The organism is Sphaerimonospora thailandensis (assembly GCF_016863115.1).
Classification (GTDB): Bacteria; Actinomycetota; Actinomycetes; order Streptosporangiales; family Streptosporangiaceae; genus Sphaerimonospora; species Sphaerimonospora cavernae.
The window spans coordinates 1-52803 of record NZ_BOOG01000050.1 but is presented as its reverse complement, the minus strand read 5'-3'; the positions used below and the strand labels follow the sequence as shown (position 1 = coordinate 52803).

The window sequence follows — 52803 nt, the reverse complement described above, 5'->3', positions numbered from 1 at the left end:
AACGAGCCCGTCGCCGTCGCCGTCCGCGACCCCGACGAAGCCTCCGACGAGCCCGTCGCCGTCGCCGTCCGCGACCCCGACGACGCCGCCTCCGCCCGGTGGCAAGAAGGTGATCGGTTACTTCACCAACTGGGGCGTCTACGGCCGTCAGTACTTCGTCAAGAACATCGTGACGAGCGGCTCGGCCAGCAAGCTCACCCACATCAACTACGCCTTCGGCAACGTCACCAACGGCGGGTGCACCATCGGTGACGCCTACGCCGACTACGACATGGCGTACACCGCGGCGAACAGCGTCGACGGCCAGGCGGACACCTGGGACAACCCCAGCGCGCTGCGCGGCGCCTTCAACCAGCTGCGCAAGCTGAAGGCTCAGTACCCGCACATCAAGGTGCTGTTCTCCTTCGGCGGCTGGACCTGGTCCGGCGGCTTCGGCCAGGCGGCGAAGAACCCCACGGCCTTCGCCAACTCCTGCTACAACCTCGTCGAGGACCCGCGCTGGGCCGATGTGTTCGACGGCATCGACATCGACTGGGAGTACCCGAACGCCTGCGGTCTGACCTGTGACACCAGCGGCCCGAACGCCATGACCGACCTGGTGCGGGCGCTGCGCAACAAGTTCGGCAAGGACTACCTGATCACCGCGGCGATCACCGCTGACGCCAGCTCCGGCGGCAAGCTGGACCTCTCCGACTACGCGGGCGCGGCGCAGTACCTCGACTGGTACAACGTCATGACGTACGACTTCTTCGGCGCCTGGGACGCGAAGGGCCCGACGGCTCCGCACTCGCCGCTCAACTCCTACTCCGGCATCCCGATCGCTGACTTCAACAGCGACGCGGCGGTTCAGAAGCTGAAGAGCAAGGGCGTGCCGGCGAGCAAGATCCTGCTCGGCATCGGCTTCTACGGCCGCGGCTGGACCGGCGTCACCCAGAGCGAGCCGGGCGGCACCGCCACCGGCGCGGCCCCGGGCACCTACGAGGCGGGCATCGAGGACTACAAGGTCCTCAAGAACAGCTGCCCGGCCACCGGCACCGTCGCGGGCACGGCGTACGCCAAGTGCGGCAGCAACTGGTGGAGCTACGACACCCCGGCCACCATCAACGGGAAGATGTCCTACAGCAAGAACCAGGGTCTCGGCGGAGCCTTCTTCTGGGAGCTCAGCGGTGACACCACCAACGGTGAGCTGATCACCGCGATGTCCAACGGACTCAAGTAACACTTCCAGCGGACTCAAGTAACACCGTACGACGGCACGAGGTGACCCCTCCGGCCGACGCGGGCCCCCACGCCTCCTTCCTGGTGGCGTGGGGGCCCGTTCCCGTTTCTGCTCGGCATCCAAACCGTCGCTTAAGGTGGCTTTTATGGACGCGACGAGGACGATCGTGGAGACCGTCGACAAGCTGCGGCAGCGCCGTACCGCCCCGCTCGTGCTGGAACTGGACCTGACCGAGGGGCTGTCGGAGGGACCGCCGGCCGATCCGCTCGGCGCCCTGCTGTCCATGCGGAAGGCGCGCCTCACCGACGTGCTGTCCGGCCTCAAGCGAGCCCGTCGCGACCCCCGTGTCCGCGCGCTGATCTTCAAGATCGGCGGCGTCCCGCTCGGCCTCGGCATGGTGCAGGAGCTGCGCACCGCCGTGCTGAAGCTGCGGGCCGCGGGCAAGCTGACGGTCGCGTTCGCCGAGACGTTCGGCGAGTTCGGCGCCGGGACCGTCCCCTACTACCTGGCCGGCGCCTTCGAGCGGGTCTACCTGCAGCCCTCCGGCGACGTCGGGCTCACCGGCGTGGCTCTCGAGCAGCGGTTCGTACGGGACGCCCTGGCCAAGGCCGGCATCGAGTACCAGCTCGGTCAGCGCCACGAGTACAAGACCGCGGCGAACATGTTCACCCAGAACCACATGACCGAGGCGCACCGGGAGTCGGCCGCCCGCATCGCCGAGTCGGTGACCGAGCAGATCACCGCCGGCATCGCCGAGGGCCGCTCTCTCGACCCCGAGCGGGTCCGTGAGCTGATCGACCAGGGTCCGTTCATCGGCGCCGAGGCCGTCGAGGCGGGCCTGGTGGACGGGCTGAAGTACCGGGACGAGGTCTACGCCGAGACCCTGGGAGCCGCCGGGATCGTGGGAGGCGTCGAGACCGCGAGGGGTACGGCCCGCCTGCTCTACGTGTCGAGGTACGCCAGGTCCGCGCTGCCCGGGCGGCTGCCCCGCCCCGGCGCCGACGTCGTCGCGCTCGTCCACGGCAACGGCATGATCCGGCTCGGGCGCAGCGGGCGATCCCCGCTGGGCGGCGGGGGCGCCATGGGCTCCGACACGATCTGTGCGGCGCTGCGCTCGGCCCGGCGGGACGAGAAGGTCCGGGCGATCGTGTTCCGCGTGGACAGCCCCGGCGGTTCGTACGTCGCCTCCGACGCGATCTGGCGAGAGGTCGTGCTGGCCCGGAAGGCGGGCAAGCCGGTGATCGTGTCGATGGGTGATCTGGCCGCATCCGGCGGCTACTTCGTGTCCATGGCCGCCGACCTGATCGTGGCGCAGCCGGGCACGCTGACCGGGTCGATCGGCGTGTTCGGCGGCAAGCCGGTCGTCGGGGAGCTCCTCGGCAAGCTCGGCGTGGTGACCGAGGCCGTGACCGAAGGCGCGAACGCCGGGATGTTCTCGACGACGCAGGAGTTCTCCGACGGGCAGTGGGAGCGGGTCAACGCCTGGCTCGACCGGATCTACGCCGACTTCGTCGGCAAGGTGGCCGACGGCCGCGGCCTGGACCGTGACCGGGCGCACGAGCTGGCCAGGGGTCGTGTCTGGACGGGCGCCGACGCCGTGAGGCACGGCCTGGCCGACGAGATCGGCGGCCTGGAGGACGCGCTCGTCCTGGCCCGCCGCCGGGCCGATCTACCCACGACCACACCGGTACGGACATATCCGCGCATGCACCCGCTGGAGCGGTTGATTCCGCCGGAGTCGAGCGAGGACAGGTCCGCATCCGGCGCCCGCGTCCGGCTGGAGGCGTGGGGCCCGGTCGCCCGCATCGCCGCCGATCTCGGGCTGCCCGTGTACGGCCCGCTCGTACTTCCCGGCTGGTGGACGATCCGCTGAGCGGAACCACGTGAGCCGTGCTCTCTCACTCTTCTTCCGGCGGGAGAGCCGACGCCCCGGAAGCCGATTCGCTCATGGTCGGGCGCAGCCAGACGGCGCCGAGGGGGGGTAGGCGGAGCCGTGCCGAGCAGGGCAGGCCATGGTGCGGGATCTCCTCGGCCGGCACCGCGCCGAGGTTGCCGACGCCGCTGCCGGCGTACTCGAAGGCGTCCGTATTGAGAACCTCCTCCCACTCGCCGCCGAGTGGGAGACCGAGGTGGTAGTTCTCGTGCGGGGCGCCGGAGAAGTTGACGACGCAGGCCAGCATCGAACCGTCCGAGCCGTACCGGAGGAAGGAGAACGTGTTGCCCGCGGCGTCGTCCGCGTCGATCCACCGGAAGCCGTCGGGCGTGAAGTCCTGGGAGTAGAGGGCCGGCATTTCGCGATATATCCGGTTGAGGTCGCGCACGAGACGCCGTACTCCCTGATGGAAGTCGAAGTCCAGCACCCACCAGTCCAGCCCGGCGGCCTCCGACCACTCCGCGCCCTGGCCGAACTCGCCGCCCATGAACAGCAACTGCTTGCCGGGATGCGCCCACATGAACGCGTACAGCGCCCGGAGGTTGGCGAAGCGCTGCCACTCGTCGCCGGGCATCTTGCCCAGCAGCGACCCCTTCAGATGGACGACCTCGTCATGGGAGAGCGGCAGCAGGAAGTTCTCGGAGAAGGCGTACATGAGGGAGAACGTCATCTGGTGATGGTGGTACTGTCGGAAGATCGGCTCACGGGCGAGGTAGGCGAGCGTGTCGTGCATCCAGCCCATGTTCCACTTGAAGCCGAAGCCGAGCCCGCCGAGATGCGTCGGCCGCGACACGCCGGGCCAGGCGGTCGACTCCTCCGCGATCGTGACGATGCCGGGGACCTCGCGGTAGCAGACCGCGTTCGTCTCCTTCAGGAAATCGATCGCGTCGAGATTCTCCCGGCCCCCGTAGACGTTGGGGGTCCACTCGCCCTCCCGGCGTGAGTAGTCCAGGTAGAGCATCGAGGCGACCGCGTCCACCCGCAGGCCGTCGATGTGGAACTCCTTCAGCCAGTAGAGCGCGTTGGCCACGAGGAAGTTGCGCACCTCGCGGCGGCCGAAGTCGAAGACGTAGGTGCCCCAGTCGGGGTGCTCGCCGCGGCGGGGGTCCGGATGCTCGTACAGCGGCGTGCCGTCGAAGCGGGCCAGCGCCCACTCGTCGGTGGGGAAGTGCGCGGGCACCCAGTCGACGATCACGCCGATGCCGGCCCGATGCAGTTCGTCGACCAGATGCCGGAAGTCGTCGGGGGTGCCGAACCGGGAGGTCGGCGCGTAGTACGACGTGACCTGGTAGCCCCACGACCCGCCGAACGGGTGCTCGGCCACCGGCAGGAACTCCACATGCGTGAAACCCATGTCCGTGACGTACTCGACCAGCTGGGCCGCGAGCTCCCGATAGGACAGCCCGGGCCGCCAGGAGCCGAGGTGCACCTCGTAGACGCTCATCGGCTCGGCGCGCGCGTCATGGTCCGGCCGGGCCGACATCCACTCCTCGTCGCCCCAGGCGTACTCGGACCGCTCGACGACCGAGGCGGTGGCCGGCGGCACCTCGGTGCGACGGGCCATCGGGTCGGCCTTCTCCCGCCAGACCCCGTCCATGCCGAGGATCTGGAATTTGTAGCGGGCGCCTGGCCCGATCTCCGGGATGAACAGCTCCCAGACGCCCGACCGGCCGAGCGAGCGCATCGGGTGGGCGACGCCGTCCCAGTGGTTGAAGTCGCCGATCACGCGCACGCCCTGCGCGTTCGGCGCCCACACGGTGAAAGCGGTGCCGTCGACGTCCTCGTGACGCATGACCCGGGCGCCGAGCACCTCCCACAGCCGCTCGTGCCGTCCCTCGCCGATCAGGTGCAGGTCGAGCTCGCCCAGCGTCGGCCAGTGCCGGTACGGATCATCCGTTTCGTACGGCGGAGCCCCTGGATAGGTGATCCGCAGCCGGTAATCGGGGATCTTGTCCAGCCCCGGGACGGTCACCTCGAAGACCCCGTGGGCGACGTGGCTCAACTCGTGCGCCGTGCCGTCCACAAGAGCCTCGACCTTCTCGGCGAGCGGCCGCAGCACCCGGATCGTCACACCATCCGGTCCGCGTAGATGGGCGCCGAGGATCGAGTGCGGGTCATGATGAGCGCCACCGGCCAGCCGATCGAGATCCATACCCTAACCCTGCCCCACACGAGGCCGTCATCACCACCAACGCGGGCGAGGTATCACCAGCAGCGCAAGCGGCCGCGCGACCGTCAGGCAGCCTTTTCTCCAGCTTACGCAGGGCCACCGCCAGATCACGGGCGACCGCCATCGCCCCGGCGAGCACTACGCCCTCTGACAATGGACATTCCCACAGCGGGTGTCCACGTCTTCGACCTACCAAGGGGCGGCCGGCAACGGAAGGGGAACTGGCCACTACTCCATCAGGGCCGTCAACGGCGGACACAACGAACGGCACGGCAACGCGCTGAAGAGTTTCTATGACAAATATCATGTCGCCACCCATCACGCCTTCTGGGCGCCTTCTGGGTGAGCGTCGTGCCGTAGTCATCTTCGTCGGTATATCGAAGTGGGGGTGTTGGTCATGTACGGCCGGCACCCCCACTGTCCGCAGACCAAGCAACAAGAGGTCAATGATGCAGAAACCCGATCGCGCCCTTCCTGAGGAAAGCCAGTGGGATCTACTGGCCGAACACGGACTGGAATCCTGGTTCAACTGCCAGTGGGTGGACACGGAAGACAGCAACGAGATCACCCGACGGCTGGGTGTCGATCCCCGAGACGGCACGTTGTGTGACTTTCAGACAGCCATGCAATCATACGAAGCCGGCCCGGAGAAACTCATCGTCTGGGTGGGAGAGCACTCGGCCGGCTGGTCGACCATCCTCACCGTCAGCGGCGTGACGGTGCCGCCACATCTGATAGAGGCGCTGAGCGCTGGAGGGCATCGCGTACTCGAAGCCTATTTTATGGAAGAGGTCGATCCCGGCAAGCTTCTCTACACTCATGACGGCGAATACATCGGAGAGATATTCCCTCCTTCCTCCCCTGGGGGATGGATGGAGGTCCCTGAGTTCGAGGCGCACGCGAGCGGTCTGGTGCTCAGCGACGAAATCAGCGACGCTGAAACCTTTGACCGCTACATGTGCATGGTAGGACGGATCACCGGCCGGTTCATCGACCGTGCCTGGTTCGCGTCAACGCGAACCCTGTACCACGTTCCGCACGAAGCATGACGTCGATGAACACGTGAACGAGATTCTCCAACACGTCAAGTGGCACTTCGCTCTCCTGGCCTCGTTGTTTCACCGCAGCGATCGGTTGATCTCGCGCCTGTTATGTCGCTTTGATCCCCGCCCGATTCGTCTTGTAAGTATTCAGCCCAAGTACATTTCGGCGTTGAGTGGTCACACTGTGTGACCACGTTGGAGGTCCCAGATCGGTGAGCCCACTGCGGATCGTTCCGGTTTGTGCCTTTTATCGGAGGCGTTGCATCCTCGGGCGTGTTGCTTCGCCATCGATCATGACGTTGTTGCTGGAAAAACGCGAGTTTCGTAGCAACAACGTCATGATCGATTGATTGTCGATCGCTTGATCTTCTGAAGGAGTCCGCTGAACGGATCAGCGGGGCTTGTGATGGTGACACATGGTGATCGCTCGATGCCGCAATGCGCTCGGCCTGAATCCTTACCGCCGAGTCTTTCAGATCTACTTCCCGGGAGAAGTGGGTGAAGGGCTTGAGTCGCTGTACCTCTACTACGACGGAGAAGAGCTCGGCGATGTCACCCCACCGCATGAGCCAGGCGGATACATGAGCCTCCCTGATTACCGGTCTTTCGCGGCAGGACTGGAACCCGGTTACGACAGTGACCTTGAGCGGGAGGTGCATCTCATGTTCTGCATGATGGGCCGGATCACGGGGAGCTGATCACCACCCGACCCACCCGACAAGACGGTCTCAGCGCGACGTGAAGGCGGCGAGCGGGATGGGGAGCCAGCTGGGGCGGTTGCGGGACTCGTAGACGACCTCGTAGACCGCTTTGCTCAGCTCCAGCGCCCGCAGCAGGACGGCGTCGTCGCCGCGGATCCGGCCGCCGCCCTCGGAGTAGCCCGCCAGGAAGGCGGCCCGGTTGCGGGCGGACCACTCCAGGGCCCGGCCCTCCAGCGACTCGGCCTCCGGATGGTCGGCCAGCAGGTGCCGGGCGGCGTAGTCGAACGACCGCAGCATCCCGGCGACGTCACGCAGTGGTGAGTCGAGGGCGCGGCGCTCGGCCAGCGGCTGGCCCGGCTCGCCCTCGAAGTCCAGCACCACCCAGTCGACCAGGGTGCGCATCACCTGACCGAGGTGGTAGTCGCCGTGCACCCGCTGGACGGGCACGCTGTGCCTGAGCTCCGCCAGTCGGTCGAACGCGTGGCCCGCGACGTCCGCGTGCGCGCCGAGCGCCGGCACCTCGGCGACCGCCCGGTCCAGGCGCCGGCGGAGCAGCTCGGTCATCTGTTTGATGTCGGACGGCTCGATCGTCCCCGTCGGGAACGCCTCGGCGAGCTGGCGGTGGACCTCGGCCGTGGCCGTACCGAGCCGGAAGGCCTCGGCGGCGAAATCACCGCCGGCCTCCTCAGCCGGCATGCCCTCCGGGCTCGCGTAGAGATCCCGGACGCTGGTCAGCGCCATCGTCCAGCCGTCGCCCGCGTTCGACAGGAACTCCTGCATGATCGCCAGCGTGGTCGGCTCGCCGTCCAGCCCGGTCTCGATCCAGCCGTACGGCCTGGCCACGTGGGCCGAACCCGCGGTGGCCAGGCCGGTGACGATCTCCAGCTCCGGGTTCACTCCCGCGGTGAGCTGGCGGAACAGCTTGAGGATGTACTTGTCGCCGTAGACCAGCGACGTGTTGGACTGCTCGGCCGTCAGCACCAGGCTCCGCTGCGAGGCGTCGATCTCCGTGTCCGGCACGTGATGGAAGGCGAGATCTCCCACCCGCAGTCCGGCCGCCATGCCCTCCAGCAGATCGGTGGTGAGCGAGGCGTCGTGGGCGGCGTCATAGACGTACCGCTCGCCGTCGTCGGCCCAGTGGCAGTTTCCGATCAGGACGTGCCTCAGCCGGTCGGGCAGCTCGGTGCGCAGACCGGCCAGCAGCTGGTAGCGCGTCCGCCGGTTCGCCTGCCGTACGGACACGATCAGGTGGACCAGCCCCGGGTCGCCTGAGCGGATCTCGGTCAGGGAGTCGATGGACAGGTCGTCGATGGCGTGGCCCTTGCCGGCGAACCACCGCTGCTCGGTGAGCCAGCCGGCGAGAAGCCCATGCAGTGCAGTCGTCATTCCTCCTTCGAGCCGGCCGCCCTCTGGGTCGCGGGCAGGGTGAACCAGTAGAACCCATGCCCGGGAAGCGTCAAAAGATACGGAAGCTCGCCGATCGGCGGGAAGGGAACTCCACCCATGCATTCCACCGGCGTGGCGCCCTCGAACCTGCGCAGGTCGAGCTCCACCGGCTGGGGGAAGCGGGAAAGGTTGTTGACGCACAGCACCCGGTCGTCGCCCAGTTCGCGGACGAAGGCGAGCACGCTGGGGTTGGAGGAGTTCAGCTCGGTGAACTCGCCGAGGCCGAACACCGGGTGGCGCTTGCGGATTTCGATCATCCGCTTGGTGAAGTGGAGGAGCGAGCCGCCGTGCTTCTGCTGCGCCTCGACGTTGATCGCCTGATAGCCGTAGATCGGGTCCATGATCACCGGCAGGTAGATGCGGCCGGGATCACAGGTGGAGAAGCCGGCGTTGCGGTCCGGGGTCCACTGCATCGGCGTGCGGACCCCGTCGCGGTCGCCCAGCCAGATGTTGTCGCCCATGCCGATCTCATCGCCGTAGTACAGCACGGGCGAGCCGGGCAGGCTGAGCAGCAGCGCCGTGAACAGCTCGATCTGGTTGCGGTCGTTGTCGAGGAGCGGCGCCAGGCGGCGGCGGATGCCGACGTTCGCCCGCATCCGCGGGTCCTTGGCGTATTCGGAGTACATGTAGTCGCGCTCTTCGTCGGTCACCATCTCGAGCGTGAGCTCGTCGTGGTTCCGCAGGAAGATGCCCCACTGGCAGTTCTCGGGGATCTTGGGCGTCTGGGCCAGGATCTCCGAGATCGGGTAGCGCGACTCGCGTCGTACGGCCATGAAGATGCGCGGCATCAGCGGGAAGTGGAACGCCATGTGGCACTCGTCGCCGCCGGTGACCGGGTCGCCGAAGTACTCGACCACGTCGGCGGGCCACTGGTTGGCCTCCGCCAGCAGGACCCGGTCCGGATAGAGCCGGTCCACGTCGGCCCGGACCTTCTTGAGGTAGGCGTGGGTCTGCGGCAGGTTCTCGCAGTTGGTCTCCTCCTGCTCGAACAGGTAGGGGATGGCGTCGAGCCGGAACCCGTCGATGCCGAGGTCGAGCCAGAACCGGATGACCTCCATCATCGCGTCCTGCACGTCCGGGTTCTCGTAGTTGAGGTCCGGCTGGTGGTGGAAGAAGCGGTGCCAGTAGTACTGGCCGCGGACCGGGTCGTACGTCCAGTTGGACGACTCGGTGTCGATGAAGATGATCCGGGCGTCCGGGTACTCCTCGTCGGTGTCGCTCCAGACGTAGAAGTCGCCGTACGGGCCGTCGGGGTCGGAGCGCGAGGCCTGGAACCACGGGTGCTGGTCACTTGTGTGGTTCATGACGAGGTCGGCGATCACTCGGATGCCGCGCTTGTGCGCCTCGTCGACCAACCGGATGAAGTCCGCCAGGTCGCCGAACTCCGGGAGGATCTTCATATAGTCGGAAATATCGTACCCGCCGTCTCGGAGGGGCGACTCGTACAGCGGCAGCAGCCAGAGGCAGTCGACGCCCAGCCACTGGAGGTAGTCGAGCTTGTCGATCAGCCCGCGGATGTCGCCGGTGCCGTCCCCGTTGGAGTCGGCGAAACCGCGGATCAGCACCTCGTAGAAGACGGCTCTCTTGAACCAGTACTGATCCCGCGGCTTCTCATGGGTGAAGGTGTTCGGGACGGGCTGGCTGTGGCTTGGTTGAGGTGTCGAGCTCACCTGTGGACTCCCCAGAATGTGCAGGGCCGCGCTCACGGGCGATGGGCTCACCCTTGGCGAAGCGTGAAAACGTGTGCGGGATTGATGTGCGGGTCGAGGCGCACGTAGTTGACCTGCCCCCAGCGGTACGACTCGCCCGACAGTTGGTCGTCCACGACGAACTCGGCTTGCCAGTCGAGACCGAGGGCGGGCATGTCCAGCCGGACCGTCGCCTCGCGAGTGTTGTGCGGATCCAGATTGACGACGGCCAGCATGACATCGCCTAGCCCGTGCCTTCGTGTGGCCGTGTCATAGGCGCCGGACAGTCGCTTTGAGAAGCAGATCAGGTCCGGCTGGTCGACGTTGTGGAACCGTAGGTTACGCAATTCCTGGAGTGCCGGGTGGGCTCTTCGCAACAAATTGAGCCGGGTAATGAATGGGGCAAGGCTCCGCCCCTCCCGCTCCGCTGCGGCCCAGTCACGCGGCTTATATTGATATTTCTCGCTATCGAGGTATTCCTCGCTACCTGGCCGTACTGGGGCGTTCTCGCCCAGTTCGTAACCAGAGTAGATGCCCCAGGCAGGTGACATGAGCGCGGCCAGCACGGCACGGATCTTGAAGGCCGGCATGCCTCCGTGCTGCAGGTACTCGTGCAGGATGTCGGGCGTGTTCACGAACAGGTTCGGCCGCAGGTAGTGCGAGGTCTCCCGGCTCAGCTCCGACAGGTAGTCCTCCAGCTCCGGCTTGGAGTTGCGCCAGGTGAAGTACGTGTACGACTGGTGGAAGCCGATCATCGCCAGCGTCCGCAGCATCGGCGGCCGGGTGAACGCCTCGGCCAGGAACAGCACGTCGGGGTCGGTCTCCTGGATGTCGGCCAGCAGCCGCTCCCAGAACGCGACCGGCTTGGTGTGCGGGTTGTCCACCCGGAAGATCCGTACGCCGTGGTCCATCCAGTGCCGGACCACCCGCCGCACCTCGGCGTAGATCCCCTCGGGGTCCTTGTCGAAATTCAGCGGGTAGATGTCCTGGTATTTCTTCGGCGGGTTCTCCGCGTACGCGATGCTGCCGTCGGCCCGGATGTTGAACCACTCCGGGTGATCCTTCACCCAGGGATGGTCGGGGGAACACTGCAGGGCGAGGTCGAGCGCGATCTCCATGCCGAGTTCACGGGCCCGCGCCACGAAGGCGTCGAAGTCCTCGATCGTGCCGAGATCGGGGTGGATCGCGTCATGCCCGCCATCCTCCGAGCCGATCGCCCAGGGCGACCCCGGGTCGTACGGCTCGGGCGTGAGCGTGTTGTTGCGTCCCTTGCGGAACTGGACGCCGATCGGGTGGACCGGGGGGAGATAGACGACGTCGAACCCCATCTGGGCGATGGCGGGCAGTCGCAGCTGCGCCGTCCGGAAATTTCCGGATGCGGGGGGAGTGTCCTTCTCGATCGCCGCGCCTTCGGAGCGCGGGAAGAACTCGTACCACGAGCCGAACAGCGCACGCCGCCGGTCCACCCGCACACGCATGCGGCCCGACCTGGTGAGCAGATCACGCAGGGGATGCGCCGCGATCAGCGCGGCGGTCTCCGGCAACTGCGCCACCGAGAACCGGGCACGCGGGTCGACGCCCTCGTCGCGCAGCCGCGCCGCGACCGTCAGCAGCGCGGCCCGGTGCCCGCACGCCCGGCCGCGCTCGGCTCCCTGTGCCGACTTCGACGGCGTTGACTTCGAGGGCGTTGTCTTCGACGCGGTTGACTTCGGCGGTGCGCCGGCCGGTACGGCGGGGCAGTCGGCGGGCCGTACGGCCTTGGCCGCCCGCTCGAACAGCCGCGCGCCCTCCTCGCACATGAGGTCGGCGTCGATGCCGCGCGGGATCTTGATGCCCGCGTCGTGCAGCCAGGTGGCGATGGGATCACCCCAGGCCTCGACGCGGAACTGCCACGGTCCTTCCGTCGGCAGCGACACCTCCACGCTCCACCGGTCGGTGCCGGGGGCTCCTTCGCGCATCGGCAGCAGGCGACCCGGTTTGCCGTCGGGGTCGATGAGCACGACGCACGCGGCCACCGCGTCGTGTCCCTCACGGAACACGATCGCGCTGATCTCGAAGGTCTCGCCGGCGGCCGCCTTGGCGGGCCGACGCCCGCAGTCCACGACGGGCTGGATGTCCTGGATGGGAATTCTTCCGATCATCGCCACTCAACTTAGGGACGGCACACCCGGTACCGCCGGATTTTCCGAAGCAAGCATGGATCTTTACTTGTGCAAGTTTCTCCGCTGGGCCCGTACGGGGGCGGCGTGAGCCGCGCAGCACGAACGGGCTCGGCGCCGGGCCCGTTCGTCTTCCTACAGGAGGTGCCCCAATAGTCCTCTGTTACCCCTGCCGACGAAAGACATCACCTGCTCGTGTGCGACGACGGCTTTGCCGACCACTCCGCGTTTGGGCCGCCCTTCTCGGGAGATCGATCATTACGGAGCCCGCCGTGCCATCGCGATGGGCATCATGTAGGCGAGTGTAGTTTGGTGTGGTTTGTGCCGGTTATTGGTGGTTAGGGCAGTTTGCAGGAAGGTCAGGGGGAGCCGGGGAGCATCATGTGGATCTTTTGGATTCACGGACGCGATCCAGCCGGCGGGCTTCCCCTGGGATGGACAAGAGTGTTTCGGTCGCGCGTCGTGGCGCTGAGTAACTAGGGTCTGGCCCCGTGAGAGCAATCCGCAGGTTCACCGTTCGCACCGTTCTTCCCGCCCCGCTCGCACCGCTCGGCGAGCTGGTCCGCAACCTCCGGTGGTCGTGGCATCCGGAGACGATGGACCTGTTCGCCGAGGTGGATCCCGAGGTCTGGGAGCGGGTCGAGCACGATCCCGTCGCCCTGCTCGGCGCCGTCGAGGCCGACCGGCTGCAGGAGCTCGCCCAGGACCGGCGCTTCCTGCGCAGGCTGGCGGACGCGGCCGACGATCTGCGCGAGTACATGAGCGCGCCGCGGTGGTACCAGTCGCTGGAAGGCGCGCCCGCCGCCATCGGCTACTTCTCCCCCGAGTACGGCATCGCCGCCGCCCTGCCGCAGTATTCCGGCGGCCTCGGCATCCTGGCCGGAGACCACCTGAAGGCGGCCAGCGACCTCGGCGTGCCCATCCTCGGCGTCGGCCTGCTCTACCGGCACGGCTACTTCACCCAGTCGCTGTCGGAGGAGGGCTGGCAGCTCGAGCACTACCCCTCGCTCGACCCGGGCGGGCTGCCGCTCACCCTGCTCAAGGAGGAGGACGGCACCCCCGCCAAGGTCGTCGTCGGCCTGCCGGGCTCCCGCATGCTGCACGCGCAGATCTGGGTGGCGCAGGTCGGCCGGGTGCCGCTGCTGCTGCTCGACTCCGACGTCGCCGAGAACGACACGGCGGCCCGGGACGTGACCGACCGGCTCTACGGCGGCGGCGGCGACCACCGGCTGATGCAGGAACTGCTGCTCGGCATCGGCGGCGTCCGCGCGCTGCGCGCCTACTGCCGGATCACCGGCCACCCCGAGCCCGAGGTGTTCCACACCAACGAGGGCCACGCCGGCTTCCTCGGCCTGGAGCGCATCCGCGAGCTCACCGAGGCCCGGCTGTCCTTCGAGGAGGCGATCGAGGCCGTCCGCGCGGGCACCGTCTTCACCACCCACACGCCCGTCCCCGCCGGGATCGACCGGTTCCCGATGGACATGATCGCCAGGCAGTTCGGCGGGGACAACGCGTGGCCGACCGTGAGCGTGGACCGGATCCTGGAGCTCGGCGCCGAGCCCGAGGGCCCCGACTCCGACAAGGCCGTCTTCAACATGGCCGTCATGGGCATGCGGCTGGCCCAGCGGGTCAACGGCGTGTCCGAGCTGCACGGCCACGTCAGCCGGGAGATGTTCCGCGGCCTGTGGCCGGGCTTCGACGTCGACGAGGTGCCGATCGGGTCGATCACGAACGGCGTGCACGCGCCCACCTGGGTCGGCCGCGAGATCATCGAGCTCGTGGGCGCCGAGGCGGGCCGGGAGGGCATGGAGGGCTGGGACCGCGTACGCAAGCTCCCCGACTCCGACATCTGGCGGATCCGCGGGGACCTGCGCGCCCGCCTGGTGGTCGAGGCGCGCAAGCGGCTCAGGCGGTCCTGGCGGCAGCGGGGCGCGGCCGAGGCCGAGCTGGGCTGGGTCGACGAGGCACTCGACCCCGAGGCGCTGACCATCGGCTTCGCCCGGCGCGTGCCGTCGTACAAGCGGCTCACGCTCATGCTCAGCGATCCCGAGCGGCTCAGGCGCCTGCTGCTCGACCCGGACAAGCCGGTGCAGATCGTGATCGCCGGAAAGTCCCACCCGGCCGACGAGGGCGGCAAGAAGCTCATCCAGCAGATCGTGCGGTTCGCCGACGAGGAGGACGTGCGGCACCGCATCGTGTTCCTGCCGGACTACGACATGGCCCTCGCGCAGTTCCTCGTGACCGGCTCCGACGTGTGGATGAACAACCCGCTGCGCCCGTTGGAGGCGTGCGGCACCTCCGGCATGAAGGCCGCGCTCAACGGCGGCCTCAACCTCTCCATCCGGGACGGCTGGTGGGACGAATGGTACGACGGCAACAACGGCTGGGCCATCCCCAGCGCCGACGGTGTCGACGACCCCGACCGGCGTGACGAGCTCGAGGCGGCCGCGCTGTACGACCTGATCGAGCGTGAGGTGGCCGACCGGTTCTACGACCGGGCCGCCGACGGGCTGCCGCGCCGGTGGCTGGAGATGGTCAAGCACACGCTGAGCTCGCTCGGGCCGAAGGTCCTCGCCGGGCGGATGCTCCGCGGGTACGTCATGGACCTGTACGCTCCCGCCGCCCGCTCGGCCCGCACGCTCGCCGGCGACGCGTACGAGCACGCGAAGCTGTTCGCCGCGTGGAAGCTGCGGGTCACCCGGGCCTGGCCGGGCGTGCGGGTCGAGCACGTCGAGGCCACCGGCATCGGGGACACCCCGGAACTGGGGGCGCGCCTGGAGGTGCGGGCGACGATCGCGCTGGGCGAGCTGTCCCCGGAGGACCTGCGGGTCCAGGCGGCCTACGGTCGGGTCGGCGTGCACGACGAGCTGATCGACCCCGATCACGTGACGCTGAAGCTGGAGGGGGTCGGCGACGACGGGCGGGCGCACTACACCGGTGTGGTGCCGCTGGACCGCACCGGCGCGTTCGGGTACACCGTCCGGGCCGTCCCGTTCCACGCGCTGATGGCGTCGCCCGCCGAGCTCGGGCTCATCGTCGTACCCGAGGAGCCGGTCGGGATGACCAACGGCACCCTGCGCTGAGCGCACCTGATCACCGTCCTAGGGTGGTGCCTGACGAAGAAGTCGAAGCGGCCGGCCGGTCGAACCGGTGGAAGGGTGATGGCGCATGGGTGAGTTCGTCAGCGTGGAGATCGCCGACCATATCGCCACCATCCGGGTGGACCGTCCGAAGCTGAACGCGCTGAACCGGCAGGTGCAGGAGGAGATCGCGGAGGCCGCGCGGCTGGTCGACGCGGACCCCGAGGTGCACGCCGTCATCATCTACGGCGGTGAGCGGTCGTTCGCCGCCGGGGCGGACATCAAGGAGATGGCCGGCATGTCGTACGCGGAGATGGCGGTCCGGTCGCGATCCCTGCAGGACTGCTTCACCGCGGTCGCCCGTGTCGGCAAGCCGGTCATCGCGGCGATCACCGGGTACGCCCTGGGCGGCGGCTGCGAGCTCGCCCTGTGCGCCGACTTCCGGGTGGCGGGGGAGAGCGCCAAGCTCGGTCAGCCAGAGATCACGCTGGGCATCATCCCGGGCGCCGGGGGGACCCAGCGCCTGCCCCGCCTCGTCGGCCCGGCCAAAGCGAAGGACCTGATCTTCACCGGCCGGCACGTGGACGCCGCCGAGGCCCTCGCCATCGGCCTGGTCGACCGGGTGGTGCCCGATGTCGAGGTCTACACGGCCGCCCTGGAGTTGGCCGCCACCTTCGCGCAGGGTCCGGTGGCGGCCGTACGGGCCGCCAAGCAGGCGATCGACCAGGGACTGGAGACCGACCTCGACACCGGCCTGGAGATCGAGCGGCTCCAGTTCTCCGGCCTGTTCGCGACCGATGACGCGCGGGAGGGCATGACCGCCTTCACCGAGAAGCGCCGCCCCAAATTCACCGGTCACTGACGGATCGCCTGGTCAGGTTGACCAGGACCGCCGCGAGGTGATCATTGCCGGGTTTGGTGCTCCCACCGCTGCGGCAGGAGCCATGCTTGCTACTTCAGAAGTAGTCATGAATAATGGTTCTGTGACTGCCACGGCAACCTTCTCAACGTTCCTTCGTTCACCGAGCAGCGTGATCGAAATGTTGGACGAGGGCGGCGACGTCGTGCTCCTGCGTCGTGACGGTGAGCCGTTGCGGCTGTCGAAGGCGCGCGAGGCCGAGCAAGAGGTGGACACCCTGCAGGCGCTTGCACAGCTCATCGCCGCCTCGCTTGATGACGAGGTATGCGACCGGCTGGCAGCCCGGCTGGGCGAGCCGTTCCCCTGGATCGGATTGCTGCCACCGCAGCGACAGCGCGAGTTCGTCGCCGAATTCCTGCGCACCGCGCGCGCCTGTGCCTCTGTCCGGCGGTTCGACCGTCTCACGAGCATGCTGCATGCGTGGAAGGCCACCGCGGAGGCGTATGCGGATCCGCATCTCACCCCGGACGGTTCCGACCTGGACTACTTGGACACGGAAGAGTCGGCCGACGACCCACGCACGACCTCATGACACGCGGAGAGCGAGTGGACCGGCCGCTCAAGCGGTCGGAGTACGAGATCGTGTTCATCACACGACAGGCTGAGAAGGGTTGGCGCGACTGCCTGGCCACGGCGCGGAACGCCGTCGTGGATGCATGGGAGCGGCTCACTACCGCACCGACGCGTGAGGACGAGCGGCTCTATCGATTGAAAGCGGACTACGCCACCGGCACATACAGCGGCCGCACCTACGACCGATACCAGTACAAGATCACAAACGGTGGGCGGCTGTGGTACTTCGTGGACGCGACTCCCACCGGCAAGGTCGTGGGGCGCGTCTTGCTTGAGCGCTGCGAGCCGGGACACCCCAAAGAGACAGAGCGCTGAGCGAAGCCGCACGACGAGGCGGGGCGCTGAGGGACTGCGCCAGTCCACCGAGCGCTACCGCGGGACGCCGGCCGCGGTGGCGGAAGCACTTGCACGCGCTCGGTGCGCTCGCCGACGGCATCGATGTCCGACGTGCTGTGGTTCTGCTTTGGCTGCAGCGGTTATTGCCAGCGGTGGAAATCATCGATCATGCAGATCGGCCCGTCTGGCGTTGACGCCTCGGCCAGCGTTAGAGCAGGACCTCAAGTGCGGTTCGCAATGCAGGCTCGGCATGCGGGAAGTTCCGGGCCATGCGTAGCAGTTGGGCGGGCTGAGTGCCGGGTAGGCGTAGCCAGCGTCGCAGCGCTTCATGGGCGAGGTCGCTGCCCTCGCGGTGGCGTAGCCGGAAGGCGTCGATAATGCACCGCTCTGCCGCGTAGATGCCGATCGAAATTTCCGCATCCAGCCGTAGTGTCTCCCTGCCGATGGAGAACGTGGCCGGGCTGAACAGGTGCCAGGCGACCGGGGCCTGCGTGCGCGGTCGACGTTGCCCCCGTGGCAGCGCGATGTCGATTGAGGCCGGTATCGCATCGGTCAGGTTGTGACGCGCCAGCGCACTTGTCAGGCACAGTGTCGCGTCCGGGGCGCGATAAGCGATCTCCAGCAGGTCGATGTCGACGTCGGCGGCGTCGCATCGCCGATAGAGGCCACGACCGAGAGACTCGATGAGCTGGCAGTCGCGAAGCCGATACAGCCGTCGGTTGGACAGCCCCTGCCTACGAGCGAAGCTGTAAGTGAAGGTAGCCGGAAGGTGTGCGAGATCGGTTCCGGTCATCGTCCCCCCCTTTCGCTTGGTTACAGCTGGTGGTTGAAATCGTACACAGATCCTTCCCAGCCTGTGTACGTTTTCTCTCGCAGCTGCTCGCCGATGAGCTGGACCTGGGCGGTCTCGCCTTCGGCTACGAGAATCGAGACGATGCCGTTCGCGAAGGCGGCCGAGTATCTTCGGGCGAGCGTCGAGTCGACCCGCTGGCTGGAGCACTGCTCCCCGCCGGCGATCGGGGAGATTCCCGAGCGGTGGCGCGAACGGGTCGAGGCGTACATGGTGGACTCGGTGGGGCTGATGAACGGGGATGCGGCCCGCCGGGTGGAGACATGGGGGATATAACGAGATGAAGATCTATCTATCGGTGGACATGGAGGGCGTCACCGGGCTCACCGACCCGGAGGAGATGCACGCGGGCGGCCGCGGCTACGAACGCGGCTGCGAGCTGATGACGGGGGACGCCAACGCGGTGATCCAGGGGGTGTTCGACGCGGGGGCGCAGGCCGTGCTCGTCAACGACGCCCACGGTTCGACCAAGAACCTCAGGATCGACCTGCTCGACGAGCGGGCCACGCTGATCAGGGGGCCGGGCAAGCCGCACCGCATGGGACAGGGACTGTCACGCGACTTCGCCGCCGCCTGCTTCGCCGGCTATCACGCCAGGGCGGGTGTACGGCACGGCGTGCTCAACCACACGTGGATGGGCAAGGAGATCCACAACGTCTACCTCAACGGCGAGATCTGCGGCGAGACCAGGTTGGTCGCCGGATTCGCCGGATCGCTGGGCGTACCGGTGGCGCTGGTCGCGGGTGACGAGGCGGTCTGCGAGGAGGCCCGGGATCTGCTCGGCGACGTCGAGGCCGTCGCGGTCAAGAAGGGCATCGACAGGTTCTCCGCCGAACTGCTGCCGCCGAGCGTGGCCCACCGCCAGATCAGGGACGGCGCCGCCCGGGCGCTCGATCGGCTGTCCGATTTCAAGCCTTATGTGGTGGCCCCGCCGTACACGCTGGGCGTCGAGTGGAGCTCCACGGCGACCGCCGCGGCCTGCGCGATCATCCCGGGCGTGCAGCAGGTCGGCCCACGGCACACCGAGTTCACGACGGACGACTACCACGACGTCATGGCGCTTTTCGGGATCTTCTCGATGATCGGCGGTCAGGTGGCGTGCGGCAGCGGCGCCTACGGCTGATCCGGGGCCGTCGAATCCGCCCATAAGGTGGTCACTCAGCTGCACGAACGTGTGATCAAGGAGGGCTGAATTGACTCTCGACTGGATGCCCGTCGCCGACGACCTCGACCTGCTCGCCGAGCCGGTGGCCAAGGCGATCACCGCCAAGGGCGTGGCCGCGCGGGTCGCCCCCATCGACGCCGAGCTCGCGGACACGGCCGCGTTCTGCGAACGGTACGGCGTGGCCCTGGAGGAGTCGGCGAACTGCGTCGTCGTCGCGGCCAAGCGGGGCGGCGAGACCCGCCATGCGGCCGTCGTGGTCCTCGCCACGCACCGGGCGGACATCAACGGGGTCATCCGCCGCCACCTGGGGGCCAAGAAGGCGTCGTTCGCCCCCCAGCCGGAGGCCGTCGCGCTGACCGGGATGGAGTACGGCGGCATCACTCCGATCGGGCTGCCCGAGGAGTGGCCGGTGCTCGTTGACCGAAATGTGATCGACCGGCCGTTCATCGTGATCGGCAGTGGCGTTCGCCGTTCCAAGCTGGCACTTTCCGGGGAGGAGTTGGTCAACGCGACGAACGCGGAGATCCTCGCCCTCACGCTCTGACCGCTCCTCGGGAAACCCCCCGTCACGCACCGTCCGTTCATCGCACCAGGGATGTGGCGCGTTGGTGCGCTCATGTGCGTTCTTTTAGTCGGTATGGTGCTTAGACAATGAATCAGGACGACCGGCTGGGACCGTACCGGCTGCTGCGGCGGCTCGGTGAGGGCGGCATGGGTGTGGTCCACCTGGCCCTCGACCCGCGCGGCAGGGAGGTGGCCGTAAAGGTCCTGCGCTCGGAGGTGACGGGGGACGACGTCGCACGCAGGCGGCTGTCGCGTGAGGTCGAGACGATGCGGCGGGTGCGCAGCCCGCACGTCGCGGAGGTCCTGGACGCCGACGTCACCGGCCTGCGGCCGTACATCGTGACGCGCTATGTGCCGGGACGGCCGCTCGACGAGATCGTCAAGCAGGATGGGCCGCTGGCTCTGGACGCCCTGCTCAAGGTGGCGGGCGGCGTCGCCGAGGCGCTGGCGGCCGTGCACGCGGCCGGGGTCGTCCACCGCGATCTCAAGCCGGGCAACGTGCTGATGTTGGACGGTCGCCCGGTGCTCATCGACTTCGGCATCTCCCAGGGCGCCGACGCCACCCGGCTGACCCAGACCGGGATGTTCATCGGCACCCCCGGCTACCTCGCCCCGGAGATCATCGAGGGGCACGAGGCAGGTCCGGAGGTCGACGTGCACGCCTGGGCCGGCACGCTGCTGTTCGCCGCGACCGGTCAGCCGCCGTTCGGCAAGGGCACGCTGGAGATGATTTTCTACAACATCACCTCCGGCCGGTCCAACGTGGCGGCGGCTCCGGAGCCGCTCCAGCCGATGCTGCGTGCGGCGTTCCAGCGCGATCCGGCGAGGCGGCCGAGCGCGGTGGAGCTGGCCAACTGGGTCGCCAGGCTGACACGGCCCACCGCCGATCGGCCCCGCGTGCCCGACGAGATCACCACCGTGCCGAACGTCGATGACACCGGCGGCCGGCCCACGCCCGGTCCCGGCACTTCAGGAGGCGGCACTTCCGGCGGAGGCACCGCCGGTCCGGGGCAGGGGGAGTTCGTCTCGTTGCTCGCGGACCCGCCCAGCCTCGACGGCACCTCTGCCCTCCGCGGCTCTCCGGCATCCCCGGTCTCTCCACCCTTCCCAGCCTCTCCGGTCTCCCCGGTCCCAGGCGGTGCGACGGCGCCCGGCGCCTGGGGTCAGGGGAACGGGCCTGAGATCATGGACACCCCCGTGTTCCGGGGCAACGCCGGGCGCGGGGGCGATCCCGCGCCCCCTCCTGCGCGCCCTCCCGGGCCCATCCAGCCCGGTCAGCCGGTCCAACCCGGGGCGGTCTCACCCGCGGCCCAGGGCGGTGACCCGTTCCCGACCGTGCGGGTGACCGGTGAGGATCTGCGCCGCGCAGGCATCGGGCCCGGCGGTCCAGTCCATGTGCAGCCGGCGGGCTCCCCGGAGGGGGACATCCCGACCAGGCGAGTCACCTCCGAAGAGTTACGCCAGGTGGTGCCGCAGGGCTTCCCGGATCAGCCGCAGAAGGGAGTCGACCGGACCCCGGAGATCTTCAAGCAGGGCTCGGAGATCTTCGAGCAGACCCCGCTCATCCCCCAGTCGAAGCAGGCCCCCTTCCTGCCCACCCTCCACGTGCCGCCGCCGACCGCGCCGCCCGGCATGTCCGGTCCTCCGATGCAGTCGCCGTACCAGCAGCCCTATCAGCAGCCCTATCAGCAGCACCAGGGGCCGTACCAGCAGCCGCCGCCGGGCGGCGTGGTGCTGCGGCACTCCAAGGCGTACGGCGTGGCCGCCGCGCTGCTGTTCGTGCTGATGATGGGCGCCGCGGTCATCGCGCCGCTCCTGGTGTGGGTGCTCACACTGCCGGTCGCCGTGCTGCTGCGGGCCGCCGACATGGCCCATTCGCGGCTCGACACCCGAAGGTTGGCCGGCGCCTCGCCCGCCGATCTGATCCGGGTGTTCGGCCGGCCGGACGCGATCATGAAGTCGGTCGGCGCCACGATCGCGCTGGTGCCGTACGGACTGGTCCTGGGCCTGCCGGTCACGGTGCTGCTGACCCTGCTGGTGCCGTCGGCATCGGTCCTCGCCGCGCTGAGCTGGGGGCTCGCGGTGGCACTGTGGACGGTGTGCGCCGGGCCCGGGGTGGAGGGGCCGCGCCGACAACTGCGGCGGACGCTCGCCTCCGTGGTTCCCGGAGACGGGGCGGCGCGGGGGGTGGCATGGGGGATCGCGGCCGCCGCCGCGGTGGTGGCGCTGGTCGCACTCGCAAGCCTGGTGGACAAGCAGACAGCGGGGCACTTCTGGGGGCCGGTGGACGTTCTGTCGGTAGTAGAACGCCTTCACGAACTGAGGATCCACATGGGGAACCAGTGACGGGGGACAACATGTCGGCTATCGAGGCTCCGGAGCGGATCGGCCCCTATCGGCTGCTGCGCCGGTTGGGCGAGGGCGGCATGGGGGTCGTCCATCTCGGGTTGGACGGCGAGGACCGCGAGGTCGCGGTCAAGGTCCTGCACCCGCATGTCGCCACCGACCTCAAGGCGCGCGACCGGCTCACCCGCGAGGTCGAGACCATGCGCCGGGTGCGCAGCAAGCGCGTCGCCGAGGTCTTCGACGCCGACCTGACCGGCGCCTCGCCGTACATCGTGACCAGGTACGCCCCCGGGCGGACGCTGGAGCAGGCCGTGCTGGAGGACGGACCGCTCGACGACGCGGGGATCATCAGGCTCGCCCGCGGGATGTGCGAGGCCCTGGTGGCCATCCACGCGGCCGACGTCATCCACCGCGACCTCAAGCCGGCGAACGTGATGCTGGTCGACGGCGAACCACTGGTGATCGACTTCGGTATCGCGCACCTGGTCAACGCCACCCGGCTGACGCAGACCGGGATGTTCGTCGGCACCCCCGGCTATCTCGCCCCGGAGATCATCCGAGACACCGAGATCACCCAGGCGGCCGATGTGCACGCGCTCGCGGCCACCGTGTTCTTCGCGGCGACCGGCCGGCCGCCGTTCGGATCCGGCACGTTCGAGTCGGTCTGCTACAACGTCCTCGAGGGCAAGGCACAGCTCGACCTCGCGCCCGCCTGGCTGCGGGAATGGCTCCGGCTGGCCCTGGCGAAGGACGACGCGGCCCGCCCAGCCGCCGCCTCGCTGCTCAAGCTGTCGCGGGCGCTCGACCCCTCGGTGACCGCGTTCCACGAGACCGGCGCGCGCGACGGCGGCACCCGGTTACTCGACGCGACGGCACTCAACGGGAGCGCCCCGAACGGTCAGGGATCCGCCTCCGGTCCGGACGAGAGCAGGGTCCCCGCCGACGCCGACGCCCCGTCGGGCGCCTCGTCGCGACCGGAGCGCACCGGTGTCCTGCCGGGCGGCAACGGATACGCCGACGACTACGCGGACCTGCTTCCCCCGGTCAACTACGTCGAGCAGGAGCGCACCCGCCGGGAGCCGCGGCACCGGCCCGCTTTCGCGCCGGCCCCCGAACCGACCGGGCCCGCGTACGGCCCGGCCCCCGGATACGTTCAGCCCGGATACGTCCAACCCGGGTACGGCCCGGCTCCCGGGTACGGGCAGCCGGGGTACGGCCCGCCGCCGGCTGTCTATCCGCCGCACCCCGACCAACTGGTCGCCGGCTATCCGCCACCACCTCAGGCGCCTCAGGCACCCCCTTACATGGCGGCGCCCCCGACCGCGCCTCCCATGACGTCCGTGCCACCACAGGCGGCCGCCCGGCCCACCGCGCCGCCGGCGGAGGCCGTGCCGTACGGGCGGGAATCGTCACGGCCGCGCTACCGTGCCGCGCACCCGGTCCTGGCCACGCTGCTCCTCGTCGTGCTCGTGGCCCTGGCATGCCTGCTGCCGGTGACCGTCAGCTTGTTCGCCATCGTGGCCGTGTTGTGCCTGCGCGTGGGGCATCACCTGTTCGGCGACCTCGCGGAACGCCGGTCGATCAGGGGCAGCAGCGGCGCGGACCCCCTGTTCGCGATCCTGGGCACGCCCTGGGCGCTGATCAGGTCGACACTGGCCACGCTCGTCCAGATCCCGCTCGCCGCGATGTTCGCGATGTGCGTGTGGGGCGGGCTCGTGTACATCGGGAAGATGAGCACCGATCCGGCCGCGGCCTACGCCGCCGGAGCGTTCGTCGCGGGGCTGTTCGTCCTGCCCGGCGGATCCGCGCCGCGCAAGGCGGTCTCCCGGACGCTCAGCTCGGCGATCCGCAGTCCCGGCGCCGGCATGGTGGTCGCGATCATCGTGGGCACCGTCGCGCTGTTCGCGGGCATGACGGCCATGTCGGCCGACGCCTCCTGGGTGCCGTGGCGGCCGCCCTCGGTGGCGATCGACCACGTCGTGGCCGATCTCAGACGCAGAGGCGAGGACACGGTCGTCAACCTCGTCGGCGGTCTCGTCGGCGACATCATGGACAGGATCGGCCTGGGTTTCCTCACCTTCTGGAACTGACCCGGCACCCGGAGGGCGCCGAGGGGGGAGCGGAGGAGCGGAATGGGTTCACCGGAACACCCGAGCTCTCACCAGCGGGGCTCCGACGGTGCCGACCACCACGGATCCGGCCACGGCTCCGATCACCGGGGCTCGGACCACCGGGACGGTGAACAGCCGGGCCGTTCGGAGGACTCCGGTCTCGAACCCGATCCCGCCCACCTGGGGCGATATCGCCTGCTCTCGGCGCTCGGCTCCGGCGGGTTCGGCGAGGTGCACCTGGCCCTCGACCCGGAGGGCCGCGCGGTCGCCGTGAAGATGCTCCACCCGCACATCGCCGCCGACTCCCGCGCGATCGCCCGCCTGGCCCGTGAGGTGGAGACCATGCGCCGGGTGCGTGGCCCGCACGTCGCCGAGATCCTCGACGCGTCCCTGACCGGCCCCCGGCCGTACATCGTCACCCGATATGTCCAGGGCCGTGCCCTCAGCGTCATCATGGCTGATGACGGGCCGGTCCAGGGGGACGATCTCGTACGGCTCGCGCGCGGGCTGGCCGAGGCGCTGGAGTGCGTCCACGCCGCGGAGATCGTGCACCGCGACCTCAAGCCCGCCAACGTCATCATCGCGGACGGTGAGCCGCACCTGATCGACTTCGGGATCGCCTGCGCGCTGGAGTCGGCGTCGGTCACGGCGTCGGGCGCGGTCGTCGGCACTCCCGGTTATCTGGCGCCCGAGGTGCTGGAGGGCTGGGCGGCCGGGCCGGAGGCCGACGTGTTCGCCTGGGCGGCGACGCTGGCCTTCGCCGCGACCGGGCGCCAGCCGTACGGGACGGGACCGGTGACGGCCGTCGCCTACCGGGTGGTCCACCACGAACCCGACCTTTCCGGTGTGCCGTCCTGGCTCGCCCCGCTGCTGGCCGAGTGCCTGAACAGGGACCCGGCCGCGCGGCCGACGGCGGCACGTCTCGTCTCCCGGCTCACGGCGACCGCGCCCGCCCTGTCCTCCGCTGCTTCCGCCCTCCCGGCTCCCGATCTGCCCGCGCCCACGAAGCCCGTCGGTGGGCTCCTTGGTGCGCGTGTGGCGCGTGGCGCCACGCCCACGAGGGAGTGGCGGCCTCCCCGGGGCAGGCGCCCGGACGGGCGCGCCGGTGCCGGGCAACCGGACGCGCGGGCGAAGCACCGGCAGAAGCTGCACCGGCGGTGGATCATCGGATCGGCCCTCGTCGTCGGACTGTTCGCCGCCGCGGCCTCGCGGAACCTCCCCGAGGTCTCCCTGCTCCTGCTCGTCCTGTACGGCATCGGCGTGCTGGTCGACGCCGCCTTCGGCCTGGCCGCCAAGGCGCGGGCCAGGCTGGTCGTCGACGCCGCGGGCGGCGTCGGCGTCGTCGCCGTCTACGCCCTGCTCAGCTCGCTGTTCAGCACGATGACGCTGCTCTTCGCCGTCGCCACCGTGGTGTTCCTGCTGATCACTCTCGTAGTCGCGAGCTGATCCCGTTCCCTGGGCACCTCCTGCGGCAAAGCTCAGGACGACCGCGTCGATCTGGTTCTGACCGTCTCAACCGACATCGATGTCGGCGACGTCAGTGTCGGCGACATCCATGTCGGTAAGGGTGTGACGAGCCGGGTTCGGGTGGGTAGGAGGGCCCCGGCAGGTCCGGAACATGCTTCGGTATCGTGAAGTCGCGACGGAGAAGTGTGGCTGAGCTACCGGCGGGTAACATAGCCTTGCTCCCATCTGGAAGTCGTACAGCCACGTGCGCGTACCCCACGGCACGTTTCGAAATCGCGGCGTCAGCCGTACGGAAAGGGGAGGTCGGCCACCGGCCATGAACATCGTCGTCTGCGTGAAGCAGGTCCCCGACACGGCGACCGAGCGCAAGCTGAGGTCCGATGACAAGACGCTCGACCGCGAGGCCGCCGACGGCGTCGTCAACGAGCTCGATGAATACGCGGTCGAGGAGGCGCTGAAGCTCAAGGAGGCCCACGGGGGCGAAGTGACGGTGCTCACCATGGGCCCGGGCAAGGCCACCGAGACCATCCGCAAGGTGCTCGCCATGGGCGCGGACAAGGCGGTCCACCTCAGCGATGACGCGCTGCACGGCTCGGACGCGCTGTCGACCTCCTACGCCATGGCGCAGGCGCTGAAGAAGATCGGCTTCGACCTGGTCGTCCTCGGCTCGGAGTCCACCGACGCCCGCACCGGCGTGCTCGCCGCGATGCTGGCCGAGCGGCTCGGCGTCCCGCAGCTCACCCTCGCCAACAAGGTCGAGGTGAACGGGTCGGCCATCGCCGTCCAGCGCCTCACCGACTATGGGTACGACAAGGTCGAGGCCTCGCTGCCGGCCGTCGTGTCCGTCGTCGAGAAGATCAACGAGCCGCGCTACCCCTCCTTCAAGGGCATCATGGCGGCCAAGAAGAAGCCGGTCGAGACGCTCGGCGTCGCCGACGCGGAGATCTCCGCCGACCAGGTGGGGCTGGCGAACGCGTGGAGCGAGGTCGTCGACTTCGCCGTCGCGCCGCCGCGTGCGGCCGGCACGGTTGTCAAGGACGAGGGCGACGGCGGCGCCAAGATCGCCGAGTTCCTCGCGTCGAAGAAGTTCGTGTGAGGGGCCCCGAAAATGAGTGAGATCCTGGTTCTCGTCGAGCATGTCGACGGTGACGTCAAGAAGGTCACCCTCGAACTGCTGACGCTGGCCCGTTCGCTGGGCACGCCGGCCGCCGTGTGGGCGGGGCCCGGCTACTCGGACGCCGCCAAGGCCAAGCTCGCTGAGCACGGCGCGGACAAGATCTATGTCGCGGACGCCGAGGAGATCATCGGCTATGTCGTGGCGCCCAAGGCGGAGTTGCTGGCCAAGCTGGTGGCGGACAAGGCCCCGGCCGGCGTTCTGATCGCGGCGACGGCTGAGGGCAAGGAGGTCGCGGGCCGTCTGGCGGTCAAGACCGACTCCGGTGTGATCACCGACGCCGTGGGCCTGGGTGAGGGCTTCGTCGCCGACCAGTCGATCTTCGGTGGTGGCGTCAACGTGCGCAGCCGGGTCACGAAGGGCACGCCGATCGTGGCGGTTCGTCCCAACTCCATCGCTCCGGTCGCCGCGGCAGGCGCCGGTGCCGAGGAGAAGGTGGAGGTCGCCCTGTCGGACGCCGCCCGCGCCGCGCGGATCGTGGAGCGGGTCAAGCAGGAGAAGGGCGCCCGTCCGGAGCTGACCGAGGCCGCGATCGTGGTCTCCGGCGGCCGCGGCGTGGGCTCCGGCGACAACTTCGCCATCATCGAGAAGCTCGCCGACTCCCTCGGCGCGGCGGTCGGCGCCTCCCGTGCGGCCACCGACGCCGGTTGGTACCCGCACCAGTTCCAGGTCGGGCAGACCGGCAAGACCGTGTCGCCGCAGCTCTACATCGCGAGCGGCATCTCCGGTGCCATCCAGCACCGGGCCGGCATGCAGACGTCCAAGACGATCGTGGTGATCAACAAGGACGCCGAGGCGCCGATCTTCGAGATCGCCGACTACGGCGTGGTGGGCGACCTCTTCCAGGTCGTTCCCCAGCTCACCGACGAGATCGAGAAGCGCAAGTAGCAGCTCTCCGTACGGCCCGGCTGCTGGGTTGCCGGGCTCATCAACGGGCTCATCAACGGGCTCGTCGACGGGCCGATCGAAACGGGCTCGTCCAGAACGCGCCGAGCGGCGCCGCACCTCGCGTGGTGCGGCGCCGCTCGCGTCTTCGTACCGAGTTCGCGTCTTCGTGCCGGGGAGGAACGGGCTCAGGCGGCGACGGGCAGGCGCTCGGGGGCCTCTGCGATGGCGTCGGCGGGTTCGGGAGACCGCTCCGGCGCGGCGGCGGACCCGGCGGCGGACCCGGCGGCGGCCTTCCTGACCGACGGAAGGAACCGACCGGCCACGGCGACGAGCACGCCGACCGCGACCGCGACGCCCATGGCGGCCCGCAGGGAGGTCGCGCTCGACAGGAAGCCGATGACGACCGGGCCGAGCAGGAGTCCCGCGTAGCCCATGGCGCCCGCCTGGGCGATCGCCGGCCCCGGATGGTCTGTCGCGGTGCCCGCGAGCGACAGCGCCATCGGAGAGATCGTCGCCACGGCGAGGCCGACGAAGAACATCCCCGCCACCGCGATCGGAGCGGACGTCGCGGCGATGACGACCAGGAAGGTCGCCGCCGTGGCGGCCCCGGAGAACACGATCAGGCCGCGTGCGCCGTACCGGTCGCGGAAACGGTCCCCGCTCAGCCGGCCGGCCAGCATGCCCGCCTCGAACACGGGATAGCCGAGTGCGGCGACGGACTCGGGCGCGCCGAGTGTGCCGAGGAGGTACAGACCGTTCCAGTCGGCCACGACGCCTTCGATCATGAAAGCGCCGAACGTGATCGCGCCGAGCAGGTAGACGATGCCGGGCATCCTGCGACGCGAGCCGGACGACGCCTCGGCGGGCGCGGCGGCGGGGTCGGGTAGGTACGTGCGGCCGAGCGCCAGCGACATGGGGAACGACACCACGGCGATCACCACGAGATGGGTGGTGAAGGACAGTCCCGCGGCGATCGCCACGGTGCCGAGCAGCCCCGCCGAGATCGCGCCGACGCACCAGCCGGCGTGCATTCCGCTCATCAGCGGCCTGCCGTACGCCTGCTCGACGGTCGAGCCCTGGGCGTTCATGCCCACGTCGACGACGCCGAACGCCATGCCGAACAGCGTCGCGGCCGCGACCACGGCCGGGAACGACGGCGCCACCGCGACGAGCACCAGTGACGCCGCGCACAGGGGAGTCGCCACCCGGAGCACACCGCGGCTGCCGGCCTTCGCCATGACGACGCGCATGAGTTGCATGGTGAGCAGCGCGCCGAGCCCCCAGCAGAGCAGCGCGACGCCGACCGAGGACTCCGACAACTGGAGCCGGTGGACCAGCGCGGGCAGGCGTACGGTGAACGTTCCGCACATCAGACCGGCCAGCACGAACGTGAGGACCGACCCGTAACGGGCCGCCCCCAGGGCGCGGGTCATCACGACCACCTTTCTGGAGTGTTTCAAAGTTGGAAATCGATGGGGCTGGTGAAATCGATGGGGCGGGGAGGGGCGGGCACGGACCCGCGAGGGTCGAAAGCCTGCGGAGACCGGACGAGAACTCCGCGATGAGGGCGGTGGTCGGTGCGGCATGAAGCCACAGAAGTGGTACGGCCCGGGCCGAATCCTCGGTCTTCAGGCCGGGGAGCGCGTCACAGCAATTCGAGCAACCGCCGGTGCACCGCCGCGTAATCCATGACCGAAGGGCTGTGCGTGGCGACGTCCCAGAGACCTTCGCAGGCGAGCCGTACGACCTGGGAGGTCGGCGGATCGGGTTCGTCGTCCAACCCGTGGGTATGCCAGCGGGCCATCGCCTCACGGAGCGGCGCGAGCAGCGCGTGGTCTCCGGCGGCTCCGGTGACCACGGCCCAGCGTCGCAGCCGGCCGCTCTCGACGGCCTCGAACGTGGCGGCCAGATAGGCCCGCGTGTAGGTGGGCTCGTCCTGCGCCTCGACCAGTGCGTCGAAGTCCGCGATCAAGCGTTCGATCATGCCTTGGATCAACGCTTCTTTGCCGGCGAAGTGGTAGAGGAGGCCACCCTTGCTCACGCCGGCGCGCTCGGCGACCGCGGCCAGGGTCAGGCCCTGGACTCCCTGGTCGTCGAGCAGGCACTCGGCCGCGTCGAGTAGCTCATCTCTCCTCACGGCTTTACTATACCGTCCGGACGGTTCAGTTCGCGTATCCGGGGATCGTTCGCGCCGCGGTCCCGGATAGGCTTGTTCAGCTGAGGCCGGGTCTGGAGGGGCCGTGGGAATCGCATATCTTGACCATGCCTCGACCACGCCGATGCTTCCTGAGGCGATCGAGGCCATGACCGCGCAGCTGGGGCAGGTGGGCAACCCCTCATCTCTGCATGCCGCGGGCCGCCGTGCCCGCCGCGTGGTGGAGGAGTCACGCGAGACGATCGCGGGCGCGCTGGGCGCCCGCCCGAGCGAGGTCGTGTTCACCGCCGGCGGCACAGAAGCCGACAACCTGGCCATCAAAGGCCTGTACTGGGCCCGTAAACGCCGGCGCGTCCTGGTCAGCGCGGTCGAACACCACGCCGCCCTCGACCCCGCACACTGGCTGGCCGACCACCACGGTGCGATCGTCGAGCCGCTCGAGGTCGACGATCTCGGGCGGGTCCATCCCGACACGCTGCGCGCGGCCATCGAACGCGACCCCGACGACGTAGCCCTCGTCAGCGTCATGTGGGCCAACAACGAGGTCGGGACCGTACAGCCGATCCGCGTCCTCGCCGCCATCGCCCACGAGCACGGGATCCCGTTCCACACCGACGCGGTGCAGGCCGTCGGCCAGCTTCCGGTCGGGTTCGCCGAGTCTGGCGTCGACGCGATGACGGTCTCCGGGCACAAGGTCGGCGGCCCGATGGGCGTCGGCGCGCTGCTGCTGTCGCGCGGCGCCGACCCGGTGCCCGTACTGCACGGCGGAGGTCAGGAGCGCGACGTCCGGTCCGGGACGCTCGACGCCCCCGCGATCGCCGGCTTCGCGGCGGCGGTGCAGGTCGCCGTGGAGAACCAGCCGGCCACCGCCGAACGGCTGTCCACGCTCCGCGACGACCTGATCGAGCGGGTGAGGCGGGCGGTGCCCGACGTGGTGCTGAACGGCGATCCGGTCAATCGGCTGCCGGGGAACGCCCACTTCTCCTTCCCCGGCTGCGAGGGCGACGCGCTGCTCATGCTCCTCGACGCCAAGGGCGTGGAATGCTCCACCGGCTCGGCCTGCTCAGCCGGTGTGGCCCAGCCGTCCCACGTGCTGCTCGCCATGGGACAGGACGGCGTCCGAGCCCGCGGCTCGCTGCGTTTCTCGCTCGGTCACACCTCGACGAAGGCGGACGTCGACCACGTGGCCGAGGTCATCGGCCACGTCGTCGAACGCGCCAGACGAGCCGGCATCCTCATCTGACTCCTGACTCCTGACTCCTGAGTCGTTCGTCAACTGAGGAAGTGGGCGACCTCGCTCCATGACGGGTCGTCGGCCACCTCGACCTCGGCCTTGCCCTCTTTCCATGTGGCGGCGAGGTCCTTGATCGCGCTTACTGCCTCGCCCCTCGGGTCGGCGTACACGTGCATGGTCCGCCGACCGTCCGCGTTCATGTGCGCGGCGAGTACGGCGGTGCCGAGCGTGCCGCGCACGAGCCGCTCCTCGAAGCCGCGCAGCGAGTCGAGCGACTCGCCCGCGGGCTGCCCGTCCGCGTCGGAGTTCCGGTACGGCAGGGTGATCGCGATGTGCTGGTCGTTCAGCGGATAGTCGACGGGTCGGAGGGGATACCGGGCGAGGGCGGTGACCCGGCTACCGGTGTCGGTGTTGCCCTCCATCAGCATCCACTGCTCTTCCGCGAAGCCCTTCGCCAGATCGGCGATCACGCCGGGCAGGTGGATAGCCGGAAACGCGTCGATTGGCTCGAATTCGGCCGCCATGATGTCGCCCACCCACCGAGCCACCTCGTCCTCGCCGAGTAGCCAGTCGAGCGCCATTTCCGCGGCCTCCAGTCGCGGCTCGTCCGCGAGATCCGGAAATATCGGGTGGAAGACGGAAACGTTCATGCGAGGACCGTTCCCCGGAGCCTGCGCGGCCACCACCAGCCGGCTCAGGTTGAACTCCCGGCCCTCGACGTCGACGGCCAGCTCCGTCACGTGCGTCTTGGCCTGTCGGGAGGGGTGGAACTCCCACAGCTCGTCGACCGGGGGAGCGGCGAGCGCCCACCGGTGGGCGAGCGGCCGCAGCTCGGGATCGTTGTACGCGCTGACGACCAGCGCGTACCGCGCCGTACCACCCGGGGCGATCTCCCACATCAGGGACGGGTGCATGGCGCTGACCGCCGACTCGAGCGCCTCGGCGAGTGCCTCGGCGTTCTCCGCCTCGACCTGCGCGTCGATCTCCGGACGGACCTGTGTCCACCAGGTCCAGAAGTCCGCTATGGCCTCCGCCGCATCGGCCGGCGCGTTCTTGCGCTCGAACAGTCGCATGACCCCGCATCTTCCCAGCTCCACCCCGCCGATGCCAACGCGGGCCCGCCGCGGCGGTAGTCTCGAAATGCTATGACGCACAGCACAGGGGAATCTATCGGCGCCGACCGGCCTGCCCGTCGGCTGCGCGTGCTCGCCGCCATGTCGGGTGGCGTGGACTCCGCCGTGGCCGCCGCCCGCATCGCCGAGGCAGGCCACGACGTCACCGGCGTCCATCTGGCACTCTCGTCCAACCCCCAGTCGTACCGGACCGGCGCCCGCGGCTGCTGCACGCTGGAGGACGCCCGCGACGCCCGCCGCGCCGCCGACGTGATCGGCATTCCCTTCTACGTATGGGACATGGCCGAGCGGTTCCACCGCGACGTGGTCGAGGACTTCGTCAGCGAGTACGCGGCGGGCCGCACGCCCAACCCGTGCCTGCGCTGCAACGAGAAGATCAAGTTCGAGGCGGTGCTCGACCGGGCCCTCGCACTGGACTTCGACGCCGTCGCCACCGGCCACCACGCGCGGCTCGTCGACGGCGTGCTGCGACGCAGCGTCGACGAGGGCAAGGACCAGTCATACGTGCTGGGCGTGCTCACCCGTGAGCAGCTCGCTCACGCGATCTTCCCGCTGGGCGACTCGACCAAGGCGCAGGTGCGGGCCGAGGCGGCCCGGCGTGGGCTCTCCGTGGCTGACAAGCCGGACAGTCATGACATCTGCTTCATCGCCGACGGCGACACCCAGGCGTTCCTCGCCGAGCGCCTCGGCGCCGCCGACGGGCCGATCGTCGACGCGATGACCGGCCAGGTCGTCGGCAAGCACCAGGGTGCGTACGGTTTCACCATCGGCCAGCGCAAGGGCCTGCACATCGATCAGCCGACCGCCGACGGCCGGCCGCGCTACGTGCTGTCGATCGAGCCGGTGTCCAACACCGTCACGGTCGGGCCACGCGCGTCCTTGCAGGTGCGGACCATCGTGGGCGAGCGCCCGGTCTGGAACGGCCCGCAGGCCGAGCCGTACGAGCCGATCGCCTGCACGGTGCAGTTGCGCGCGCACGGCGAGGTGTACGGCTGCCGCGCCCAGTTGTCGGGCGGCGAGCTGCACATCGAGCTGGACACCCCGGCAACGGGCGTCGCCCCCGGCCAGGGCGCCGTCCTCTACGACGGCGACATGGTCATCGGCTCGGCCACCATCGCCTCGGCGGCCTGAATCCGATCAGGGCAGCTCGACGGACTCGCCGACCGGAATCCGGCGGAAGTCGGCCTTCTGGTGGTCGGCCTCCATGCCGATCCAGTTGTCGACGATCTTCAGGCCGATCTCGTTCAGCAGGCCGTCGTGGGTGCTGTAAGCCCGCTGCGGGCGGACCTCTCGCAGGTAGGCGACCATGTCGGCGGTCCTCATCCACGGCGCGTTCGTCGGCACCAGCAGCGTGGGCACCTCGACCCCCGGCGGAGTGAACGCGTCACCGGGGTAGAAGACCTCCTCGTCCACCAGGAAACCGACATTCTGCACGACGGGGACGTCGGGATGGTTGAGCGCGTGCCACTCGCCGATCACCCTCACCCCGAACCCGGCCGCGCTGAACGCGTCGCCGTCCCGCACCACCCGCACTTCCGCCGGGATCTCGCCGAGGTGGTCGGCCACCGCCTGACAGGTGAAGATCTCCAGACCCGGGCTAGCCTTCCGCAGCAGGTCGGTGTCCACGTGATCGAAATGCTCGTGGGTGATCAGTACGGCGCTCGCCCCGTCGAGCAGACCTTTCCCGCTGAACGACCCGGGGTCGATCACCAGGGTCGAGCCGTCCTTCCGCAGCCGCCAGCACGCGTGCCCGAGTTTCGTGAGTTGCATAGTGCCTAAGCTAGTTCCCGTGACTGATTATCCGTGGGAGGAGGCCACTGCCACGGGCGTGGGCTCGCATCCGGGTGACGACCGCGAGGCCCACATGGAAGCTCTCCGTACGGCCTTCGGCGAGCTGCCGATGCCCTACCTCCCTGAGCTGCCCGGCCGGGGCGTCGGCGCCGACATGATCGGCAGAGGCGCGTCTCTGCTGGCGGAGCTGCCGGTCGAGGTGCAGCCGTCGGGGTGGCGGTTCACCGACCGGTCCGGCCGCGACCTCAAACGCGCCGTCGACCACCTCGCCCGCGACCTCGACGGCCTGGAGGAGGTCGCGCAGGGATACGTCGGCCCGCTGAAGATCCAGGCATGCGGGCCGTGGACGCTCGCCGGGGCCGTCGAGCTGCGGCACGGCGACAAGGCGCTCTCCGACGCGGGAGCCGTACGTGACATGGTCGAATCGCTGGCCGAAGGGCTCGCCGGCCACATCGCGCAGGTGCGGCGCCGGGTGCCGGGGGCCCGCCTGGTCGTTCAGCTCGACGAGCCCGGACTGCCGGGAGCGCTGGCGGGCACCGTCCCGACCGCATCCGGTTTCGGGCGGCTGCCGGCCGTCGAGCCCGTGATCGCGAGTGAACGGCTCAGGACGCTGATCTCGGGGTTGGGCGACGACGTCTTTCCCATCGTCCACTGCTGCGCGCCGGACGTGCCGTTCGAGGTCCTCCGTACGGCGGGGGCGCGCGGGATCTCGCTGGACGCCTCGCTGCTGCGGCGGCGGGACGAGGACGCGATCGGCGAGGCCATCGAGGCGGATGTCGCGTTCTTCCTGGGGGTCGTGCCGGGCGTCGACACCAGGCTCGCCGACATCGGCGTGGTGGCCAAACCAGCGCTGGAGCTCTGGCGGCGTCTCGGGTTCGCCCCCGCGCGGCTCGCCGAGCAGGTCGTGCTCACACCCGCGTGCGGGCTCGCCGGGGCCTCGCCGCGCTATGCGCGTGCGGCGCTCGCCCGCTGCCGGGACGCCGCCCGGGTGCTGCGCGAAGACCCTGGCGAAGGCATGGAGTGACGGTCTCGGGTGGAGCCGGACAAAAGGGAATGAAAGTCGGCTGCAAGCCGTCTACCGTATTTCTGGATCACTCCTGAGACGAGGGGCCGCGTGGTCTGGCGCGACCTCTCGGCGGAGTCGATCAGCGGGAGCCGTGCCCTGTCCTCGGTACGGCTCCCGCCCCACCTGACGCTGCCGCCTGTATGTCGTGGTCGCTGTTCGTCCTGGTCCCTGTTCGTCGTGGTCCCTGGTTGTCCTGGCGCTGTTCGTCGTGGTCGCGGCGTCGAATGTCAGTCGGCGGAGATACCGTTTCTCTGTGCCATCCGCCAGGCCATCGACCAGGCCATTCACCAGGCCGTCCACCAGGGCGGCCGACGAGGGGAGACGGGCGTGACCGAGCAGGTGAACGAGGCCGAGGGCATGCCGGTCGAGGATGTGTCCGATGTGTTCGGTGTGTCGGTTGAGGCCGCGCCGGCCGCGGCGCGGGAGCGGCACGCCGAGCTCGCCGAGTTGATCGAGGACGCCAACTGGCGTTACTACGTGCTGGATTCGCCGACTGTCAGCGACGCCGAGTACGACACGTGGATGCGCGAGATCCGGGTGCTGGAGGAGGAGCACCCCGACCTGCGGACACCCGACTCGCCCACGCAGAAGGTGGGCGCACCGATCTCCACCGAGTTCGCCCCCGTCGCCCACCTGCAGCGGATGGAGAGCCTCGACAACGCGTTCGACGACGAGGAGCTGGCCGGGTGGGAGGCGCGGGCCCGGCGTCTGATCGAGGCCGACCCGGGGCCGTACCTGTGTGAGTTGAAGATCGACGGCCTGGCGGTGGCGCTCGTCTACGAGAAGGGCCGCCTGATCCGGGGCGCCACCCGTGGAGACGGGCGTACCGGGGACGACATCACGCCCAACGTCCGCACGCTGCGTGACGTACCTGACCGGCTGGTCGGGGACGACGTGCCCGATCTCGTGGAGGTGCGCGGCGAGGTCTTCCTCCCGGTGGAGGGCTTCAAGCGGCTCAACGAGCAGCTCATGGACGCGGGCCGGCCGCCGTTCGCCAACCCGCGTAACTCGGCCGCCGGGTCGCTGCGGCAGAAGGACCCGCGGGTCACCGCACAGCGGCCGCTCCGGTTGATCGTCCACGGCGTCGGCAAATGGGAGGGCGCCGAGCCGCCCAAGTCCCAGTCGGAGATGTATGAGCGGCTCGCCTCCTGGGGCCTCCCGGTCAGCGACCGATTCCGGATCGTCGAGACCTTGGACGAGGTCCGCGAGTACATCGGCTACTACAACGGGCACCGCCACGATCCGGAGTACGAGATCGACGGCGTCGTGGTGAAGGTGAACCGGATCGCCGTGCAGCGGCAGCTCGGCTCGACCAGCCGCGCGCCCCGCTGGGCGGTCGCGTTCAAATACCCGCCCGAAGAGGTCACCACCAAGCTGCTCGACATCCAGGTCGGGGTCGGCCGCACCGGTCGCGTCACGCCGTACGGGGTGATGACGCCGATCGTGGTCTCCGGGTCGACGGTGGAGCGGGCCACCCTGCACAACGCCTTCGAGGTCGAGCGCAAGGGCGTGCTCATCGGCGACACGGTGGTGCTGCGCAAGGCCGGCGACGTCATCCCCGAGATCGTCGGACCGGTGGCCGACCTGCGGGACGGCACCGAGCGGGAGTTCGTGATGCCGACCCACTGCCCCGAGTGCGGCACCGAGCTGGCCTACGAGCGGGAGGGCGATGCCGACCTGCGCTGCCCGAACACCCGCGCCTGCCCGGCCCAGCTCCGTGAGCGGATCTTCTTCGCGGCCGGGCGCAACGCGTTCGACATCGAGGGGCTGGGTTATGTCGCGGCCACCGCGCTGACCCAGCCGCTCCCGCCGCAGGAGCCGCCGGTGCGCACCGAGGCCGACCTGTTCGACCTCACGATGGACCGCCTGCTGCCGATCCGGTCGGTCGTCCGCGACCCGGACACCGGCCTGCCCAAGACCGACCCCAAGACCGGCGAACCGAAGGAGGTGACATTCTTCGCCAACAAGTCGGGCGATCCCAGCAAGAACGCCGAGAAGATGCTGGAGCAGTTGGAGAAGGCCAAGACGCAGCCGCTGTGGCGGGTGCTGGTCGCGCTGAGCATCCGGCACATCGGCCCGCCGACGGCACGGGCGCTGGCCGAGGAGTTCCGCTCGCTCGACGCGATCGCGGCGGCCTCAGAGGAGGAACTGGCGGCGGTCGAGGACATCGGCCCCCGCGTCGCGGCCACCATCCGCGAGTGGTTCGAGGTCGACTGGCACCGCGAGATCGTCGACAGGTGGCGGGCCGCCGGCGTTCGGATGGCCGACGAGGCCCCGGCGGGGCTGGAGGTGCGGACGCTGGAGGGCCTGACGTTCGTCGTCACCGGCACATTGACCGACTTCAGCCGCGACGAGGCGAGCGAGGCCATCACCGGCCGAGGCGGCAAGGTCACCTCGTCGGTGTCGAAGAAGACCGGTTTCGTGGTGGTCGGGGACAACCCCGGATCCAAGTACGACAAGGCCGTCAAGCTCGGCGTGCCCATCCTCAACGAGGAAGGCTTCCACGTCCTCCTGGAGAAGGGCCCCGACGCCGCCCGCCCCCTCGCCGTCACCCCCGAGGAGGAGGCCTAGGTCCTCCGGTCCGCTCACGTCACGACTGCCAGGCACCCAACAGGTCTGCAGGGCCCCAGCACGCAGCGAGCGGTAGGCCGTCAGTGACACCGCACCGTGAAACGGCCACCAGTGGAGTCTTGGGATCGGTGCCCGGGACGGCGAGCATGTCGCGCACCAGGCTTTCGTACTCATGCCGACCGAAGGGCGCGTTCTCCAGCCACTTGATCGAGCCGAGGAAGTGGACATACCGCGCGACGGGGTCGCGGTCTGCGCCGACGAGGTCGATCTCGGGGTTGTTCTGACGGTTCCACCATCCTCCGATGGCCCCGGTCTCGGGCCATCGGTCGTCGGGCAACAGCCGCAGTAGAGCCTCACGGATGACGGGCTCGACCGCGCGGCCACGCCAAGAGGTCCAGGAGCGTTCGATGGACGCCAGGACGAGTTCGCCCCGGCCGCGCTCGACCAGCGGAATACCGCGGTCCAGGAAAGCGAGCCAGAACCGCAGGTAAGGATCGGTGATGCGGTAGCGCTTGTTCTTGGTATCCGGCTTGGTCGACAGCGGACTTTCGATGGCCACCACCCGCTTGTCCACAAGGGTGGACAGGAGCGGGGAGAGAGTGCCCGAGGCCAGGGGAGTGGCGCCGCCCGCCTCGGTGGCGATGGCCGTGAACGTGCGCTCCCCGCTACCTACCGCCGACAGGATCGCGCGAGAGTGGGAGGTTTCGGGAAACTCGCCCAGCAACGACAGTTCGCCGGCCATCAGCAGCGCGGACAGAGGATCCGCCAGAGACGCCCGCAAGTAGCCGACGCGGTCCATACCTGGCTGCCACGCCTTGACCACCTCGGGGAAACCGCCGGTGATCAGAAAGGCATCGATGGCGTCGGCGGCATCCAGGCCGGTCATGACGGCCACATCCGCAGGATGGAGCGGCCGGACGGTCATCTTCGCAGCACGTCCGAAGAAGGGACGGCCGTAGGACTGCAACGCCTCCATCACCGACAGGTCACTGCCGACCAGGATGAGCAGCACCGGCTTGGCAGACAGGTGCCGGTCCCAGACCGTCTGCAGCGCCCCTTCGAACTCGCGATCCTGCTCCACCAGCCACGGAACCTCGTCAATGACCGCGATGCTGGGCGCGTCGTCGGGCACAGCCAAGGCCAGGGTACGCAGCGCCTGGTTCCAGTCCCCCGGCTGCACCCCGGCGACCAACTCGGCCCCCGGCAATGCGGACTCCCCGAGCATGCCGATGAAGTCAGCGCGCTCAGCCACAGGATTGCGCCCCCTGGTGGCCTGAAAGACCACGTACGGTAGACGAGTGCGGTCACAGAATTCCTGAACCAGCCGTGACTTTCCCACCCGACGCCGGCCCGTCATGATCACAGCTCGCCCGCGAGTGCCGCCTCCTCCCTCCGTCACCTGCCGCAGTTGCCCGCGCAGTAGCTCAAGATCTGCGGCCCTGCCCCTGAACTCCATTGGTCGCCTCGCTCTTACGTAGAATCAATCTAACGTAGATGCGATCTTACATTGTTCGGCGCCGCCGGCGGGCGGTGCCGGACCTCTCGGCCACCCCTCACGAGGTGAACGAGAGGCCCGGCGCGCGGTGCAGGTCAGCGGCTCACAGCCCCGAGCACTGGCCGGTCTTGGGACCGGACACCGTGTTCGGCCGATCGTTGTTGATCGGCGCGGGCGAGTTCCCGGTGCACGACAGCGGCCCGCTGATCCGGTTGCCCGCGACAATCGGCGCCCGGTTGTCGTTCAGGCGCACCGGACCGCTGATGGTCAGCCCGTCCAGCGTCACCTCACCGGATCCGCTGATCGTCACCGGCCCGCTGATCGTCGTCCGCAGCAGCGCCACCTGCCCGGCCCGCGAAGCGGTGATCGGCCCGCTGATCCGCGACCCGGTCGTGAACAGGCCGGCCCCCGGCCGTACCGTCACCCCACCCGACACCGTCGCACCGTCCAGGCAGGTGATCCCCGAGCTGACCGTCAACGGACCGCTGTGCTTCCCGGCGATGGTCTTGGTGCAGGCCGGCAGGCTCTGCACGCCGACGAGGATCGGGTCGTGGTCGCTGGAGCGGTACGGCGTGGCCGGCTCGAACAGGTCGCCGGCGAAGTAGTTGTGCCGCGAATACTCGGTCAGCACCGATTCGACCGAGTTGATGTTCCACACGTCCACGCCGCGCACGGACGTGAGCGCCGCGGCGTTGCCGAGGACGTGGTCGAGCGAGCCCACCGTCTCGTCGAAGACGTACGTGTGCTTCTTGGCGAACTCCGCGTTCAGGTCGGTGTAGCCCGCGGTGTAGAGGACCTGCATCGGGTCCTCCTGGGTGTAGGCGTTGAAGTCACCGAACAGGAACACCGCCCGTGTCCCGGTCTTCTCGACCAGAGCATCGGCGAAGCCGGCCAGTGCCTGCGCCTGCTTCACCCGGTCCGGGGTCCAGCAGCCCTGCCCGTCGCCCGGATCGGTCGTGCCGCCGCACCCCTTGGACTTGAAGTGGTTGGTGATGGCGAGGAACCGCTTGCCCCCGTTGACCGCGGCGAACTCCTGGGCGAGCGGCTCGCGGGCGTTGTGGAAGGCGGGGGAGTCGGTGAGGATCGTCGAGGACCCCACCGGCGTGACCGCCGCCGGGCGGTAGATGAAGGCGTTGCGGATGACGTCCTGGTCCTGAAGGTCCGGCTGCTTCTCCGGCGACCTCGCATAGTCCCAGGTGCCGGGGCCGGCGACGGCGTTGAGCGCGTCGACCAGCTTGGCCAGCGCGTCGTCGCGGTCCTTGTTGAACTTGGCGGAGTTCTCGACCTCCTCCAACGCCACCACGTCGGCGTCGAGGCTGTTGATCGCACTGACGATCTTGCCCTGCTGCCGCTCGAGGTTCGATCTGTCCCACGCACCGCGGGCGTCGCAGCCGCCGCTGACCGAGATCGGGTTGCCGGCGCGATCGGTGTAGGCCTTGCAGCCCGGCAGATCCACCCCGAGCGTGGTGAAGTAGTTCAGCACGTTGAACGTGGCGAGCCGTACGTCACCGCCGACCGGCTCGGGCGCCTTGGTGCGGGTGTCCTGGAACGTCACCGCGTCCGAAGCCCCGCCGGGCAGCGGCCCGGTCGGCTGGAACTTCCACTCGTCGTTGCGATAGTCGAAGATCACCGGTGCGGAGAAGGCGACCGACGCTCCGGTGCGCACCGGGGTGGTCTTGGTGAGGTACGGAACCTGTCCGCTGCTGGGCGTGCGAGCCGACTGGCCGTCGTCGAGCACCACCCGGCGGGCCTGGTTGTCCGCCGCCACGGCGTCGGCCTCGGCTCCCGGGCGGGCGGCGTCCGTGGGCTGGCGCAGCGGCGTGTCCCCGGCCGCGAGGGTGATCGACCCGAACGCGTTGTTGCCCCACCCGCCGAGGTTGTACGTGTCGGAGACCGTGTACGCCCCGGTGGGCTGGACGAGCATGCCCTCGAACTTCTCCCGGGTGGCCTCATCACGTGGCAGGACGAACTGCACGGGCTTGACCGCCTCGGCCGGCTTGTCGAGGATCGTCAGGCCGGACGCCGGGACCGTGATCTCGGTGAGCCCGAAATATTCGCTGACCTTGCCGGTGACCTGGACGTGGTCGCCGATCCGCGGGAGCGCCGCGGACGAGAACACGAAGATCGCGTCCGAGGCGGTGCGCTCGCTCATGTCCGAGTCCCCGCCCGTGCCCGGGGTCTGGATGTAGTAGCCGTTGAATCCGCCGGTCGGATAGGTCGCGGTCACGACTCCGGACGTGGTGACGGTCTGGCCCTCGTACGGCGTCGAAGCGCCGGTGCCCTGGATCTTCGCGATCGGCACCTGGCCGGGGTCCGGGGTCGGGTCCGGATCCGGGGTCGGGGTCGGGTCCGGATCGCCGCCGCCGGAGCCGTTGCGGACCCCGAAGGTGTTCGGGAGCGGACCGGTCCACCTCCCGTCGACCTTCTGCAGCGAGTGGCCGATCGGCGTGCTGCTGGGCTCCTTGACGCCGATGTCGGCCGAGGTCTTCCCCGCGGCCGGACCATTCGACGTGGCGAACACGCCGTCGTAGGAGATGAGTTCGGCGGCCTGCCCGTCCGGACCGACCAGAGCGATGCCGTCCCGCGGCCCGTTCTGCAGGCCGTTCTGGGCGTACTCGACGACCACCACCCCGGCGGCCGGTACTGTGCCGGACAGGTTCTCGCTCGTACCGTTGATCGTGCCCGGCGACGTGTAGACGACGGCCGCGTCGGACACGTTGCCGTTGTAACGAAGGATCTTCCAGCCGGTGAGATCGAATCCGGCCGGTGCCTCGATCTCCACCGCCTCGCCTTCGTCAGCGCCGACGTTGTCGTAGTGGATCTCGCTGATGAAGGGGGTGAACTCCGCGGCCGCCACCGCGGGCACGGTGACCACCCCCAGACCGGTCATCGCCACGGCCACCGCGGTGGCGGCGAATGGCGGAATGCGCCGGCTTGAACGCATCCTGTCCCTCTCTTCTCGTTGGTGGTGTTGAAGACCCCCGAGAGCGTGGCGCCGTGAGTGTGCGGTGCCACGAGCGCGCGGTGCTTGTGAGTAAGCGAAGGGCGGTGGCGCAGATCGTCGTCCACGCCACCGCCCCTGATCCGGCTTGGACTACCGCATCAGCGGGTCACAGCCCCTTGCACTGTCCGCTCCTGGGACCGGACACGGTGTTGACCTTGCCGTTGTTCGTCGGCGCCGGGGAGTTTCCGCTGCAGCTCAACGGCCCGCTGATCCGGTTGCCGGACACGACCGGTGCGTCGGCCACCCGGTTGTTGGTCAGGCTGACCGGACCGCTCACCTTGGAGTCCAGGATGGTGAGCTTGTCGGTGGCGCCGTTGACCGTCACCGGACCACCGACAGTGGTCTGGTTCAGCGAGACACCGGCGGCCTTCGAGGCGCTGATCGGCCCGCTGACCACGGCGCCGGTCGCGTGGAGGCTCGCGCCCTTCCGCACCGTGACCGGCCCGGAGACCGCTGCTCCGTTCAGGCAGGTGACGCCGGAGCTCACCTTGAGGGGACCGGCGTGGCGGCCGGTGATCGTGGTCGTGCACGCGGGCCCGGTGTCAGCGGCCAGCGGGATCGCCACGGTGACCGCCGTGCCGGTCGTCTCACCGGTGATGACGAGGTCCGCGCTCGTCGCGCCTCCGCGCGCCGGGGCAGCGGGCACCGCGAACTCGACGGTCGCACGGCCGACCTCGTCGGTGCTGTCGGTGCTCGCGCCGGCGGTGGCGTCGACCGCGAAAGTGCCGACCTTCTGGCCGGCGAACGTGGCCGTGACCTTCTCGTCCTTCGGCTCGCCGGTGGTGAACAGCAGCGACGACAGGTTGACCGTCACCGGGTCACCGGTCTTGAAGCCGCCCTGCGGCGCGTCGAACCGCACGCCGATCGCGCGCTGCGCGTAATCCGGGGCAACGGGCGAGTTCTCGCCCAGGTAGGTGACCATGGACTGCAGGTCGACCTGGCCGGTGTCCCGCTTGTCCGCCCCTTCGTTCAGGGTGCTGAAGTTGTCCCCGCCCGAGGCGAGGAACGAGTTCACGACCACGCGGTAGGACTTGGCCGGGTCCAGCGGCTTTCCGCCGAGGGAGACCGAGGTGATGTGCCGGCCCTTGGGTGCGGTCGGGTCGTAGGTGTAGAAGAGCCCCTTGGACACGCCGAGCTTGAGGAACGGCCGGCTGGCCCCCTCGGGCTGCCACTGCTCCTCGAGCACCTGGACGATCTGCTTACCGGTCAGAGTCATCGTGACCAGGGTGTTGGCGAACGGCTGGACCTCGGCCGCCTCCTTGTAGGTGACGGTGCCGTCCTGCTTGCCCTGGGCCCGGTACTTCATGTCCGTACGGAGCCCGCCCGGGTTCATGAAAGCGATCTCGGTGGACGGGTCGGTGGTGCGAGCACCCGCGAGTTGCGCGTCGGCGACGAGGCTGCCCAGGGGCGATTCACCGCCGCGGTTCTCGGTGGTGCCGTTGGACTGCCGGGCCCGGTTGAAGTCCGCGGTGATCTCACCGAGCTTGCGCGCGCCCTCCCTCTTGGCCACCTCGACTGCACCGTCCACGATCGCCTTCGCCGCCGGGTCCGGGCGGTAGAGGGGCTTCCACGTGCCGTCCGCCTGCCGCTCGGTCAGGGGAACGATCTTCGAGTCGACGTTGACCGCTTGCTTCTTGGTCCGGTCATAGGTGAACGTGATCTTGCTTAGGTTGTACCCGTACTGGCCCGCCGACACGACCGGGCGTACGGTCACCGGACGCTTCTCGTCCTGCCACTCCTTGACCGGGACTTTATGGTCGTAGGACAGGTGGGTGTGGCCGGAGATGACCGCGTCGAAGTTCTTGTCGACTCCGTTCACGATCTTGCCGAAGTCGCTCGCCGGGTCGACCGCCGACTCGTACCGCGTGCTGGCGGCGCCCTCGTGCACGAGCAGCACGACGATGTCGGCCCCCTGCTTGGCCTTCAACTCGTCGGCGACCTCGTTGACCGTGCGCGGAATGTCCAGGATGTCGAGCATGGAGATGCCGGCGGGGGTGACGAGCTCGCTGAGGTGCTCGGTCACCGCGCCGACAAAGCCGACCTTGACCCCGTCGACCTCCTTGACCCAGGACTCGGTGAGCTGCTTGTACCTGTCCTGGAGCTCCTTCTTGACCCTGACATTCGCACCGATGTATTCCCACGTGGCCCGCGGGATGACCCGGTTCACCAGGTCGTCGTAGCCCCGATCGAACTCGTGGTTGCCGACCGCGCTGACCTCGAGGCCGGCCGCGTTGAGCGCGTCGATGGTCGGGTTGTCCTGCTGGATGAACGAGGTGAACGTCGAGGCGCCGATCAGGTCCCCCGCCGCGGCGAAGATGGTGTTGGGGTTCTGCGCCCTCATATCCCGGACCGCGGTCGCCAGCGCCGCGGCTCCTGCTTCCTGGCCGTTCGCCTCCAGCCGGCCATGGAAGTCGTTGATCCCGAGGATGTCGATCTCGACAGTGTCATCGGCGTCATAGGCGTACGCCGCCGGCGCGCCGACCAGGCCGATCCCTGCTATCGCGGCCATCGTGGCCGTTGCTACCAACGGCGCCAGACGCCTTCGCAGGCGCATACGGTGCCTCCCGTGCGTTCGGACAAGAACTAACAAAGGCAACATATGGTCAAGCACTGCCAGGGGGAAGCACAAAGACTGCCAAGGGGAAGCCCGAAGGGTGATGTCGGCCGCCGGTATCCAGCCGATGTTCACGTTCCGGGTCTTGCACGGCGAAAGAGGTCCTCCGGGCCGCTCACCTCACGACTGCCAGATACCCGGCAGGTCCTCGGAAGTGCGTGGCGAGCGGTAGGCCGTCAGTGACACCGCATCGCGAGACGGCCACCAGTGGAGTCTGGGGATCGGCGTTGTGCCGGTGTCAGCAGTCGATGGGGGCGCTCGACTCGATGCGGGTGTCGACGGCGAGAGCCCCCACGATCGGCCTATCGGTGAAGATCTCCTTCAGCAGGCGGCTGAACTCGTCACCCACGGCATCCTGGAGGTGGCTCACCTCGACCGCGTCGACCTGGGCGTACGCCCAGAAGTTGACTCTTGACACGTGACCGTCGACGCAGTCGAACACGTAGAGCCGGTCATCTTGCTTGATCAATCCCGTCGTGGGCATGTCGTGGCGGTCATAAATGTCGACTACGTCCGTACCGGGTGTGGGCCGCCAGGGACGCTCTCCGATCTGCAACTGAATCAGGTTGCTCCCCCTGCCGCCGGGCCGGTGCCGCCGAACCACTTTGCCGTCGATCGGGCCGTCGGTCGTGCCGTGCCGGCTGACTCGCTTCTCGTCGCGGAGGTCGTCGTCACCCATCGAGGTCACCTGCTGGGGAGTGGTTACCGAAGTTTGCGAATGCAGTGTATACGCATTGTAATCAATCCAATGCGCACAGTTTTCATCAGAGGGTGGGGTGGCATCAGAGCAGGGCCTGATCGGTGAAAATGTGGGTGTGCTCGACTTCGTCATCGTCCGCAATCCAGACCCGGACTCCCGCCTGCCGTACCTGATCCGGCTGCCGCTCGGGACGGCCGGACTGGTGCTGCGCGCGGGCGGGACCTGGCCCCGGGAGAAGGCGATCTACTGCTACCCGGCGGGGGCGAACGAGTGGCCGGCCGACGCCGACCACGGCCGAGGTTCGCCGATGGGCGAGGGACAACGGCTTCGCCGTACCCGATCGTGGCAGGCTCCGCCCCGAGATCCTGCTCGCCTACGAGCGCGCCCACGAACGCTGACTCGCGGCACGCCGATTGTCGCCCAGAAGCGCGTCAGGCTGGATCAGCAGTTGACCAACTGCTCCATCGCGTTCTTGGTTTCACTCGCTGAATCCAGTCCGTCTGCGATCTGGTCGAAGACCGCTTTCAGCAGGCCCACCTGCTTGATCGCCTCATCTTCCACGGGGGCGCCCGACCGGATGCGGGTGTCGATGGCGAGAGCTGCCATGATCCGCCTGCCGGTGAAGGCCTTGTTGAACAGGCGGGCGAAGTCGTCGCCCTGGGCGTCCTGGATCCGGCGTGCCTCGGCCGACTCGACGTGGGCGTACACCCACACGTTGCCTTCCATTACATGGCCCTCGACGCAGTCGAACACGAAGAGCCTGTCATCCTGCTTGATCAATCCGGCGATAGGCATGTTGTAACGGTCGAAGATCTCGACCATTTCAGTGCTGGGCGTAGGCAGCCAGGGACGCTCTCCGATTCCCAGCTTGATCAGGTCGCTCACAGCATGCCTTCCTTCCAGTTGGTCGACTCGAAGCAGGCGTCGAACCTCTCCACGTCATCGTGAGTCCATACTCGGTCGCCGTCCATCAGCGCCACGGAAACATGCCCGGGTATACGTCTCGTTGGACTGGCCCATACCCGGAAACCGTCAGCTCGTAGCTTCCCGGCCAGCGCATAGCGTACGCCTTCTCCCGGGACCGCTCCCCGGACGCGGTGGCCGTTCACCGCCACCGCTGCTTGGTCTGGTGTCAGCCTGCCCTTGAGCAGGGAAAGTTCTTGCGGGACTTCGCCGCGGGATGGGCGTTGCTTGAACGGCCTACCTTCGATCGGCTTGTGGATCGTTCCATACTGGCTGACCCAGTCCTCATCGCCGAGGTTGTCATCAATTACCCTCCAGCGTGGAAACCCGGTCCTTCAGGGCCGGGAGGAAACGCGGAACGGTGCCGCGCTTCGGGGCGGGTGGTGTAGCCGTAGCCGTCCGCTCTCTGGAGCAGCCGGACATGGCGGTGGCCGATGCCCTGCACGGTGCCGTGCCGGGTGGTGATGTTGAAGCTTCCGGTGGTGCGGACCGCGACCCGGCCGGTGTGAACCCCGGCCTTCTTGCCTGTCGGAACGTTCGCCCGGACCAGGTCGCCGGTCTGGAAGCCGCGTACGGCCTTGACGCGGGGCAGCCGTAGCCGGGGGAAGCCGTACCGGTCGGTTCGGGTCCGGGCGTAGGACCCGCGCCCGGTGGCGGTGGCGACCAAAACCCTGCCCGGCCAGGCCGTCACCTGTTCCAGGTGGCCGACGTGCAGCGCATCCAGCGCATGTGACTTGGGCGCACCGGTGCGGGACCTGTTCCACTTGGTCCGCCCGCCCGAGCCGACTGCTACGGGCAGGCCGGTCGCGGTCAGCGCCCGCCACAGAGCCCACCGGGTGGCGTTCACGGCGGCGGCGTCTCTCAGCGGGGCCTTGGCCTGGGCGAGGACCCTGGCCAATGTCTTTGGCCGGTCCGCCAGGAAAATCTCTACGGCGGTGGCGTTCTTGGCCTGGTTGCACGGCACACACGACAGGGCCAGGTTCGAGACCCGGTCCGAGCCACCGCGCGAGCGCGGGTGAATGTGGTCGATGTTCAGCGGCACACCGGACGCGCCACAGTACGCGCAGGTGCGGTTCCACTTGGCCAGCAGATACTCGCGGACCTCGTACCCGTGCAGGGTGCCCTGCTGGTACTCGGCGCCTTGGAGGGGCTTGCCCGCGCTCATGGCGTGCGTGTCGAACGCGACCCGTTCCATGTGGACGGCGCGCACGGGAGCCCACCGGGACAGCCGGGCAACCCACGACATGGTCGTCTCGACGCGGTGTCGCAGCGACGGCGCAAGCCACCCTTGCGGTTTGGTGCGCTTGTCGAAGCGGGGCGCGCGATAGCGCAGGTTCGCCGACCGGCGCCGCCTGCGGTAGGCGGCCCGTGCGCTGAGCTTGTCGCGGATCTGCCCGCCGCGATGGTCGAGCTGGATGCCATACATGCCGGTACGGCATCCGTCGCGCTCGGTGAACACGGCGATGCCGGTGCGCTTGGAGCCAGGGTCGACCCCCACCTCAACACCGGTCACGGTTGAGTCGGCGGCCGCGCGGTCACGTAGCCGGATGACGAACGGGGTATGGCGAGCCACGACGGCCCGGCCGGACGCCAGAAGCCTGCGGGCGCGGGCAGGGTGGCACGGATCAAGCGGTTGGCCGCGTGAGTCCAAGACGAACACGACCGGGTGAACCTCACGGTTCGCTCCCTCCCCGGCGTGTGCCAGGTCGGGGTGACGCCGCGGCAAACGGGTGCCGTCCGCCGCGGTCTCCCCTCGCCCATGTTCCGCGCCAGTGCCCGGCGACACCGGGAGTCCGTAAGCCGTTTCGTCCCCACCCTCGGGGTTGTCTGCTCCTACGGATTCCAGAGCGGCAGGCTGAGGAAGCACCTGCCGGTGGGTCTGCTCACTTACGTGAAACGTAGTCAATCGAATGCACCTCCTTCAAGGTGATCGACCAGGGCTGGTCAACGCGGGGCTTCAAGACGCATAGCCGCACCTCAAGCCCCCTCCTTCAGGAGGGGGTCGTTGACCCATGTAGTCGCCTGCTGGGGAAGAGGTTACGGTAGAGACAGTAAGCAACAGCTTACACTGTCTGTAATAGATTCATTACATAGAGTGTCTCTTCGGTCAAGTGATCCCTTACGGCGCCCCAGTCACCCAGCTTGTGGGCCGTACTTTCGCTGGCAGTGTCAGCCCAACCAGGCGTCGAGTCGATTTGGCAGACCGGGCTCGGCCTTCAGCCCGGCGGCGGTGTGCTGAGGGTGCTCGTTCAGTCGGGTGGGGCCGGAGCGGCGAGCGGGTGGCCGGGCAGCGGGCTGGAGAGGATCATGGTGCTGGCGGGTTGTCCGTAGGAGGCCAGCTGGTCGATCAGCTGCTCGAAGGCTGCCATGGAGACTGCGACGATCCTGAGGATGCTGCACGCGTCGCCGGTGACCCGGTGGATCTCCAATATCCCGGGCCAGGTGGCCACCGCGGGGTCGCGAAGCACGCAACGCGGGCCGTAGCAGGACATGCGGATGAAGGCGGACACCGGCCAGCCGGCCCGGATCGGGTCGACTTTCGCGTGATAACCGGTGATCACTCCCGCCTCTTCGAGCTTGTGGACGCGTTCGGCGACCGCGGGCGGGGACAGGTGGACCCGGCGGGAGAGCTCCTTGTAGGAGAGCCGGGCGTTGTCCTGCACCTCGCGCAGCAGTTCCCAGTCCGTCTCGTCCATCCCGTTCCTTTCGTTCGCAAAGCGATGGCGATGCTATCGCCGCCAATGCACGGCGAAAGGCAGCCATCGCCTTTCATCCGGCATTCCGTTCCCCGATAGTGCCACGACATCATGAAGTGGCCAGCTACGAGAGGGACGTCATGGGACAGAAATCCGCCGTACGGCCGACGACGGCGTGGGAACGGGCCGAAAGAGCCAGGGCCACCGGCGGGGCGCCGACCCTGGACTTCGAGACGCGGACTCCCTACGACGCCTACGTGCACGCGGACGTGCTGCACACCTTGCAACAGCCGATGAGCGACGACGCCGGTGAGATGTCGTTCTTGATGACCACGCAGGTGATGGAGCTTTACTTCAAGCTCATCGCCTTCGAACTGCGTCACGCGCAGAAACTGCTGCGTGCCGACGAGGTGTGGGCCGCGCTGGCCCCGCTGCGCCGTACGGCGTTGCACCTGGAAGGCCTGAACGCGAGCTGGCGCGGACTGCGCTGGATGACGCCGGCGGACTTCAACCGCTTCCGGGACCAGCTCGGCGAGGCGTCCGGGCTGCAGTCGGCGATGTACCGGCATGTGGAGTTCCTGCTCGGGCTGAAGAACCCGGCCCTGCTCCGTCCTTTCAAGCGTCAGGAGAAGGCCCACCGCGACCTGTTGCGCACCTTCGAGTCGCCGAGCGTCTGGGACGACGCCATCGCCCTGCTGGCCCGGCACGGCCATGACATCCCGCGCGAGCTGTTGAACCGCGACGTCGCCGCCGAGCACGAGCCGCATCCGGCGGTGGAGGAGGCCTGGACCGAGGTCTACCGCGACGAAGGCCCCGGCAACCACCTGCGGCTGCTCGGCGAGGCGCTCACCGAGGTGGCCGAGTTGTTCGGCGACTGGCGCTACCGGCACCTCGCCACGGTGCGCCGGGCGATGGGCGCCAAGCCCGGCAGCGGCGGATCCAACGGCCTGGCCTGGCTGGAACGCAGCATGGCCCGGGTGGTCTTCCCCGAGCTGTGGTCCGCCAGGACTCACATGTGACAGGGCCTCGGCCGGTGTCTCAGGCGGCGTTCTCCTCGGGTACGGCTGTCGCCTGGACGGCGGCCAGGACTTCGACGAGGGCGTCGACGTCGGGATCGGCAAAGATGGCCTCGGGACCGCCGGAGGCCAGATCGACCCAGGTCGCAACGCAGTCCTCCTTGTCGCCGGCGACAAGGCAGGGCAATGGACGACCTGGTACCGCCAAGCGATCCCCCTCGCCGAAGACCGGTACGCGACCTACCTGAAGGAAAAGGCGGAGCCATGAACAGCACGCACAGTTACGACCGCGAGGGCTTCCTCTCGGCTTTCTTCCCTGACTCGGCTGACCGGGCGGAGGTCGAGGCGGGAGCTCAGGACCTCGTCAACATCAGCCGGGCCCACCGTCTGGCCGAGATGCGCAAGCGCCTGGGGCTGACGCAGGCCGAGGTCGCCGAGCGGATGAACGTGCGTCAGGAGCGCGTCTCTGCCATCGAACGCGCCAAGGTCGACGCCAGCGAGCTGAGGACCCTCGCCGCCTACATCCGGGCCCTCGGCGGACGAATGGAGATCATTGCTGATTTCGGCGGCGAACGTCTCGTGGTCGGCTGACGTTCCAGAGCGACGAACGGACGGCCGACGAGGGCAGGCTCCTGCCATCGGCGAGCTTGGCCTGGGTGAGGCCGAGCTCTTCACGGCGCCGCCGTACGGCCTTGCCGAGCTCGAAACGGATTCGCGCAGCCTCGTATACGGCTCCGGCACCGGGCCTACTCATGATCTCCGCGCGCTTGTCCGACCACGCCCTGCGCTCGGCCATGGCACTCACTCCTCTTCCGCTGTGTGAGCCTCCGCGATCAGATGTCGAACTCGTCGCTCTTCACGCCGGCGATGAAGGCACTCCACTCGCTGGGGGTGAAGGCCAGCACCGGACCCGAGCGGTCCTTGCTGTCTCGTACGGCCACCAGGCCCGGCAGGTTCGTGGCCACCTCGACGCAGTTGTCGGTAGTGGCACCCGAGTAGCTGGACTTGCGGAAGTCGGCGGCGGACAGGTCGGGGACGTCAGTCATGATCTCTCCTCGCCGTGGCGATGAGCGCCACGGACGCGTCGGGGGGCAGGGCTATCTCGGTCAGGCGCTCGAATGTCAGCGTAAGCCCCCTTACCTGGTCGGCGGCTTCCACATACACGTCACCTCCGGGACAGCCGATGTAGCCCACATCGGGGTCGCCTTCGTCGAAGGACAGCACGGAGAAGGCCCCATCGAGCCCGACGTGCAGACCGACCGTTAGCGGCACGACTTGGATCGTCACCTGAGGCTTGTCGGTGGCGTCGATGAGGCTGTCCAGCTGTCGCCTCATCACGCCTGCCGACGCGACCGGGCGGCGCAGGGCACTCTCGTCCACCAACACGTGCAGTGATGGCGCACTCGACCCGAGGAGCGTGATCTTGCGTGCCATCCGGGCGTCAACTCTGCGTTTCAACTCCATGTCGTCCAAGGGCGGCCGGACAGCACCGATGAGCGTGTGGGTGTATTCCTCGGTCTGGAGCAGGCCCGGGATCAGCAGCGGCTCCCAGGTGCGAATCGCCGTCGCTTCTGCCTCCAGGACCACGTACGATCCGGCGAACACGTCGCTGTAGGCGGTCCACCAGCCGCGCTGGCTGGCGTCCCGGCAGAGCTGGATCAGTCCCGCCTTTGTCGCGGAGTCGGCGCCGTACAGATCGCAGGCATCCGCGACATCGGCAACGCTCGGACTGGTCCGGGCGTTCTCGATCCGGTTGACCTTCGGCCGGCTCCACCCGAGCTGCTTCGCTGCGGCTTCCGGCGTCAGACCAGATGATTCGCGGAGTCGCCGCAGCTCACGGCCCAGGCGGCGATGCCGGACGGTGGGACTCTTCATGGGCATGGGTCAAGTTTGAGGGGAAGCCAGTAAAACTTCTACGTGTACAGGACTTGCTTGCGTGCACAGTACACGCGATTATGGAGCCGAGCCACTACAGGCTGTGACTTATCGGTGACGGACAGGGAGGAAACTGCCTGAAACGGGCTCACCAGGCGTCAAGCAAATAGCGGACCCGCCCGCCGCTACCCACGACCGGGCGGGTCCTGATCAGGAAAAGGAGCTTCCTGACCATGTCACACGATACGGCCGCCGCGGCCGGTGTGGAGTTCGCCGGGTGGCGGATCATGAGGAGTGATGAGGGACGGCTGTGGGCCAGCCGGGAGCGGCCGTTCTCTGCGGAGGCCGAGCGGGCCGGCGCCTACCGGACGGTGGATGGCGACGACCTGCGCGCGCTGTGTCAGGCCATCGCTGCACAGGAGAGCCTCGCCGAGATGGCGGTGAGCCAATGATCGAGAGCGAGGTCAGGCCCCGGATCAGCAACGACGCGGTCGCGCTCGATGCGAACGGTGGCGGGCAGGACGGCGAGTTCGTCCGAGACGTACGTGATGTGCCCGGCCACACCGGTGATCACCTCGTTTCGGGCCAGCCGTTCCCAGAGCGGTCGTGTCCGCCGTGGTGCATGGACGCTCACATCGACGAGCATCCTGATGAGCGT

The 52803-nt window shown here is 68.8% G+C and carries 44 protein-coding genes and 1 pseudogene; 25 read left to right on the top strand and 20 right to left on the bottom strand.

Annotated features, from left to right (window positions below; genetic code table 11):
• Positions 1–109: 109 nt before the first annotated feature.
• On the top strand, positions 110–1219 hold the full coding sequence (locus tag Mth01_RS23270) for a glycoside hydrolase family 18 protein (protein ID WP_239089930.1): 1110 nt from the start codon (positions 110–112) through the stop codon (positions 1217–1219).
• Positions 1220–1364: 145 nt separating this feature from the next.
• Complete coding sequence (locus tag Mth01_RS23265) at positions 1365–3092, top strand: S49 family peptidase (RefSeq protein ID WP_204018053.1); 1728 nt, start codon at positions 1365–1367, stop codon at positions 3090–3092.
• A gap of 25 nt (positions 3093–3117) precedes the next feature.
• Here Mth01_RS23265 and glgB read toward each other — a convergent pair whose 3' ends face one another.
• Positions 3118–5304 (bottom strand): 1,4-alpha-glucan branching protein GlgB, encoded by a 2187-nt coding sequence (glgB, locus tag Mth01_RS23260; RefSeq protein ID WP_204018052.1) that lies wholly within the window; start codon positions 5302–5304, stop codon positions 3118–3120.
• Between the two features lie 464 nt (positions 5305–5768).
• On the opposite strand from glgB, the gene Mth01_RS23255 reads away from it, so the two are divergent.
• The gene (locus Mth01_RS23255) at positions 5769–6371 is read left to right on the top strand and encodes a hypothetical protein (protein WP_204018051.1); all 603 of its coding nucleotides are present in this window, start codon (positions 5769–5771) and stop codon (positions 6369–6371) included.
• Between the two features lie 410 nt (positions 6372–6781).
• Positions 6782–7063 carry a hypothetical protein gene (locus tag Mth01_RS23250; RefSeq protein ID WP_204018050.1) on the top strand — a complete coding sequence of 94 codons (282 nt, stop codon included), beginning with the start codon at positions 6782–6784 and terminating at the stop codon, positions 7061–7063.
• A gap of 30 nt (positions 7064–7093) precedes the next feature.
• On the opposite strand, the gene Mth01_RS23245 is transcribed toward Mth01_RS23250, so the two are convergent.
• Genes Mth01_RS23245 through Mth01_RS23235 form a run of 3 tightly spaced genes read right to left on the bottom strand, consistent with a single transcriptional unit; the run spans position 7094 to position 12341 of the window.
• Complete coding sequence (locus tag Mth01_RS23245) at positions 7094–8452, bottom strand: maltokinase N-terminal cap-like domain-containing protein (RefSeq protein WP_204018049.1); 1359 nt, start codon at positions 8450–8452, stop codon at positions 7094–7096.
• On the bottom strand, positions 8449–10182 hold the full coding sequence (gene treS, locus Mth01_RS23240; protein ID WP_204018048.1) for a maltose alpha-D-glucosyltransferase: 1734 nt from the start codon (positions 10180–10182) through the stop codon (positions 8449–8451). Before treS ends, Mth01_RS23245 begins: the two co-directional genes overlap by 4 nt.
• 47 nt (positions 10183–10229) lie before the next feature.
• Positions 10230–12341, bottom strand: a complete 2112-nt coding sequence (locus tag Mth01_RS23235) for an alpha-1,4-glucan--maltose-1-phosphate maltosyltransferase (RefSeq protein ID WP_204018047.1) — start codon at positions 12339–12341, stop codon at positions 10230–10232.
• Positions 12342–12850: 509 nt separating this feature from the next.
• On the opposite strand from Mth01_RS23235, the gene glgP reads away from it, so the two are divergent.
• From glgP to Mth01_RS23215, 4 genes are all read left to right on the top strand, one after another.
• Positions 12851–15442 carry an alpha-glucan family phosphorylase gene (gene glgP, locus Mth01_RS23230; protein WP_204018046.1) on the top strand — a complete coding sequence of 864 codons (2592 nt, stop codon included), beginning with the start codon at positions 12851–12853 and terminating at the stop codon, positions 15440–15442.
• 85 nt (positions 15443–15527) lie between these two features.
• Positions 15528–16301, top strand: coding sequence for an enoyl-CoA hydratase/isomerase family protein (locus Mth01_RS23225; RefSeq protein ID WP_204018045.1), 774 nt, complete (start codon positions 15528–15530; stop codon positions 16299–16301).
• A 178-nt stretch (positions 16302–16479) separates the two neighbouring features.
• Positions 16480–16890, top strand: coding sequence for a hypothetical protein (locus Mth01_RS23220; RefSeq protein ID WP_204018044.1), 411 nt, complete (start codon positions 16480–16482; stop codon positions 16888–16890).
• Positions 16887–17246: a hypothetical protein gene (locus Mth01_RS23215; RefSeq protein WP_204018043.1), complete on the top strand. Its 360-nt coding sequence runs from the start codon at positions 16887–16889 to the stop codon at positions 17244–17246. The genes Mth01_RS23220 and Mth01_RS23215 overlap by 4 nt, the downstream gene beginning before the upstream one ends.
• A gap of 229 nt (positions 17247–17475) precedes the next feature.
• Here Mth01_RS23215 and Mth01_RS23210 read toward each other — a convergent pair whose 3' ends face one another.
• Positions 17476–18060 (bottom strand): type IV toxin-antitoxin system AbiEi family antitoxin domain-containing protein, encoded by a 585-nt coding sequence (locus Mth01_RS23210; protein WP_204018042.1) that lies wholly within the window; start codon positions 18058–18060, stop codon positions 17476–17478.
• Between the two features lie 141 nt (positions 18061–18201).
• On the opposite strand from Mth01_RS23210, the gene Mth01_RS23205 reads away from it, so the two are divergent.
• From Mth01_RS23205 to Mth01_RS23170, 8 genes are all read left to right on the top strand, one after another.
• On the top strand, positions 18202–18393 hold the full coding sequence (locus Mth01_RS23205) for a DUF6395 domain-containing protein (RefSeq protein ID WP_204018041.1): 192 nt from the start codon (positions 18202–18204) through the stop codon (positions 18391–18393).
• Between the two features lie 4 nt (positions 18394–18397).
• Positions 18398–19240, top strand: coding sequence for a M55 family metallopeptidase (locus Mth01_RS23200; protein WP_204018040.1), 843 nt, complete (start codon positions 18398–18400; stop codon positions 19238–19240).
• 70 nt (positions 19241–19310) lie between these two features.
• Complete coding sequence (locus Mth01_RS23195) at positions 19311–19826, top strand: YbaK/EbsC family protein (protein WP_239089929.1); 516 nt, start codon at positions 19311–19313, stop codon at positions 19824–19826.
• A gap of 107 nt (positions 19827–19933) precedes the next feature.
• On the top strand, positions 19934–22192 hold the full coding sequence (locus tag Mth01_RS30195; protein ID WP_204018039.1) for a serine/threonine-protein kinase: 2259 nt from the start codon (positions 19934–19936) through the stop codon (positions 22190–22192).
• 11 nt (positions 22193–22203) lie between these two features.
• The gene (locus Mth01_RS23185) at positions 22204–24282 is read left to right on the top strand and encodes a serine/threonine-protein kinase (RefSeq protein WP_204018038.1); all 2079 of its coding nucleotides are present in this window, start codon (positions 22204–22206) and stop codon (positions 24280–24282) included.
• Between the two features lie 42 nt (positions 24283–24324).
• Positions 24325–25749 carry a serine/threonine-protein kinase gene (locus tag Mth01_RS23180; protein ID WP_204018037.1) on the top strand — a complete coding sequence of 475 codons (1425 nt, stop codon included), beginning with the start codon at positions 24325–24327 and terminating at the stop codon, positions 25747–25749.
• Positions 25750–26086: 337 nt separating this feature from the next.
• Complete coding sequence (locus Mth01_RS23175) at positions 26087–26866, top strand: electron transfer flavoprotein subunit beta/FixA family protein (protein WP_204018036.1); 780 nt, start codon at positions 26087–26089, stop codon at positions 26864–26866.
• Positions 26867–26878: 12 nt separating this feature from the next.
• The gene (locus Mth01_RS23170; protein ID WP_204018035.1) at positions 26879–27832 is read left to right on the top strand and encodes an electron transfer flavoprotein subunit alpha/FixB family protein; all 954 of its coding nucleotides are present in this window, start codon (positions 26879–26881) and stop codon (positions 27830–27832) included.
• Positions 27833–28017: 185 nt separating this feature from the next.
• Here the strand turns inward: Mth01_RS23170 and Mth01_RS23165 are convergent, their stop codons facing one another.
• Positions 28018–29265, bottom strand: a complete 1248-nt coding sequence (locus Mth01_RS23165) for an MFS transporter (RefSeq protein ID WP_204018034.1) — start codon at positions 29263–29265, stop codon at positions 28018–28020.
• 212 nt (positions 29266–29477) lie between these two features.
• Positions 29478–29969 (bottom strand): TetR/AcrR family transcriptional regulator, encoded by a 492-nt coding sequence (locus Mth01_RS23160; protein WP_275409010.1) that lies wholly within the window; start codon positions 29967–29969, stop codon positions 29478–29480.
• 109 nt (positions 29970–30078) lie between these two features.
• On the opposite strand from Mth01_RS23160, the gene Mth01_RS23155 reads away from it, so the two are divergent.
• On the top strand, positions 30079–31230 hold the full coding sequence (locus Mth01_RS23155; protein ID WP_204018057.1) for a cysteine desulfurase family protein: 1152 nt from the start codon (positions 30079–30081) through the stop codon (positions 31228–31230).
• Between the two features lie 29 nt (positions 31231–31259).
• Here Mth01_RS23155 and Mth01_RS23150 read toward each other — a convergent pair whose 3' ends face one another.
• Positions 31260–32294 (bottom strand): DUF695 domain-containing protein, encoded by a 1035-nt coding sequence (locus Mth01_RS23150; protein WP_204018032.1) that lies wholly within the window; start codon positions 32292–32294, stop codon positions 31260–31262.
• 72 nt (positions 32295–32366) lie between these two features.
• Between Mth01_RS23150 and mnmA the strand changes: the two genes are divergently transcribed.
• Complete coding sequence (gene mnmA / locus Mth01_RS23145; protein ID WP_275409009.1) at positions 32367–33485, top strand: tRNA 2-thiouridine(34) synthase MnmA; 1119 nt, start codon at positions 32367–32369, stop codon at positions 33483–33485.
• A 6-nt stretch (positions 33486–33491) separates the two neighbouring features.
• Here the strand turns inward: mnmA and Mth01_RS23140 are convergent, their stop codons facing one another.
• A complete protein-coding gene (locus Mth01_RS23140; RefSeq protein WP_204018031.1) occupies positions 33492–34124 on the bottom strand; it encodes an MBL fold metallo-hydrolase in 633 nt (210 codons plus the stop codon).
• A 19-nt stretch (positions 34125–34143) separates the two neighbouring features.
• Here Mth01_RS23140 and Mth01_RS23135 point away from each other — a divergent pair, with 19 nt between their 5' ends.
• The gene (locus tag Mth01_RS23135) at positions 34144–35169 is read left to right on the top strand and encodes a methionine synthase (RefSeq protein ID WP_204018030.1); all 1026 of its coding nucleotides are present in this window, start codon (positions 34144–34146) and stop codon (positions 35167–35169) included.
• A 399-nt stretch (positions 35170–35568) separates the two neighbouring features.
• Complete coding sequence (gene ligA, locus Mth01_RS23130) at positions 35569–37782, top strand: NAD-dependent DNA ligase LigA (RefSeq protein ID WP_204018055.1); 2214 nt, start codon at positions 35569–35571, stop codon at positions 37780–37782.
• A gap of 19 nt (positions 37783–37801) precedes the next feature.
• Here the strand turns inward: ligA and Mth01_RS23125 are convergent, their stop codons facing one another.
• The 4 genes from Mth01_RS23125 to Mth01_RS23110 all read right to left on the bottom strand — a co-directional run bounded on the left by Mth01_RS23125 (position 37802) and on the right by Mth01_RS23110 (position 45574).
• On the bottom strand, positions 37802–39139 hold the full coding sequence (locus Mth01_RS23125) for an ATP-binding protein (RefSeq protein ID WP_407695972.1): 1338 nt from the start codon (positions 39137–39139) through the stop codon (positions 37802–37804).
• A gap of 241 nt (positions 39140–39380) precedes the next feature.
• Complete coding sequence (locus Mth01_RS23120; protein ID WP_204018028.1) at positions 39381–42221, bottom strand: ExeM/NucH family extracellular endonuclease; 2841 nt, start codon at positions 42219–42221, stop codon at positions 39381–39383.
• 166 nt (positions 42222–42387) lie between these two features.
• Positions 42388–44790, bottom strand: a complete 2403-nt coding sequence (locus tag Mth01_RS23115) for a bifunctional metallophosphatase/5'-nucleotidase (protein WP_204018027.1) — start codon at positions 44788–44790, stop codon at positions 42388–42390.
• A 343-nt stretch (positions 44791–45133) separates the two neighbouring features.
• Positions 45134–45574, bottom strand: a complete 441-nt coding sequence (locus tag Mth01_RS23110; RefSeq protein WP_204018026.1) for a hypothetical protein — start codon at positions 45572–45574, stop codon at positions 45134–45136.
• 317 nt (positions 45575–45891) lie between these two features.
• Between Mth01_RS23110 and Mth01_RS30460 the strand changes: the two are divergent.
• Positions 45892–45993 (top strand): annotated as a pseudogene (locus Mth01_RS30460) (Lsr2 family DNA-binding protein); the annotation flags it as partial.
• 43 nt (positions 45994–46036) lie between these two features.
• Here Mth01_RS30460 and Mth01_RS23100 read toward each other — a convergent pair.
• The 3 genes from Mth01_RS23100 to Mth01_RS23090 form a co-directional block, all read right to left on the bottom strand.
• Entirely contained in the window at positions 46037–46480 is a 444-nt protein-coding gene (locus Mth01_RS23100; protein WP_204018025.1) for a hypothetical protein, read from the bottom strand.
• A 385-nt stretch (positions 46481–46865) separates the two neighbouring features.
• A complete protein-coding gene (iscB, locus tag Mth01_RS23095) occupies positions 46866–48218 on the bottom strand; it encodes an RNA-guided endonuclease IscB (RefSeq protein WP_204018024.1) in 1353 nt (450 codons plus the stop codon).
• A 589-nt stretch (positions 48219–48807) separates the two neighbouring features.
• Positions 48808–49254 carry an Lrp/AsnC family transcriptional regulator gene (locus tag Mth01_RS23090; protein WP_204018023.1) on the bottom strand — a complete coding sequence of 149 codons (447 nt, stop codon included), beginning with the start codon at positions 49252–49254 and terminating at the stop codon, positions 48808–48810.
• Positions 49255–49394: 140 nt separating this feature from the next.
• Between Mth01_RS23090 and Mth01_RS23085 the strand changes: the two genes are divergently transcribed.
• Positions 49395–50273, top strand: coding sequence for a tryptophan 2,3-dioxygenase (locus Mth01_RS23085; protein ID WP_204018022.1), 879 nt, complete (start codon positions 49395–49397; stop codon positions 50271–50273).
• Between the two features lie 19 nt (positions 50274–50292).
• Here Mth01_RS23085 and Mth01_RS23080 read toward each other — a convergent pair whose 3' ends face one another.
• Positions 50293–50457, bottom strand: coding sequence for a hypothetical protein (locus tag Mth01_RS23080; protein ID WP_204018021.1), 165 nt, complete (start codon positions 50455–50457; stop codon positions 50293–50295).
• Between the two features lie 77 nt (positions 50458–50534).
• On the opposite strand from Mth01_RS23080, the gene Mth01_RS23075 reads away from it, so the two are divergent.
• The gene (locus Mth01_RS23075; RefSeq protein ID WP_204018020.1) at positions 50535–50861 is read left to right on the top strand and encodes a helix-turn-helix domain-containing protein; all 327 of its coding nucleotides are present in this window, start codon (positions 50535–50537) and stop codon (positions 50859–50861) included.
• Here the strand turns inward: Mth01_RS23075 and Mth01_RS29890 are convergent.
• Genes Mth01_RS29890 through Mth01_RS23060 form a run of 3 tightly spaced genes read right to left on the bottom strand, consistent with a single transcriptional unit; the run spans position 50821 to position 52151 of the window.
• Positions 50821–51066, bottom strand: coding sequence for a helix-turn-helix domain-containing protein (locus tag Mth01_RS29890; RefSeq protein WP_239089928.1), 246 nt, complete (start codon positions 51064–51066; stop codon positions 50821–50823). The genes Mth01_RS23075 and Mth01_RS29890 overlap by 41 nt on opposite strands.
• 37 nt (positions 51067–51103) lie before the next feature.
• Positions 51104–51316: a DUF397 domain-containing protein gene (locus Mth01_RS23065; RefSeq protein ID WP_204018019.1), complete on the bottom strand. Its 213-nt coding sequence runs from the start codon at positions 51314–51316 to the stop codon at positions 51104–51106.
• Complete coding sequence (locus Mth01_RS23060; protein ID WP_204018018.1) at positions 51309–52151, bottom strand: helix-turn-helix domain-containing protein; 843 nt, start codon at positions 52149–52151, stop codon at positions 51309–51311. The genes Mth01_RS23065 and Mth01_RS23060 overlap by 8 nt, the downstream gene beginning before the upstream one ends.
• A 227-nt stretch (positions 52152–52378) precedes the next feature.
• On the opposite strand from Mth01_RS23060, the gene Mth01_RS23055 reads away from it, so the two are divergent.
• A complete protein-coding gene (locus tag Mth01_RS23055) occupies positions 52379–52597 on the top strand; it encodes a hypothetical protein (RefSeq protein WP_204018017.1) in 219 nt (72 codons plus the stop codon).
• Positions 52594–52803, top strand: a 210-nt coding sequence (locus Mth01_RS23050; RefSeq protein WP_204018016.1) for a hypothetical protein, incomplete at its 3' end; no start/stop codon positions are given. The genes Mth01_RS23055 and Mth01_RS23050, both read left to right, overlap by 4 nt.

Excerpts from the sequence above, each read along its gene's own strand:
- Mth01_RS23265 (WP_204018053.1), top strand. The coding sequence starts at position 1,365 with ATGGACGCGACGAGGACGATCGTGGAGACCGTCGACAAGCTGCGGCAG.
- glgB (WP_204018052.1), bottom strand. The coding sequence starts at position 5,304 with ATGGATCTCGATCGGCTGGCCGGTGGCGCTCATCATGACCCGCACTCG.
- Mth01_RS23255 (WP_204018051.1), top strand. The coding sequence starts at position 5,769 with ATGATGCAGAAACCCGATCGCGCCCTTCCTGAGGAAAGCCAGTGGGAT.
- Mth01_RS23250 (WP_204018050.1), top strand. The coding sequence starts at position 6,782 with ATGGTGATCGCTCGATGCCGCAATGCGCTCGGCCTGAATCCTTACCGC.
- Mth01_RS23245 (WP_204018049.1), bottom strand. The coding sequence starts at position 8,452 with ATGACGACTGCACTGCATGGGCTTCTCGCCGGCTGGCTCACCGAGCAG.
- Mth01_RS23235 (WP_204018047.1), bottom strand. The coding sequence starts at position 12,341 with ATGATCGGAAGAATTCCCATCCAGGACATCCAGCCCGTCGTGGACTGC.
- Mth01_RS23225 (WP_204018045.1), top strand. The coding sequence starts at position 15,528 with ATGGGTGAGTTCGTCAGCGTGGAGATCGCCGACCATATCGCCACCATC.
- Mth01_RS23220 (WP_204018044.1), top strand. The coding sequence starts at position 16,480 with ATGTTGGACGAGGGCGGCGACGTCGTGCTCCTGCGTCGTGACGGTGAG.
- Mth01_RS23215 (WP_204018043.1), top strand. The coding sequence starts at position 16,887 with ATGACACGCGGAGAGCGAGTGGACCGGCCGCTCAAGCGGTCGGAGTAC.
- Mth01_RS23210 (WP_204018042.1), bottom strand. The coding sequence starts at position 18,060 with ATGACCGGAACCGATCTCGCACACCTTCCGGCTACCTTCACTTACAGC.
- Mth01_RS23205 (WP_204018041.1), top strand. The coding sequence starts at position 18,202 with ATGCCGTTCGCGAAGGCGGCCGAGTATCTTCGGGCGAGCGTCGAGTCG.
- Mth01_RS23200 (WP_204018040.1), top strand. The coding sequence starts at position 18,398 with ATGAAGATCTATCTATCGGTGGACATGGAGGGCGTCACCGGGCTCACC.
- Mth01_RS30195 (WP_204018039.1), top strand. The coding sequence starts at position 19,934 with ATGAATCAGGACGACCGGCTGGGACCGTACCGGCTGCTGCGGCGGCTC.
- Mth01_RS23185 (WP_204018038.1), top strand. The coding sequence starts at position 22,204 with ATGTCGGCTATCGAGGCTCCGGAGCGGATCGGCCCCTATCGGCTGCTG.
- Mth01_RS23180 (WP_204018037.1), top strand. The coding sequence starts at position 24,325 with ATGGGTTCACCGGAACACCCGAGCTCTCACCAGCGGGGCTCCGACGGT.
- Mth01_RS23175 (WP_204018036.1), top strand. The coding sequence starts at position 26,087 with ATGAACATCGTCGTCTGCGTGAAGCAGGTCCCCGACACGGCGACCGAG.
- Mth01_RS23170 (WP_204018035.1), top strand. The coding sequence starts at position 26,879 with ATGAGTGAGATCCTGGTTCTCGTCGAGCATGTCGACGGTGACGTCAAG.
- Mth01_RS23165 (WP_204018034.1), bottom strand. The coding sequence starts at position 29,265 with ATGACCCGCGCCCTGGGGGCGGCCCGTTACGGGTCGGTCCTCACGTTC.
- Mth01_RS23150 (WP_204018032.1), bottom strand. The coding sequence starts at position 32,294 with ATGCGACTGTTCGAGCGCAAGAACGCGCCGGCCGATGCGGCGGAGGCC.
- mnmA (WP_275409009.1), top strand. The coding sequence starts at position 32,367 with ATGACGCACAGCACAGGGGAATCTATCGGCGCCGACCGGCCTGCCCGT.
- Mth01_RS23140 (WP_204018031.1), bottom strand. The coding sequence starts at position 34,124 with ATGCAACTCACGAAACTCGGGCACGCGTGCTGGCGGCTGCGGAAGGAC.
- ligA (WP_204018055.1), top strand. The coding sequence starts at position 35,569 with ATGCCGGTCGAGGATGTGTCCGATGTGTTCGGTGTGTCGGTTGAGGCC.
- Mth01_RS23125 (WP_407695972.1), bottom strand. The coding sequence starts at position 39,139 with ATGACGGGCCGGCGTCGGGTGGGAAAGTCACGGCTGGTTCAGGAATTC.
- Mth01_RS23120 (WP_204018028.1), bottom strand. The coding sequence starts at position 42,221 with ATGCGTTCAAGCCGGCGCATTCCGCCATTCGCCGCCACCGCGGTGGCC.
- Mth01_RS23115 (WP_204018027.1), bottom strand. The coding sequence starts at position 44,790 with ATGGCCGCGATAGCAGGGATCGGCCTGGTCGGCGCGCCGGCGGCGTAC.
- Mth01_RS23110 (WP_204018026.1), bottom strand. The coding sequence starts at position 45,574 with ATGGGTGACGACGACCTCCGCGACGAGAAGCGAGTCAGCCGGCACGGC.
- Mth01_RS23090 (WP_204018023.1), bottom strand. The coding sequence starts at position 49,254 with ATGGACGAGACGGACTGGGAACTGCTGCGCGAGGTGCAGGACAACGCC.
- Mth01_RS23085 (WP_204018022.1), top strand. The coding sequence starts at position 49,395 with ATGGGACAGAAATCCGCCGTACGGCCGACGACGGCGTGGGAACGGGCC.
- Mth01_RS23075 (WP_204018020.1), top strand. The coding sequence starts at position 50,535 with ATGAACAGCACGCACAGTTACGACCGCGAGGGCTTCCTCTCGGCTTTC.
- Mth01_RS29890 (WP_239089928.1), bottom strand. The coding sequence starts at position 51,066 with ATGGCCGAGCGCAGGGCGTGGTCGGACAAGCGCGCGGAGATCATGAGT.
- Mth01_RS23065 (WP_204018019.1), bottom strand. The coding sequence starts at position 51,316 with ATGACTGACGTCCCCGACCTGTCCGCCGCCGACTTCCGCAAGTCCAGC.
- Mth01_RS23060 (WP_204018018.1), bottom strand. The coding sequence starts at position 52,151 with ATGCCCATGAAGAGTCCCACCGTCCGGCATCGCCGCCTGGGCCGTGAG.
- Mth01_RS23055 (WP_204018017.1), top strand. The coding sequence starts at position 52,379 with ATGTCACACGATACGGCCGCCGCGGCCGGTGTGGAGTTCGCCGGGTGG.